This is a genomic window from Bradyrhizobium tunisiense, from assembly GCF_042263385.1.
Lineage (GTDB): Bacteria > Pseudomonadota > Alphaproteobacteria > Rhizobiales > Xanthobacteraceae > Bradyrhizobium > Bradyrhizobium tunisiense.
The window spans coordinates 1,471,080-1,526,237 of record NZ_JBHLEV010000001.1; the positions used below are offsets into that span (position 1 = coordinate 1,471,080).

Sequence of the window (55,158 nt, forward strand, 5' to 3'; positions counted from 1 at the left end):
TCTGCACGATGGTGAAGGCGGAGGCCGCCTGCATCACCTGCCCGAGTGTCATGCTGCCGTCGAGGAATTTCGGCGCGCAGAGCAGGAGAGGGACCACGGGCGCAACGAGGCTCGACCCTTGCGACACCAGCGTGGTGCGCATGTGCTGGCCGGCGAGCCGCGCCCATTGCCGCAGCACGCTGCTGAAGTTGCGGTCGATGCCGCCGCGCTCTTCCTCCTCGCCGCCGAGCAGTGCGATGCTCTCGCCGTTCTCGCGCACGCGCGTCAGCGTGTAGCGGAAATCGGCTTCGGCCTGGTTCTTGTTCTCGGAGACCTGCACGAAGCGCCGGCCGATCACCAGGATGGAGCCCGAGGCGATCGCGGCATAGAGCATCGCGGCGATCACGAGGAAGCCGGGAATGGTGATGCTGGAGCCGCCGAGCGTCACGGTCAGCGCGCCGCCGATGGTCCAGAGCACGACGATGAAGGTCGCAGCCGACAGCAGCGCGGCCGTCACGCCGGCGACGAAATCGACGGGGGAGTCGGTCGCGATGCGCAGATCCTCGGCGATCCGGTATTCTGGATTCCCGTGATCGCCGCCGACGAGGTTGAGCTGATAGTAGCGTCCATTCGCGAGCCACCGCGTCAGCACGCTCGCCGTGAGCCAGGCGCGCCAGCGCCGCTGGATGCCCATGCGCGCGAACACCTGTGCGACGGCGAGCACGATGCTGCCGATCGCAAGCGGAAAGAACATTGCGGTGAGATGGAAGACGCTGGCCGCGTTGCGCTGCTCGATGGCGTCGAAGATCGCGCGATTCCAGACATTGATGCCGTATTGGAAGCCGACGGTCAGGACGATCAGCAGGCCGAGGCCGATCGTGAGCGGCCAGGCAAGGCGGTCGCCCCTTCGTCCCCAGAAGCCGCGTGCGCTGATCCAGAAACGCGTCAGCAGGTAATCCTTGCGGACCTGCTCGGCCTCCTCGGGTGACAGTTCGGGATCGGGCTCGAGCAGCTCCGGAGGCGGCGCTGCCACGTCATCGCCGTTCTCGCCTTTGATCTCGATAATGGGCGGCTTCTCGATCTGTTCGCGCTTTGCGGCCCGCTTGTTCATGAGCGGACAACGCAAGGGAAATCAAACGGTTCCCATCAGTTCCGATCGCCGGATCACTCGGCCGCGCCATCCCGGACGCGCCGGATGCGGGCCGCCCGATGCAGAATGCGCGACAATTCCTCGATCGAATAGGGCTTTTGCACGAGATCGAAGCCGGCCACGCCATCCTGTGACAGCGCCTGACTGTAGCCCGTGGTCAGCACGACCGGCACCTCGATGCTGCGGTCGCGGATGGCCTGCGCCAGATCGAGCCCGGTCATCCCGGGCATGACGACGTCCGAGAACACGACGTCGAAGCGATCGGCGTCGACGACGAGCTCGGCGAGCGCGTCGGTGGCATTGTCGACCAGCGTGATGCTGTAGCCGAGCTCGGTGAGACCATCGGCGGCGAAATTGGCGAGCTCGATATTGTCCTCGACCACCAGCACCGACATGCCGCTGCCGGTCACCGCTGGCGCCGTGTTGGGCGCCTGGCGCTGCGGCAGCAGGTCCGGCGCCACGCTCGGCAGATAGAGCGAGAAGGTGCTGCCGTGCCCCACCTCGCTCTTGACCGTCACCTCGCCGCCGGATTGCCGGGCGAAGCCGAACACCTGGGACAGGCCGAGGCCGGTGCCGTGGCCGACCTGCTTGGTGGTGAAGAACGGCTCGAAGATGCGTTCGAGCCGGGCGGCGGGAATGCCGATGCCGGTGTCGCTGACGGTCACGCTGACGAAGCCATGGTGTCCCGGGATCCGGCTGCCCGAGGCACCGGCCAGCGTGTCCGGAACCGTCGTCGCGGGCCCGACCTGGAAGGTGATTCTGCCCTTGCCCTGCATGGCATCGCGCGCGTTGGTCGCCATGTTGATCAGCGCCGTCTCGAACTGGCCGGCGTCGGCACGGACCAGGCAAGGCTCCGTCGGCAGGCGCATGGCGATCTCGATCGCCGGCCCCAGCAGGGGCGCAAGCATGTCGTGCAGCGCCTGCATCCGTTCGCCGACGTCGAACACCTCCGGCTTCAGGGTCTGGCGCCGCGCAAAGGCGAGCAGCTGCGAGGTCAGCTTGGCCGCGCGGACGACGGCGTCTGCAATGGCGGTGATGTAGCGCTGGCGCCGCTCCTCCGTCAGTTGCGGCCGGTTCAACAGGTCGACCGAGGCGCGGATCACCGTCAGCAGATTGTTGAAATCGTGCGCGACGCCGCCGGTGAGCTGTCCGAGCGCCTCCAGGCGCTGGCTATGCTTGAGGGCCTCCTCGGCCTCGCGCCGCCTTGCGGCTTCGGCCTGAAGGTGCTGGGTACGCCGCAATGCCAGCGCCAGCAGCAGAAACAGAAGTGCGGTGGCGGGAATGCCGAACACCAGATGCTGGCCGATGGTGGCGAGCCAGCGCGCGCGGATCGCCGAGGTATCGAGCCCGGCGCTGACATAGATCGGGTATTCCGAGACGCGCCGGTAGCCGATGCGGCGCTCGATCCCGTCCGACGGCCAGGCGACGGTGATGAGGCCATGCTCGGGCCGCGCCGCGATTTCCCGGCCGACCGCTCCGGTCGGATCGAGCCGAAGGTCGCGGTCGAGCCGCGGGAAATGCGCAAGCATCCCGCCGTCGGTGCGTCCCATCGCGAAGAAGCTGCCGGTATCCGTGCCAATGCGCGCATAGAAACTGTCGAAATATTCGGGGAGGACCGAGGCCTGGATCACCCCGATGAAGCTGCCGTCGTCGGAATCGCGGCGGCGGCTCACCCCGAAGAAGCGCGCGCCCTGATAGGGCGGACGCGGCGTCAGGGCGCTGCCGATGAACGTGCCGATGCTCTGGTCTACATGAGCGTAGAAATAATCGCGGTCCGCAAAGCCCAACGCCGGCGGCGGTGAGACGAGGCTGTTGACCAGCGCTTTTCCGTCCGCATCGAAGATCCAGGCCGATTTGAGCTGCGGCAGCGAATCGGTCAGCCGCTTCAGGCGGCGGTGCAGCGCCGGCTCGCGCGCGCGGATGGTGTCGTCGGAAAGGCCGCGGACCACTTCGTTGAGCTCGGCAAGGCTGCGGTCGATGGTCTCGAACACCTTGAGTGCGTGCTCATGCACGACGTCGAGCGTGCGCTCGATTTCCCGGTCGGCGATGTCGCGGGTTGATGTGTAGGAGATCGTTGCGGCAATGGCGAACAGAGCAATCGGCAGCGCCAGGGATGCCGCCATCATCCACTGCAACAGTCTTAGCGAATTGCGTTGCGCCCTCTGCACAGTCGCTCCGTCCCTGACGGGAGCTTAGCTGAATCAGGCGCGGGGAAGGAAGCAGCTTATGCTGGAACCGATGGTTGCGAGGCGGAAATTTACGCGCACAGCGGGTCGGAGGAAATCCACTCGAACTGGAAAATTCTACTCGAATTGACCGCGATCTCGGAACGTCCCGGCCGGTCTGGCCGGGACGCGAAGCCTGACTTCGTCTCAGATCTGCCGTTCGACCATCTTGAGCTTGAGCTCGGCGATGGCTTCCGCGGGGTTCAGCCCCTTCGGGCAGGCCTTGGCGCAGTTCATGATGGTGTGGCAGCGGTAGAGCCGGAACGGGTCCTCGAGATTGTCGAGCCGCTCGCCGGTTGCTTCATCGCGCGAATCGGACACCCAGCGGTTGGCCTGGAGCAGGGCGGCGGGGCCGAGGTACCGCTCGCTGTTCCACCAATAGCTCGGGCAGGAGGTCGAGCAGCAGGCGCAGAGGATGCACTCGTAGAGGCCGTCGAGCTTCTCGCGGTCCTCGTGGCTCTGGCGCCATTCCTTCTGCGGCGTCGGCGAGGTCGTCTTCAGCCACGGTTCGACCGAGGCGTACTGCGCGTAGAAATTGGTGAGGTCGGGGACGAGGTCCTTCACCACCGGCTGGTGCGGCAGCGGGTTGATCTTCACCGCGCCGTCCTTGACGTCGTGCATCGAGCGGGTGCAGGCCAGCGTGTTCTGGCCGTCGATGTTCATGGCGCAGGAGCCGCAGACGCCCTCGCGGCAGGAGCGGCGGAAGGTCAGCGACGGGTCGATGTTGTTCTTGATCCAGATCAGGCCGTCCAGCACCATCGGACCGCAATCATTGGTGTCGACGTAATAGGTGTCGACGCTCGGATTCTTGCCGTCGTCCGGATTCCAGCGATAGACCTTGAACTCGCGAACCTCTGTCGCGCCCGCGGGCTTCGGCCAGGTCTTGCCGCCGGAAATCTTGGAGTTCTTCGGAAGTGCGAATTCAACCATTGCTCTAACCTTTCGTCATTCCGGGGCGATGCGGAGCATCGAACCCGGAATCTCGAGATTCCGGGTCTGGTCCTTCGGACCATCCCGGAATGACGGCTACTGTTCGATCAATACACGCGCGCCTTCGGCGGGATGTACTGCACGTCGTTGGTCATGGTGTAGTCGTGAACCGGGCGATACTCGATCTTGACCTTGCCGGCATCGTCCAGCCAGGCCAGCGTGTGCTTCATCCAGTTCTTGTCGTCGCGCTCGGAGAAATCTTCGCGCGCATGCGCGCCGCGGCTTTCGGTGCGGTTGGCGGCGGAGTTCATCGTCACCACCGCCTGCGAGATCAGATTGTCGAATTCGAGCGTCTCGACGAGATCCGAATTCCAAACCAGCGAGCGGTCGGACACGGCGATGTCGGTGATGCCGCTGTGGACCTTCGCGATCAGGTTCTGGCCTTCGCTCAGCACTTCGCCGGTGCGGAACACCGCGCAATTGCTCTGCATCACGTGCTGCATGCCTTCGCGCAGCTTCGCCGTCGGCGTGCCGCCGGAGGCATAGCGGTAATGGTCGAGCCGGCCGAGTGCGAGCTCGGCCGAGTTCGCCGGCAGCTCGGGTTGCTTGGCATTGGGCGTGAGCTTCTCGGCGAGGCGGAGCGCCGCGGCACGGCCGAACACGACGAGGTCGATCAGCGAGTTGGAGCCGAGGCGGTTGGCCCCGTGCACGGAGACGCAGGCGGCTTCGCCGATCGCCATCAGGCCGGGGATCACGGCGTTGTCGTCGCCGTCCTTCTTAGTCAGGACTTCGCCGTGATAATTGGTGGGAATGCCGCCCATGTTGTAGTGCACGGTCGGCACGATCGGGATCGGCTCGCGCGTCACGTCGACATTGGCGAAGATCTTCGCGGATTCGGAGATGCCCGGCAGCCTCTCGGCCAGCACCGCGGGATCGAGATGGTCGAGATGCAGGAAGATGTGGTCCTTCTTCTTGCCGACGCCGCGTCCCTCGCGGATCTCGATGGTCATCGCGCGCGAGACGACGTCGCGCGAGGCGAGGTCCTTGGCCGACGGCGCGTAGCGCTCCATGAAGCGCTCGCCTTCGGAGTTGACGAGATAGCCGCCTTCGCCGCGCGCGCCTTCGGTGACGAGACAGCCCGAGCCGTAGATGCCGGTCGGATGGAACTGCACGAATTCCATGTCCTGCATCGGCAGGCCGGCGCGCAGCACCATGCCGCCACCGTCGCCGGTGCAGGTATGCGCCGAGGTGCAGGAGGCGTAGGCGCGGCCGTAGCCGCCGGTCGCCAGGATCACGGTCTGGGCCCGGAAGCGGTGCAGCGTGCCGTCATCCAGCTTGAGCGCGATGACGCCGCGGCAGGTGCCCTGGTCGTCCATGATCAGGTCGATGGCGAAGAACTCGATGAAGAACTCGGCCGCGTGGCGCAGCGACTGGCCGTACATCGTGTGCAGCATCGCGTGACCGGTGCGGTCGGCTGCGGCACAGGTGCGCTGCGCCTGGCCCTTGCCGTAGTCCATGGTCATGCCGCCGAACGGGCGCTGATAGATCTTGCCGTCCTCGGTGCGCGAGAACGGCACGCCCCAATGCTCGAGCTCGTAGACCGCCTCGGGCGCGTTGCGCACCATATATTCGATCGCGTCCTGGTCGCCGAGCCAGTCCGACCCCTTCACGGTGTCGTACATGTGCCAGCGCCAGTCGTCCTTGTGCATGTTGCCGAGCGAGGCGGAGATGCCGCCCTGCGCGGCGACCGTGTGGGAGCGGGTCGGAAACACCTTGGTGATGCAGGCGGTCCGAAGACCCGCCTCGCTGCAGCCGACCACGGCGCGCAGGCCGGCGCCGCCGGCCCCGACCACGACGACGTCATAGGTGTGGTCTTCGATCGGATAGGCTTTGCCGTTGGTGGCGGGAGCGCCGTTGCCCGAGCCATTCGTTGTGGTGGCCATGGGTTACACTCCGGATGACAGTTTCAAGATCGCGTAGGTCGAGGCGAGCGCCACGGCGAACGAGAAGAAATTGTTGAGCATGACCGCGGTGAGCTTCAGCTTCTCGTTGTGGACGTAGTCCTCGATCACGACCTGCATGCCGATCTTCATGTGCCAGGCGCTGGCGAGGATGAAGAGGAGCAGGATCACCGCGACGGGGATGGAGCTCAGAGTCTGCGCGGCATAGACCTGGTTGCGCCCGAGCAGCATCATGATGATCACCAGCCCCGGGATCATCAGCAGCGTCATGGCAACGCCGGTAATGCGCTGGCGCCAGAAATCGGAGGTGCCGGAATGCGCCGCGCCGAGATTGCGGACGCGGCCGAGCGGGGTGCGCATGCTGCGCTTGGGCGTATCGGTCCCGCTCATCGTCCGCCTCCGATCGCATAAGCGATGATCCAGACCAGCACCGTCAACGCGATGCCGCCGATCAGCGCGCCCCAGGTCAGTGCTTCCCGCTCATTGGGTTTGAAGCCGTAGCCGAGGTCCCAGACGAAATGCCGGATGCCGCTGAGCATATGGTGCATCAGCGCCCAGGTGTAGCCGAACACGATCAGCCGGCCGATGATGCTGCCGGCGAAGGCCTGGACATGGGCATAGGCGGCCGGGCCGGAGGCCGCCGCAACCAGCCACCAGACCAGCAGCAGGGTTCCGACATAGAGGGCAATGCCGGTGGCGCGATGGATGATGGACAGGGCCATCGTCAGCGTCCAGCGGTACACTTGCATGTGTGGCGAGAGCGGTCGTTCGATCCGTGCGGTCATGGGCTTTGATGTTGTGTGGCGGCCCAGCGGGGGGCGCGCGGGGATCGGAAAGGTCGGCTCTATTTACGGAGTCGATTTCGCTCGCGCAATCACCAATTCGCCATAAATCGAACGCCGGTTCAGCTCTAGAGCGTTGATGAAACAAGGCCAATCAGGGGCTTGGTATACCAAGGCCTCAGTCCGTCAAGAAAGGAGTGATTTTATTTTCACTTCTTATGGGACGTCGAGACACATTGAAATTATTGTTGGAACGCCTCTAAGCGAGCCGGCTTGCGTGTCGCTCGAGCCGGTGAGCTCGTGACGTCGGAGGCGGCCTGAACCACTCCCAATGCGGCCGCCAATTCCGCCATGCGCACCGATTTTCCGCGCGACGGCGGATATGCACAGCCTGCATCCCACCCAAGACGGTTGGCACGGCGTGTCGACCCGGAAAGACAGATCTCCTAGAGCTGGCCCCGCGGCCGAATCCGACCAATCTTCGGAGGTGCTGGCAGGGCAGGCCGGGTGATTGCAGGTCTTGAAATCAGGGAGATCATCGAGCTCGCGCTGTTGCTGATCGCAACGGGTGCGCTTTCAGGATTTCTGGCCGGCGTGTTCGGCATCGGCGGCGGCGCGATTCTGGTGCCCGTGCTCTACGAATGTTTCCGCATCGTTGGCGTGCCCCTGGAGGTGCGGATGCCGCTCTGCATCGGCACCTCGCTTGCCATCATCATCCCGACTTCGCTTCGCTCGTTCCAGGCGCATTACCGCCGCGGCGCGGTCGACATGGCGATCCTCCGCCTATGGTGGCTGCCGATCGTCCTCGGCGTCATCGCCGGCAGTGTGGTGGCACGCTACGCACCGGAACGGCTGTTCAAGATCGTGTTCGTCTGTGTCGCCTACGCCGCCGCGGCGCGGCTGATCTTCGCGCGTGAAACCTGGAAGCTCGGTGGTGACATGCCGAAGGGGCTGTTGATGCGCGCCTACGGCTTCTGCGTCGGCATTCTTTCGACCTTGATGGGTATCGGCGGCGGCCTGTTCTCGAACCTGCTGATGACCTTCTACGGCCGCCCCATCCACCAGGCGGTCGCGACCTCGTCGGCGCTGGCGGTGCTGATCTCGATCCCCGGCGCGCTCGGATACATCTATGCCGGCTGGCCCGCGGCGACGACCTATCCAACCGTCGCAGCGCTGCAAATCCCGTTCGCGCTTGGCTATGTCTCGTTGATCGGCGCCGTGCTGGTCATGCCGATGAGCCTCGTCACGGCGCCGCTAGGGGTGAGAGCCGCGCATGCGATGTCGAAGCGCACGCTGGAGGTCGCGTTCGGGTGCTATTTGTTTATCGTCGGCAGCAGGTTCGTGATGAGTTTGGTGGGCGGGCAGTAGTCGCCGCAAGCTCCGTCATTGCGAGCGCAGCGAAGCAATCCAGGCTGCCTCCGCGGAAAGATCCTGGATTGCTTCGTCGCAAGGGCTCCTCGCAATGACGGCGAGAGAACGGGGCCCCTCACCTCTTCGCGTAAATATCCTTGTACGTATCCCGCAGCACGTTCTTCTGCACCTTGCCCATGGTATTTCGCGGCAGCTCGTCGACGACGAAGACGCGCTTGGGCATTTTGAACTTGGCGAGACGGCCATCGAGTGCCTTCAGCACCGCGGCTTCGGTGACATCCGCGCCCTTGTTGCAGACCAGCACAGCCGTGACGCCCTCGCCGAAATCGGCATGCGGCACGCCAATCACTGCGGATTCGATCACGCCGGGCATGGCGTCAATCTCGCTCTCGATCTCCTTGGGGTAGACGTTGAAGCCGCCCGATATGACCAGATCTTTGCCGCGTCCGAGAATGTGGATGTAGCCCTTGGTGTCGATCTTGCCGAGATCGCCCGTGATGAAGAAGCCGTCGTCGCGGAATTCGGCCTTGGTCTTCTCCGGCATGCGCCAATAGCCCTTGAAGACGTTCGGGCCCTTCACCTCGATCATGCCGATGTTGTCGCGCGGCAGCTCCTTCCCCGTCTCGGGGTCGGTCACGCGCACGGAGACGCCGGGCAGCGGAAAGCCGACGGCGCCGGGTACACGCTCGCCGTCGTAAGGGTTCGACGTGTTCATGTTGGTCTCGGTCATGCCGTAGCGCTCGAGCACCGCATGTCCGGTGCGCGCCGACCATTCGCGATGGGTCTCGGCCAGCAGCGGCGCCGAGCCCGAGATGAACAGCCGCATGTGTTTGGTGGTGTCGCGCGACAGTGCGGGATGTTGCAGAAGTCGCGTGTAGAAGGTCGGCACGCCCATCAGCACGGTGGCGCGCGACATCAGCTTGATGATCAGATCCGGATCGAGCTTCGGCAGGAAGATCATCGAGGCACGCGCGAACAACGTCACGTTGGTCGCCACGAACAGCCCGTGGGTGTGATAGATCGGCAGCGCGTGGATCAGCACGTCCTTGTCGGTGAAACGCCAGTAGCCGACGAGCGAGAGCGAGTTCGACGCCAGATTGTCGTGGCTTAGCATCGCGCCCTTGGAACGCCCTGTGGTGCCCGAGGTGTAGAGGATCGCGGCGAGATCGTCGTTCGCCCGCGCCACGGTCGCGAACTCGTGGCTGGCCTTGTCGGCGGCCTCCGTCAGCGAGCCTTTGCCGTCTGGCCCGAGCGTCTCGACCCTGGCCTTCACCTTGGCGGCGATCGGGGCGAGCCCTTCCGCCTTCGAGGGATCGCAGACCACGAGTGACGGCTCCGCATCGCCGATGAAGTAGTCGAGCTCGTTCAGCGTGTAGGCCGTATTCAGCGGCAGATAGACCGCGCCGGCCCTGACCGTGCCGAGATACAGCACGATGTTGGCGACGGACTTCTCCACCTGCACCGCGACGCGGTCGCCCGGCTTCACGCCGCGCGCGACCAGCACATTCGCCATCTGCCCCGCCCGCGCGATCAAATCGCCATAGCTGATATGAGCGCCGTCATGCGTCTCGATCGCGAGGCGCCTTGGATCGTCCAGGCCGTCGAACAGGCGGGAAAACAGATTGGCGTTAGCTGCAGGGTTCATGCAAGATTTCCTCGACCGCAGGGACTTGTACGACAAGGCTTGTTGGACAAGGCCGGTCAAAACCGAGGGCTGGATTAGCAAAAACCGCCCCGACGAAGCAACGGAGACAGTTTGCATGACCAAGAACGGGAAACGCGTGGCCTGGGTGACGGGCGGTGGCAGCGGGATCGGGGAGGCCGGCGCCGAGGCGCTGGCTGCCGACGGCTGGACGGTGGTGGTCTCGGGCCGGCGAAAGGACGCCCTGGATACCGTGGTTGCGAAGATCACCAAGGCCGGCGGGGCGGCCGAGGCCATTGCGCTCGATGTGTCCAACGCCAGTGCGGCCCAGAAGGCCGCCGATCAGATCGTCGCAAGGCACGGCCGCATCGACCTCCTGGTCAATAATGCCGGCATCAATGTCCCCAAGCGGAGCTGGCAGGACATGGAACTGGAAGGCTGGGACAGGCTGGTCCAGGTCAATCTCAATGGCGTGCTCTACTGCATGCGCGCGGTGCTGCCGACGATGCGCAAGCAGCAGGACGGCGCGATCATCAATGTCTCGTCCTGGGCCGGCCGCCACGTCTCCAAGATGCCGGGCCCGGCCTACACCACGACCAAGCATGCGGTGCTGGCGCTGACCCATTCGTTCAACATGGACGAATGCGTCAACGGCCTGCGCGCATGCTGCCTGATGCCGGGCGAGGTGGCGACGCCGATCCTGAAGCTGCGTCCGGTGGTGCCGAGCGAGGACGAGCAGGCCAGGATGCTGCAATCCGAAGATCTCGGCCACACCATCGCGTTCATCGCCAGCATGCCGGCGCGCGTTTGCATCAACGAGGTGCTGATCAGCCCGACGCATAATCGCGGTTTCATTCAGACGCCGAACAACAGGGATTAGTGAGGGCACACTGCCTAGGGCGGGCAAAGCCAAGCGTGCCCACGATGCCCCTCAATCATGAAGAGAGGGTGGGCACGGCGCTTCGCGCCTTTGCCCACCCTGCGGCACCGTTTGCTCGATGCACGTTCGCCCCACACGAACATCCCCACGCATAGTTTCACGCATCACAAAGAATTTTTTTCCGAAACCGCATCGCGAACCCTCTCGTAGTTCGGTCCAACGACGGCACTGCTGCATCACTCCTCAACTGTCGCAGTCGCCGTTGTTGCCCCAACTCAACGCCGGCGATCGCCGGCGCCAATTCAATCGGGAGACTCTCCATGTCGAAGCGCATTGTCTATCTCGCTGCCGCCGCCTTCAGCGCCCTGGCCATCACCGCGACCGTCGTCGCGCCCGTCAGCGCCGAGGAGAAGACCGTCATGGTCGGCGGCGCCGCGATGTTCCCGTCCAAGAACATCGTCCAGAACGCGGTCAACTCGAAGGACCACACCACGCTGGTCGCGGCGGTCAAGGCCGCGGGCCTGGTGCCGACGCTGGAAGGTAAGGGTCCGTTCACGGTGTTCGCGCCGACCAACGCCGCCTTCGGCAAGCTGCCGGCCGGCACCGTCGACAATCTGGTCAAGCCCGAGAACAAGGCGACTCTGACCAAGATCCTCACCTACCATGTCGTGCCCGGCAAGCTCGCGGCCTCCGACCTCACCGAGGGCAAGAAGCTGAAGACCGCCGAGGGCGAGGAGCTGACGGTCAAGAAGATGGACGGCAAGACCTGGATCGTCGATGCCAAGGGCGGCACCTCCATGGTGACGATCTCCAACGTCAACCAGTCCAACGGTGTCATCCACGTGATCGACACCGTGCTGATGCCGGCGACGTAACCCCGCGCGATCCTGTTTCATCCCCGACAGGATGCTTCGAGACGGCGAGCCGGGGGGTGCCCGGCTCGCTTTTTTGTGACCACGATGGCCTCACGGCATCGATTCGATGCCGGACAGGGCGTAACGAAAGCCGGAATATCGGCGTATAATTGCCGTCACACGACGTTCAGGACGGAACCACCATGGCGAGCCTCACAGTCTCCGACGAGCAGGTCAGGGCGACCCCGGCCAAAGTGATCCAGCCGGCCTGGGTCCGCATCATGCACTGGGTCAACGCGCTTGCCATGATCCTGATGATCCTGTCGGGCTGGCAGATCTACAACGCCTCGCCGCTGTTCGGCTTCACCTTCCCACGCGAATACACGCTGGGCGGCTGGCTCGGCGGCGGCCTGCTCTGGCACTTTGCGGCGATGTGGCTGCTGATGATCAACGGCCTCGCTTATCTCGTCACCGGTTTCGCCACCGGCCGCTTCGCCAGGAAACTGCTCCCGATCACACCGTCAGGTGTGCTCCACGACGTCAGGGCGGCCCTGACCTTCAAGCTCGGCCATGACGATCTCACCGTTTACAATTACGTGCAACGCCTTCTCTATGCCGGCATCATCGTGGTCGGCGTGCTGATCGTGCTGTCGGGCCTTGCGATATGGAAGCCGGTGCAGCTCTATTATCTCGTCATGCTGTTCGGCGACTATCCGGCCGCGCGCTACGTGCACTTCTTCTGCATGGCCGCGATCTGCGCTTTCCTTGTCATCCACGTCCTGCTCGCGCTGCTGGTGCCGAAGAGCCTGCGTGCGATGATCATCGGTCGTTGAGCGGAGAAGAGTCATGGCCAAGCGTTCATTTCTGATCCCCGGCGTCGACAAGCGGCTCCTGATCAAGGATTCCATCAAGACCATGCCCGACGTCACCCGCCGCCGCTTCATCGCGGGCGGCGCCAGTCTGGGGGCGCTGACCCTGCTCACCGGCTGCGACGTGATTGATTCCTCTTCGGCGGAAACCATGCTGGCGAAGGTCTCGAAGTTCAACGACGCGGTGCAGGCCTTCATCTTCAATCCCGACGCGCTGGCGCCGACCTTTCCCGAAAGCGCGATCACGAAACCGTTCCCGTTCAACGCCTATTACGATCTCGACGACGCGCCCGACATCGACGGCAAAGACTGGAAGCTCGAGGTGCGCGGTCTCGTCGACAACAAGAAGTCATGGACGCTGGACGAGCTCCATAAGCTTCCGCAGGTCACGCAGATCACGCGTCACATCTGCGTCGAGGGCTGGAGCGCGATCGGCAGCTGGACCGGCACGCCCATGCGCGATTTCCTCAATCTGATCGGCGCCGACACGCGCGCCAAATACGTCTGGTTCCAGTGCGCCGACAAGGACGGCTACAATTCGCCGCTCGACATGCGCAGCGCGCTGCATCCGCAGACCCAGATGACGTTCAAATATGCGGGCGAGATTTTGCCGCGCGCCTACGGCTTCCCGATGAAGATCCGCGTGCCCACGAAACTCGGCTTCAAGAACCCGAAATACGTGGTCTCGATGGAAGTCACCAACGACTACAAGGGCGGCTATTGGGAAGACCAGGGGTACAATTCGTTTAGCGGGAGCTGATTGAGGCAGTCATTCCGGGGCTCGCGAAGCGAGAGCCCGGAATCCATCGGGCCGCAGTACCGGTGGATGAATGGATTCTCGGATGCGCAATTGCGCATCATAGTTCGCGCTACGCGCGCCCCGGAATGACAACCTAGCCCGGCCCCACCTTCCGCTGGCACAGCGCCGCCACCGCGCCGAGCGCCAGCAGTGCCGCCGAGACATTCAGCGCGTAGCTAAGGCTCCCCAGTGCATCCGTGATCGCGCCGACCGCGATCGGTCCGAGCGTCTGGCCGACGCCGAACGAGATCGTCATCGCCGCGATTGCGGTCGGCCACACCTCCGGCGGGTAGTTGAAGCGGACGAAGGCGGTGGTCGAGCCGACCACGGCGAAGAAGGCGACGCCGAACACCACCGCGGAGATCGCGAGCAAGGCCGGCGAATGTCCCAACATCGGCAGGGCCGCGCCCAGCGCGTTGGTGCCGAGAATAATGGCCGTGGCAAGCCCGCCGCGATCGAGCGCCAGCACGCCGCGCCAGGCCCAGGGCGTGACGAAAGCGCTGAGCCCGATCAGGCCCCAGAACGCGGCCTGCGCCGCGGCGCCGCCGCCGCCGTCGCGGACATAGGCGATCATGAAAGTCATGTAGGCAATGTAGCCGGCGCCGAACAGGAAGTAGGCGGCCAGATAAATCAGCACCGGCAGGATCGCGAACGAGGCGTTGCTGCCTTCGGAAAAGCGGACGCTGCTCTCGATGCGGATCAGAAACAGTGGGATCGTCATTACGACAGACAGCAGCGTCAGCGCCCACCACACGATCCACCACGAGCCCGGACCGAAATATTGCAGCGTGAACGGCGCGATCAGCCCGGAGGACAGAATCCCGATGCCCGGCCCGGCATAGAACAGGCTCAGCAGGAAATTGGCCCGCGCGGGCTGCGACTGCGCAATGGTGGCGGCCAATGCGCCGCCGGCGACGAAGCCGGCCGCGGCGCCGAGACCCAGCACCAGGCGCGCCAGGCTCAGCGCGACGAAATTCCCGGTCAGCGCGCAGGTCGCGAGCGCGGCGACGCAGGCCACAGTTCCCAAGCGGATGGCCGCCGCCCAGCCGACGCGCTGGATCAGGCGGGACGCGATGAGCGCGCCCACGAGATAGCCGACGGCATTGATGGTATTCATGAATCCGGCCGCCGAGTAGGACCAGCCGAGGTCCTCCCGCATGTCCGGCAGCACCAGGGCATAGGCAAAACGGCCGATACCGAGCCCAACGGTGGCGGCCAGCGACAGGGTCAGGATCAGCCGCGCGGGATGCGCCTGTAGCGGGGGGCGGTCAGGGGCGTGCAAGGGAGGTACTCCGGCGGCTCGCAGTGTGGCAGGCCCCGCCCGCCTTGCACAGCCGCGCGGCGGCAATGGTGTCTTGCCAAGCGCGCAACGCCGCTCTAGCACTCCGGCCGAACCGTCATTCCGGGGCGCGCGAAGCGCGAGCCCGGAATCCATTTCCCCGCTTGCGCTGTGGCCTGATGGATTCCGGGCTCGCTCGCTTTGCTCGCGCCCCGGAATGACGAGAGAGGATCGAAAAGGAAACGACCATGGCGACCCACAAACTGCTGCTGCTTCCCGGCGACGGTATCGGCCCCGAGGTGATGGGCGAGGTGAAGCGGCTGATCGACTGGCTCAATTCGGCCGGGATCGCCAGGTTCGAGACGGATAGCGGCCTCGTCGGCGGCTCCGCCTATGACGCGCACAAAGTGTCGATCTCCGAGGGCGACATGGCCAAGGCCAGGGACGCCGACGCCGTGATCTTCGGCGCGGTCGGCGGCCCGAAGTGGGATGCGGTGCCTTACGAAGTGCGTCCCGAAGCCGGCCTGCTGCGCCTGCGCAAGGATCTCGCTCTGTTCGCGAACCTGCGCCCCGCCGTGTGCTACCCGGCGCTGGCCGAGGCTTCGAGCCTGAAGCGCGAGGCGGTCGAAGGCCTCGACATCATGATCGTGCGCGAGCTCACCGGCGGCGTCTATTTCGGCGAGCCCAAGACCATCACCGATCTCGGCAACGGCCAGAAGCGCGCCGTCGATACCCAGGTCTACGACACCTATGAGATCGAGCGCATCGGCCGCGTCGCCTTCGAGCTTGCCAGGAAGCGCAAGAACAAGGTGACGTCGATGGAGAAGCGCAACGTCATGAAGTCGGGCGTGCTCTGGAACGAGGTCATGACCCAGGTCCACAAGCGCGAATATCCCGACGTCACGCTCGAGCATCAGCTCGCCGATTCCGGCGGCATGATGCTGGTGAAATGGCCGAAGCAGTTCGACGTCATTGTCACCGACAATCTGTTCGGCGACATGCTGTCCGATATCGCGGCGATGCTGACCGGATCGCTCGGCATGCTGCCCTCGGCTTCGCTGGGCGAGGTCGACGTCAAGAGCAAGAAGCGCAAGGCGCTGTACGAGCCCGTGCACGGCTCGGCGCCCGATATCGCCGGCCAGGGCCTCGCCAATCCGATCGCGATGATCTCGTCCTTCGGCATGGCGCTGCGCTATTCCTTCGACATGGGCGATCTCGCCGACAAGGTCGACGCCGCGATCGCCGCCGTGCTCGCCAGCGGCCTGCGCACCGCCGACATCAAGTCGGAAGGCACCACGGCCGTCTCGACCACGCAGATGGGTGAGGCGATCCTGAAGGAATTGCAGAAGCTGCACGCGTAGCCACAAGCACCGCCATCGCAGGGTGGGCAAAGCGACTTGTCCGGCGTAGCTCGAAGAGCGAAGGCGGAAGCGTGCCCACGCATTTCTAGCGATCGAGAGAGATGGTGGGCACGGCGCAAGCGCCTTTGCCCACCCTACGGCATCCGCTCTTGGAGTCTCGCCTCATGGACACGCCCCGCCCCAAGATCGCGGAAACCATCGTCCATGAAACGGTGCGGCTGCGCGAGGCGCAGATCGGCCGCCGCTGCGAGGTGCTCGCCAACACCCGCGTCGAATATGCCTCGCTCGGCGACTATTCCTATCTCGGCGAAAATTGCGACGTCGCCGACGCCGTGATCGGCAAGTTCACCGCGATCGCCAATGCGGTGCGCATCGGCGCGCCGAATCATCCGATGGGCCGTCCGTCCCAGCACCGCTTCACCTATGTCCCGGAATATTACGAGACGGGCGTGACGCGCGACCGCGACTTCTTCGCGGACCGCCGCGGCGACCGCGTGATCGTCGGCAACGACGTTTGGATCGGTCACGCCGCCATCCTGTTGCCGGGAGTGAACGTCGGCGACGGCGCGGTGATCGCCGCAGGCGCAGTCGTCAGCCGCGATGTCGCGCCCTACACCATCGTCGGCGGCGTTCCGGCGCGTCCGATTCGCAAGCGCTTTGACGATGCCGTCGCCGAAAGCCTGCGCCGTATTGCCTGGTGGGATTGGCCGGACGAGTTGATCTTCGAACGCCTCGCCGATTTTCGCTCCGAGGCGATCGACGATTTTTGCCGGCGCTACGACCCTGCGGCGAATGCGTAAGGCAGGGCACCTCCCGAAACAAAAAGGCCGGGCGAGAGCCCGGCCTTTTGATTCGAAGATATGTCCGCCTCAGTACAGCGGGAAATTCTGCGGATAGCCCCCGACATCCTGCGGCGGCGAGAGCGGCTGACGGTCAATCGGGCGGTTCAGATTCTCGCGGGCGAAGGACGGGTAGCCCACGGCCGGCGGGAAGGCATAGTCGGTGAACTTGCGGTCGCCCGGATTGACCTCGGTGCCGCCGTCGAGCCAGGAGCGCTTGCTGACATAGATGCGGGTGCGGCCCTGCTGGTACACCGCGTTGGGTCCGCTCGGGCCGTAATAGTGCCGGCCGCGCTCGTCAAAGCGCTTGGTCTTGGTGTCGGCGGAGGCCGGCGTCGCCAAACCAATGGCAGAGGACATGGCAATCACAGCGCCTGCTGCAAACAAGGTCGCCAATTTGGCAGAGAATTTCGAGCTCATCACGTCCCCTTCAAGCGGCGCACCGCCAGTCGATTTCACCCCATACTAGCCCGGCCGGGGTGAGCGCAACTAGGTCTATTGGGTCACACCAGCTCGGAATAATCGAGCGCGCGGGCAAAAGTTGCATCAATACCAGCCACTTGGGCTTGATGCGGCTCAAAGCGCCCCGCGCAGTTGCGCGTTCGCGGCGCCCAGCAGCCAGTCGGGCGACCCCGCGAGGTCGCAAGCACGGCGCTTCAGCTCGGCACGGGCGAACAGGTCCGCCAGCTTCGGCTCGTTGCCCGAGACCAGCAGCGTCAGCCGGTTCAGCGTGCAGGCAATCGCCGCGCGCCGGGCGGGCAAGGTGTCGCCCTGGCAGGAGAATCCGGAGATCTGCAATGCGGGCTCCTCGCTGCGCTTGAGGTAGCCGAGGCACGCCCGCGCTCCCTCCGTTGCGGCGACCGGCCGGAACAGGGCGACGGGGCCGAATTTTGTCTCGATCAGGCCGGCTTGCTCGAGCGGGGTGGCCGCGCTGAGGCCCATCTGCACGGCGAGGTCCGCGGTTGCCGGACGTGTGACGTCGAATTCGATGCCTTCCCGGTAAATCTCGAGCTCGGCCAGCACCAGCTCCGCCGCGCCCGTCCAGCGCATGATGTCCCTGCGGCCGCCCTCGGGGTGCCTGAGAATAGTGTAAGATACTGTTTTTTCTGACGAATCGAGCTTGCTGAGGGCGAAAGCCGGATGAGAGCGGTCGGCTGCGCTCCAGCCCGGTCTCGGCGCCGGCTCATCGCCGCGCCACCCAGGCAGTTGGCCGAGCGCCGCAAGGCCGAGGATGGAAAGCAGGGCGAGCGCCCCCACATAAGCGAACAGGCGCGCCAGCGTGCCGACGACCTCGTCGGCGAAGGCTGCAAGCGCCAGATGGATCTGGGTGGGGCTAACGGCCGTGCTGGCCTCAGGCGACTGCATCCACGTCCCTAAGGAATGGTCCAACGTTGTCTTGAGGCCGGTTCTCGCATAGAAGCGCTGCTCTTCCTGTTTAAGCGTCAGCTTCAGGAACGGGCTTTTTCGTCGGAGAGTGAACGATGGGTTACAAAGTCGCAGTCGTCGGCGCGACCGGCAATGTCGGACGGGAAATGCTCAACATCCTGGATGAGCGCAAATTCCCCGCGGACGAGGTCGTGGCCCTGGCATCACGCCGCAGCATCGGCGTCGAGGTCTCCTATGGCGACCGCACCCTGAAGTGCAAGGCCCTCGAGCATTACGACTTCTCCGACGTCGATATCTGCCTGATGTCGGCGGGCGGCGAGGTGTCGAAAGAATGGTCGCCCAAGATCGGCGCCGCCGGCGCCGTCGTCATCGACAACTCCTCCGCCTGGCGCATGGACCCGGACGTGCCGCTGATCGTGCCGGAAGTGAACGCGGGCGCGACCGAAGGCTTCAAGAAGAAGAACATCATCGCCAACCCGAACTGCTCGACCGCGCAGCTCGTGGTCGCGCTGAAGCCGCTGCACGACAAGGCGACCATCAAGCGCGTCGTGGTCTCGACCTATCAATCGGTGTCGGGCGCCGGCAAGGACGGCATGGACGAGTTGTTCTCGCAGACCAAGGCCGTCTACACCAACCAGGAGCTGGTCAACAAGAAGTTCCCGAAGCGCATCGCCTTCAACGTCATCCCCCACATCGACGTCTTCATGGAGGACGGCTACACCAAGGAAGAGTGGAAGATGATGGCGGAGACCAAGAAGATCCTTGATCCCAGGATCAAGCTCTCCGCCACCTGCGTGCGCGTGCCCGTGTTCGTCGGCCACTCCGAGGCCGTCAACATCGAGTTCGAGAATCCGATCAGCGCGGACGAAGCCCGCGACATCCTGCGCAAGGCGCCCGGCTGCCTCGTCATCGACAAGCAGGAGCCCGGCGGTTACGCCACGCCGTACGAGGCGGCCGGCGAGGACGCCACCTATATCAGCCGCATCCGCGAGGATGCGACGGTGGAGAATGGCCTCGTGCTGTGGTGCGTGTCCGACAATCTGCGCAAGGGCGCCGCGCTCAACGCGATCCAGATCGCGGAAGTCTTGATCAACCGCAAGCTGATCAGCGCGAAGAAGCAGGCGGCGTAACTTCGTCCACTCCTCTCGTCGTCCCGGACAAGCGCGCAAAAAGCGCGCGCCGATCCGGGACCCATAACCACAGAATGTGGTTTGGCGCCAAGCTGGTAACTCCGAGTCTTCGTAAAACGACTGCTGCGGCGTATGGGTCCCGGATCTGCGCTTGCGCTTGTCCGGGACGACGATCTCGTTTGACGAGAGCGTTTGCGAAATCGCTTACCCCTCGCGCACGCTCCTGAATTCCTTCGCGACCTTGTCCAGCACGAACAGCGATCCCTCCGCGACGCCGAAATAGGCGCCGTGGGTCTGCATCTGGCCGCTCTCCACGGCCTTGCGCACGAACGGGAAGGTCATCAGGTTCTCGAGGCTGCGGAACACCGCGGCCTTCTCGATGCGCTCGACGAACTGCGCCATCGTTTCGTGATCGCGCTGCTCCACCACCTCGCCTGGCTTGATGAACATCTGCATCCATCTGCCGATGAAGTCGCCCGGCGTGAGCGGCTCGATCTTGTCGACGAAGGCGCGGATGCCGCCGCATTGCGCGTGGCCGAGCACCACGATGTGCTTCACCTTCAGCACCGTCACGGCATATTCCAGCGCCGCCGAGACGCCATGGGCATTCTCGTCAGGCTGATAGGTCGGCACCAGATTGGCGATGTTGCGGACCACGAACAACTCGCCCGGACCGACGTCGAAGATCACCTCGGGCGAGACGCGGCTGTCGCAGCAGCCGATCACCATCACCGGGGGCGACTGCCCCTTCACCGAGAGTTCGCGGTAGCGGTTCTGCTCGGTCGGCAGCCGCTGCGTGGCGAAGGCCTTGTAGCCTTCCAGCAAATGCTCTGGGAATACGATCATGGCCCATGCCTAAACATATACCGTCGGGGCGAACAAGCCTTTCGAATGGGCAGGCCAGGTGCTATCGCCTCCGGTCAAGAGCCCGCCTCGAGGAACCGGAAGGAACGCTTGCATGACCCGCCCGCGCCGCAGCCATCTGTTCATGCCCGGCTCAAATCCCCGCGCGCTGGAAAAGGCCCGCAATCTTGCCGCCGATGGCCTGATCCTCGATCTCGAGGATTCCGTCGCACCCGACGCCAAGGCGGCGGCACGCGACGGCATCGCCGCCGCGATTGCGGCCAAGGGTTTTGGCAGGCGCGAGATTTTGATCCGCACCAACGGCCTCGACACGCCGTGGTGGGCCGACGACATCGCGATGGCCGCCAAGGCGTCGCCGGACGGCATCCTGGTTCCAAAAGCTTCAAGTATCGAAGATCTCGATACGATCGGCTTCCGTCTCACCGAGCTTGGCGCGGCGCCGACGGTGAAGGTCTGGGCCATGATCGAGACCGCGCGCGCCGTGCTGCATGCGGAGGAGCTGGCCGAGGCCGGGCGCGATCCATCGCGGCGTCTTTCCGGCTTCGTGTTCGGACCCAACGACATTTCGCGAGAGACCCGCATCAAGATGCTGCCCGGCCGTGCCGCGATGATCCCGATGATCACGCATTGCATCCTGGCGGCGCGCGCTCATGGCCTCGAAATTCTCGATGGTCCCTACAGCGACATCGCCAATTCCGACGGCTTTGCCACCGAATGCGCGCAAGGACGCGATCTCGGCTTCGACGGCAAGACGCTGATCCACCCCTCGCAGATCGACGCCTGCAACGCGATCTTCACCCCGCCCGAGGAGGAAGTCGCGCGCGCACGAAAGATCATCGCCGCGTTCGAGCTGCCGGAGAACGTCTCGCGCGGCGCGATCCGGCTCGACGGCGCCATGGTGGAGCGCCTGCACGCCGACATGGCCCGCCGCACCATCGAGATCGCGGACGCGATCGCCGCGATGGCGAAGGGCTGAGGTGGGCACCAGCCCCGGCTGCGCTGCTACGCATGCGCCATGTTGCGGGACGTCGATGGCACTCTCATTGCCTTCGTCGCGCATTCTTCAAAGTCTCGGACGGCAGCTCACCGATGGCCTGACGGTATTCGGATGCGAACCGACCTAGATTGTTGAACCCGCATTTGAAGGCAATGGCGAGAACGCTGGTCTGCTCGTCCGCCCGTCGCAGAAGCTCTGCCGCCCGCTGAAGCCGGACGCGGCGCGCGAACTGGCCGGGCGAACCCCGTCCGGCATCGGAGAATTCCCGGAAAATCGTCCGCACGCTCACATTGGCGACCTCCGCAATCCTTTCCAGGTCGAGCGGTTCGTCCCAATGAGCCTCGATGTAGGACTCAACCGTGTCGATCACGGTCCGGTTGGCGCTCGGAGCGGAAAGCAGAAGGCGGTCGGAGAAATTGTGCCGATGCGCCAGCAGAATCCGGACCATCAGCGCACGCTCGAGCTCGGCAATGGCGATGGATGAGTAATCCTGCCCAAATCGATCCAGCTCTTCTGCGAGCCTGAAGACTTCCCGGCGCAGATGCGTCATGACCGCGGGATTGGCTGCGCCCGCGCCGAAATGCAGCTTCATGTCGCTGTGGTCGCCGAGAATGCTCTTCAGCAAGCGCCCCAGCGCGGCGGCATCTATCCTCAGCACCAGCTGGCGATAGCCCGGCGCAAAGTCGAGATCCAGCCTGGAGTCGCCGGAGATCATCGGGCTCCATGCCTCGATCGGCTGGCTATCCCGCTTCGTTCGGAAACCCGCAGACCCCTGGATGGAAAAGAGCTGGCGGAGAATGTCGGATTCAGGAAAGGAGAGCGATGCCGCGCCATCATAGGCACAGAAGGCGAGGCCGAGGGAATTCAAGCGAGCAAGATTGGCTCCTATGCCGAACTCATCGTCATGCTTGTCGAACCGATCCGCGCCATAGACCGCAAACAGGCGGTCGCGCGCGAAATCGCTGTCGCGCGTCCGGATCAAGGCATAGCGGTCAAGGTAGGTAACGGTGCCCAAATCAGTATCCCCCCGCCGTGCAAACTACCGTATCCCCTCCGCGGGGCTACCAATTCGAGATTGAATGCAACGGTTGCCGGGCGTGACCGGATCACTCAATGAGGCATGAACGCACTCATCGCGGCTGCGACGAAATGCCCGGACGCGGGCTGCGGCTGCGAACGACATCGTCTTCGCTCATTGGTTCGCAGCGAGCGCGATGCCGACGGTAAGCGAATGCTAGCTGCGAGCGCTTTGCCAGATTGCGATACTGATTTTAGGACCGCGTTTGCAAGTTCAAGGCCCATACCGCCGCGGTCCCGTCGCGTGTCATTGTCACGTTAATCGCCCTGGCAAAATCCGGCCATTGTGTCTTCGATCGGACAAACACTCTGATAATTCGACTCGGATATCTGAGGATTCGTGGATCGCATCGCGAGCAGAAGCCCCGCCTCGACGTGCGCGCAACTTAATCGATATTGGAGAGATCATGTTCAAGCGCAAGTCGAGCTCCGACGCATTGACGTTGCAGGCGGCGAAGGTCGTGAGTGCCAATCTGATGATCGCGGATAACGATCTCAAGATCGTCTACATGAATGACGCGGTGACGGACTTGCTTCGCGCGGCCGAGAGCGATCTCAAGAAGGAGCTGCCGCACTTCAACGTGGATACGCTCGTCGGCACCAACATCGACGTGTTTCATAAGAATCCGCAGCATCAGCGCAAGATGCTCGCGAGCCTCAGCAGCGTGCATCGTGCGACGATCCAGATCGGGAATCGGAAATTCGACCTCGTTGCAACGCCGGTGAAGGGCAGCGACGGCAGCCGGACGGGAGTCGTGGTGGAATGGTCCGATGCCTCGGTCCGTCTCCAGAACCTCGACTTCGGGGCTCAAGTCGCCGCTGCGAACCGCTCGCAGGCGGTCATTGAGTTCAACATGGACGGCACTGTTAGCAACGCCAATGAGAACTTCCTGAATACGCTCGGCTACACCCTGGACGAGATCCGGGGGAAGCATCATAGCATGTTCGTTGCGCCTGCCGAGCGAGACAGCGCTGCCTATCGCGAGTTCTGGGCGGCACTCAATCGTGGTGAATATCAGGCGACCGAATACAAGCGCATCGGCAAGGGCGGCAAGGAAGTCTGGATCCAGGCCTCGTACAATCCAATCTTCGACGAGAAGGGCAGGCCCTCCAAGGTGGTGAAGTTTGCGACCGACGTCACCGCCCAGAAGCTGAAGAGCGCCGATCTCGCTGGCCAGATCGCGGCGATCGACAAGGCCCAGGCGGTGATCGAGTTCAACATGGACGGCACCATCGTGACGGCCAACGCCAACTTCCTGGGCGCGGTCGGCTATTCCCTGGCCGAGATCAAGGGCAAGCATCACAGCATGTTCGTCGATCCCGGCGAGCGCGACAGTACGTCCTATCGCGAGTTCTGGGCCGCGCTCAACCGCGGCGAATACCAGGCGGCCGAATACAAGCGCATCGGCAAGGGCGGCAAGGAAGTCTACATCCAGGCCTCCTACAACCCGATCCTGGATCTCAATGGCAAGCCCTTCAAGGTCGTGAAATACGCCACCGACACCACAAGGCAGGTGCTGGTCCGCATGGGCAACGAGCGCGTCCGCGGCATGATGGAATCGGTCGCCGCCGGCTCGGAGGAGCTCAACGCCTCGGTGCGGGAGATCTCCGAAGCCATGACCAAATCGCGTGAAACCGCGACCAGTGCGGTGGAACAGGTTTCGGCTGCCGACGCGCAAGCCCAGCGCCTCACCGAGGCTGCACAGGCGATGAGCGGCATTGTCGAGCTGATCAACAACATCACGGGGCAGATCAACCTGCTCGCGCTCAACGCCACGATCGAATCCGCGCGCGCCGGCGAAGCCGGCCGCGGCTTCGCCGTGGTCGCTTCCGAGGTCAAGAGCCTCGCCAACCAGGCCAAGCAGGCGACCGACAAGATCGGCCAGGAGATCGGCAGCCTCAACAGCATTTCCGGCGACGTCGTCAACGCTCTGAGTGCGATCAAGCAGGCGATCAACAATGTCAGCGAGTACGTGACGTCGACCGCCGCCGCGATCGAGGAGCAGAGCACGGTGACGAATGAGATGTCGACCAGCATGCAGCGCGCCGCGGCCGAGGCCGCTGCGATGGCCCATCGGGCTTGATCAGGCGGCCTGCTGCGTCGGCGCGTTCTGCTACGCAAATGGAGAGATGACGTTTGCGGTCGGAAAATCCGTTGCGCCGCCTCAGCGCGGCGCGACGTCGGCGCGGTTGAGCGACTCCAGCGTCGAGGCGTTGGCGCAATAGCCGTGGTAATTCTCCGCGGCGGTGCCGTCGGCGAGATCGCGGTCGCATTGACCCTTGTGACCGCAGAGCGAGCAGACCCGCTCCATGTCGCGAAGCAGCAGCGGCTGCGCGCGGCCGAGGCCTTCGGCGTTGATGCCGAGTTGTTCGAGCATCTTCGGCAGCTCGTCCGCGGCATGCCGGCCGTGACGGACCAGCTCTTCGAGGTCGTCAGGTGCGATCCTGAGGTCGCTCGCGATCCGGTCGAAATCGGCGCGATCGAGCTGCCGGATCTCGTTCATCTCGCGGCGATGCTTCAGCCAGCCGGCGAAGGACTCGATGAGATCCTGGACGATGGGATAAGGTCTGCTTGCGGTGCTCATGGAAAGCTCCTTCGGACGGCGGAATTGGAGCGAATTAAGCACAATGATGCAGGAGCGCGTTGCGCTGGATCAAACTGGGAAGCGGCATCCAATCCGGTCTTGTGCCCCGGACGCGGCGCAGCACGTAGTGGTGCGCCGCTGAGCCGGGGCCCATCTCACCAATTGCTGGGTCCCGGCTCTGCGGAGCAGCGTTACACGCTGCGCCGCGTCCGGGACACGAGCGGAGAATTACGAAAACCGCTCCGCAGCCCAAGCATACAGGCTGCCCGGAATCGGCTTCTCGCCGCCGCGGCCCTTGGGCGAGATGTGCAGGCCGATGATCTCGGGATTGGTGACGAGGCTGAGATAGCTCGAGGGATCGAAGAACAGCTTTGGTTCGGCGTGCACGGCATAAAACGACTGCTTGGGCAGCGCGCGAGCCAACTCGCCGGTGCGGCGTGCGAGCGCGGTGAGCGCTGCGGGTCCGTAGATCGCAACGCGGATATCCGCGAGGCGGCCCGAGCCGCCGCGCAGGCGGCGCATCATGAAGGTGATGCGGTGGCGCACCGACAGCCAGTTCGGCGTCAGTTCCTCCTGCTCCATCAGCTCCTCGAAGGCGGCTACGATGCCGTGCTCGGGCGGCAGGTAGATCACGGAATTGCCGAGCTGACGCGGCCGCTCCCAGGCGAAATAGGGCTTTGCCGGATCGATCTCGACCGGTTTGAGCAGCAGCACGTCGGCGTCGAGCCAGAGCCCGAGATTCTTCGCCATCAGCTTCATGCGGAAGAAATCGCTGAACTGAAGCGTGGTCCAGTCGCGCCAGCTTCCGTCCGGCTGCGGTGGCCGCAGGCGCTCGGAGAATGCGTGCGGCAGGATCGCTTCCGCCTCCGCGTTTGCGACGCCGGCGGGAAGGCCGGGAATGGTGTCGAAGCTGTAAACCGTGACCTTGTGGCCGGCCGCCAGCTGCGAGCGCAGACAGGTTTGGCGCAGCGCGTCCATCGGGCCATGCCAGAAGGTGACGATCTCGGGCAGCATGCGTGCAGCTATACGCGATGAGCAGGGCAAAGAAAAAGCCCCGGCGCTGACGGCACCGAGGCTCGAATGAAAACTAGAGCATGATCCGGAAAGATCATGCTCAGAACATACGATCAGGCCCAGGCGCGTTCGCGCTTCAGCTTGTCCTCGTAGCTGTCGATCGAGGCCTTCTTTTCCATCGTGAGGCCGATGTCGTCGAGGCCGTTGATCAGGCAGTGCTTGCGGAACGGATCGATCTCGAACTTGACCTTGCCGCCGTCGGGACCGCGGATCTCCTGGTTCGGCAGGTCGATCGTCAGCGTTGCATTGGCGCCGCGCTCGGCATCGTCGAACAGCTTGTCGAGGTCTTCTTGGGACACGCGGATCGGCAGAATGCCGTTCTTGAAGCAGTTGTTGTAGAAGATGTCGCCGAACGAGGTCGAGATCACGCAACGGATGCCGAAGTCGAGCAGCGCCCAGGGGGCGTGCTCGCGGCTCGAGCCGCAGCCGAAATTGTCGCCGGCCACCAGCACCTTCGCGTTTCGATAGGCGGGCTGGTTGAGGACGAAGTCCGGGTTCTCGCTGCCGTCGTCCTTGTAGCGCTGCTCGGAGAAGAGCCCCTTGCCAAGGCCGGTGCGCTTGATGGTCTTGAGGTACTGCTTCGGAATGATCATGTCGGTGTCGACATTGATGATCTTCAGCGGCGCCGCGACGCCTTCCAGCGTGGTGAACTTGTCCATGGTTGCGCTTTCCGGGGGTGGTTCAGGGAACCGGTATTTATCGCGTCCGGAGCGGAAATCCTAGGCCGAATTCGGCAGATCCAGTCTGCCCTGGTCGGGGGCAAGCCTCCCCGCAAGCGGGAGGGAGCGAACCGCCCCTCGTGGCGACGCCTTACTCCGCCTGCGCCTCGATCGCTTCCATATCGTCGTCCGACAGCCCAAAATGGTGGCCGATCTCGTGGACCAGGACGTGGCGGACGATGTGGCCGAGGCTCTCGTCGTGCTCGGCCCAGTAGTCCAGGATCGGTCGGCGGTAGAGCCAGACCATGTTGGGCAGCCGCGCCACGTCGCCAAGGCTCTGCTGCGGCAGGCCGACGCCCTGGAACAGGCCGAGCAGGTCGAATTCGCTCTCGCATTGCATCTCGTTCAGCACTTCCTCGGTCGGGAAGTCGTCGACGCGGATGATCACGCCCTCGCAGAGGGTGCGAAACTCCGTCGGCAGGCGCTCGAAGATCTCGTGCGCTGTAGCTTCCATCTCCGCCAGCGAGGGCGCTTTTAATTCCGTCCACATAGGCTTGTCTTAGCGCGGGTTCCTTGGCGATGCATCCGGCTTTATAAGCGGGGCGAGGTTGACGGGCGCTTCCAAAACGGGGAGCGTGGGACCTCGAATGGGACGGTTCAGGTGGGCGGAAAAATGCGAGCGAAAACAGCGCTGACGCTACTGTGCATGGGGTTGTTTTCGCTATTTTGCGTTGAGGCCGAGGCGCAGACTGCAAGTTCCGGAATCCGGACAGCCCAGGCGGTATCGCCGGATGACGTCCCCCCGCCGCGCAAGCGGCCCCCGGCGCGCTTGCGCGTCACGCCCTATTACAGCCCTGATGGCGTCTATCCGCGCTATAATCCGGGTCCGAACGCAGTCCGCGTGTGCAACGCGACCTATGTGCAGGAATTCCGGCCGAGCGGCACTGTGATCGTGCCGCGCGTGAGCTGCTACTGGCGCCCGGGCTGAGGCGGCGCCCGGCGTTGGAGCCCTTGAGGTGATCATGGGGAGATGGATTGCAGGGGCCGTTGCCGTCGCGCTTGCCGCCGGTGTGCCTCGCGCCTCCGCGGCGCCTAGGACGGCGATTCCGGAGGCCTCGGCCGGGATTGCCGTCTTCGATGCGCGACGGCCCGCGCGAGCCTACGTCGTGCCGCCCCTCGTGCGCCGGGATCCCCGCTACTACGCGCGGCCCGTGCACTATCGTCCTTATCCCTACGGCGTGCCGGCACCCTTCGTGTTCGGCTACGGGCCGTTCTGGTGACGCGCTAGCTCGGCGTAAATCCCTTGACCAGCAGCACGGTCGCCTCTGCGCCGGCTTTGCGGTCGCGGGAGATCTGCTCGTAGTCGGGTGAGTTCGAGAAGGCGAGGAAGGCCGCCTCGTCGGGAAACGACATCATGACGAGCTTGTCGTGCGGCCATGCGCCTTCGAGCACGCGCGGGCGCTCGTCGGCGGCGAGCAGCCGGCCATTGTACTTCCTGAACACATCGAAGAACCGCGCCTGGTACCGGTCATAGGCCGCGCGGTCGGTCATCTTCAATTGTGCAATCGCATAAACGGTCATCTTCAAAACTCCTCTTCGTCGCGGCACTGCGTCGCATCGCAGAGCCCGGCGCCGTTCATTCATGGGGCGTTCACGTCACTCTCCCCAATTTAATCTCGGGAGCGACCGTCATTGAACAGCGATGGCGCGGCCGAGACGTCGCGTCGCAACTTCGCTGTCGAGATTCAGGGAGAATTCCATGTTGAGGAGTTTGGGTCTCAGGGCAGGCCCGATTCGACTGCTCGGGATTGCGGCCGCCGCAACGCTGATGCTGTCGGCCGGCACCGCGCGCCGTGCTGAAGCGCTGACCTTGATCAATCCGGCGACGTCACCCGCGACGAAGGCTGCGGCCGACGACCTCGTCACGCAGGTTCGTGGCGGGCCCGGCGGACATGGCGGCCACTTTCACGGTGGCGGTTTCCGCGGTGGCGGCTTCCACGGCGGCGGCTTTCGCGGTGGTCATATCGGCGGCGGTGGATTTCATCGCGGCCACATCGGCGGCTTCCGCGCCGGGCCGGCTATTCACCGCCATGTCGGCGGCCATCACCATGGCGGCTTTCGCTACGGCGGATACGGCGGCTACCACCGCCACTGGGGCCATCATCATCGTCCCCATTTCGGCCATCGTCACTTCCACCGGCGCTATTATGTCGGCGGCTACTATCCTGCCTACCACTATCCGCGCCGCTGCCGGATCATCTTCACCTATTACGGCCCGCGCCGCGTCTGCCACTGGCCGCGCTGGCACTATCCGTACCGGTATTGGTGATGTGAGCTGCTAGCTCCGCATTCGTCATGGCCGGGCATAGCCATCGGAAGGACGGCGTCGCTTCCGCTCGCCTATGTCCCGGCCATCCACGTTCTTGGAGCGTGAGCGAGAGGCTCGTGGATGCCCGGGACAAGCCCACGGGCATGACGGAGCGCCGAAGCTAATCTCTCAGCTTCCACGATGCGGATCTCCACCGCATCAGATTATCCAGCTTCCATTGCTTGAACAGCGCCGGCGGCCAGTGGCTGAGCTTCGAGGTCTCCTCGACCTCGGGCCTGGCGACGACGCGCAGCGGCGCTGCGCGCCGGTGCTGGCGCGTGGCCTCGCTGATCAGATCGACATATTCCGGCTTGTTGGCCATATGCAGCGTCCTCGCGAAACCCTCGCGAGGACGAGAATGAGACGCCGCAGATTAAGGGCGGTTTGCCGCGATCGCTACAATTGCAGGAACGGGCTTAACGCCAGTCCCTGACGTCGACGAAGTGACCTGCGATCGCCGCGGCCGCCGCCATCGCCGGCGACACCAGATGGGTGCGGCCCTTGAAGCCCTGGCGGCCTTCGAAATTGCGGTTCGAGGTCGAAGCGCAACGCTCTTCCGGCGCCAGCTTGTCCGGGTTCATCGCGAGGCACATCGAGCAGCCCGGCTCGCGCCATTCGAAGCCGGCCTTGATGAAGATCTTGTCGAGACCCTCAGCCTCCGCCTGTTCCTTCACGAGGCCGGAGCCCGGCACGACCATGGCGTTGACATGCGCCGAGACGTGCTTGCCTTCGGCAATCTTCGCCGCCGCGCGCAGATCCTCGATGCGGCCGTTGGTGCAGGAGCCGATGAAGATGCGGTCGACCTTGATGTCGGTGATCTTCGTTCCCGCCGTCAGGCCCATGTATTTCAGGGCGCGATGCTTGGAGAGACGCTTGGCCTCGTCCGCGATCTTGTCAGGATCGGGCACGATGCCGGTCACCGAGATGACATCCTCCGGGCTCGTGCCCCAGGTCACGATCGGCGGCAGCTTGGCCGCATCGAGGCGCAGCTCGTTGTCGAAATGCGCACCGTCGTCGGAGCGCAGCTTCTCCCAGTAGCGCATCGCCGCGTCCCAGTCCGCGCCCTTCGGCGCCTTCGGGCGGCCGCGCAGGAAGTCGAACGCCTTCTGATCGGGCGCAACGAGACCGGCGCGGGCGCCGCCCTCGATCGACATGTTGCAGACCGTCATGCGGCCTTCCATGCTGAGCGCGCTGATCGCATCGCCGGCATATTCCAGCACGTAGCCGGTGCCGCCCGCGGTGCCGATCTCGCCGATGATGGCCAGGATGATGTCCTTACCGGTCACGCCGTCAGGCAATTTGCCGTCGACGGTGACGCGCATGTTCTTCGCCTTCTTCTGGATCAGCGTCTGCGTCGCCAGCACATGCTCGACTTCCGACGTGCCGATGCCGTGCGCGAGCGCGCCGAAGGCGCCATGCGTCGAGGTGTGGCTGTCACCGCAGACGATGGTGGTGCCGGGCAGCGTAAAACCCTGCTCGGGGCCGATGACGTGGACGACGCCCTGGCGCTTGTCGAACTCGTTGTAATATTCGATGCCGAATTCCTTGGCGTTCTCGGCCAGCGCCTTGATCTGCTCGATGCTTTCGGGATCGGGATTCGGCTTGGTGCGATCGGTGGTCGGCACGTTGTGGTCGACGACGGCGAGCGTCTTCTCCGGCGCGTGGACCTTGCGGCCCGTGGCGCGCAGCCCCTCGAACGCCTGCGGCGAGGTCACCTCGTGCACCAGATGACGGTCGATGTAGAGCAGGCAGGTGCCGTCCTCGGCTTCGTGCACCAGATGGTCGTTCCAGATCTTGTCGTACAATGTGGTGGGCTTGGACATGAGCGTCAGCTCCGAAAAACGTTGGTAACGGATGTGCGCGGTCACGCGCGGGGCAACAGGCAGTCTTCAGCGCAGCTTTTAGGCTGCGCGCGTAAGCTCTGACGTTGCCGAGGTCGCGAAGCGTCCGAAGAACCGTCCAGGCAGCCGCGAGCGATCGTCGATGACGATGCGTTTGATGGGCTCCATGCTGGTCCGATCTGGAAACATTCTACGAATATATAGCAGGCCGAACCGGAATCGCGAGGGCTTTGACGCGCGCGGCTGACGCAACAAAAAAGCGCGGGGTCTTGCCCCGCGCTTTTTGAAACTCGGCTGTAAGCGGAGCTTACTCGTTGACGGCCTTGGCGTGCTCGGTCTTCTCGACGATGCGAGCCGACTTGCCGCGCAGATTGCGGAGATAATAGAGCTTGGCGCGACGCACCTTGCCGCGGCGCACCACCTTGATCGAGTCGATCATCGGCGACATCACCGGGAACACGCGCTCGACGCCCTCGCCATACGAGATCTTGCGCACGGTGAAGCTCTCGTTGAGGCCGCCGCCAGAACGGCCGATGCAGACGCCTTCATAGGCCTGCACGCGGGTGCGGTCGCCTTCGACGACCTTCACGTTGACGATCACGGTGTCGCCGGGACCGAATTCCGGAATGTCCTTGCCGGCGGACAGCTTGTCGAATTGCTCTTGCTCGAGCTGCTTGATCAGGTTCATGGGTAAATCTCCATCGGCGCGCCCAGCCCTGGAAGCGGGGGGCTGCGCAAAATTCGTCTATCCAGCCATTGCGGATTTGGCCGCTGCTATAAGGCAAGCCGGAGCGTTTGTCACCCGTCTGTCTTGTTTTTTGGTGTTTTTTGGCGACCGGCTCGATTCGGAGGCTTGCTCGGGATTTGAGCCCACAAATCCGGCCGCCGGGCCTTGGTGAGGGCCTCGGATTGCGCCCGCCGCCAGCTCGCGACCCTGGCATGGTCGCCGGAAGTCAGGATGTCAGGGATCGGAGCCCCCTCGAAGAGCTGCGGACGGGTGTATTGGGGGTACTCCAGAAGGCCATCCGAGAAGCTTTCCTCGGTTCCCGAGGCCTCCTTGCCCATCACCCCCGGCAGCAGCCTGACGCAGGCGTCGATCAGGGCCAACGCAGCTATTTCGCCCCCGGAGAGCACGTAATCCCCGATCGAGACCTCCTCCAGGCCTCGCCCGTCGATCACCCGCTGGTCGACCCCCTCGAAGCGCCCGCAGACGATCAGGGGGCCGGGACCCTTCGCCAGTTCCAGGACACGGGCCTGGGTCAATGGCCGACCGCGTGGGCTCATCAGGAGTCTTGGCCGTTCCGGGCTGATCGCGGCAGCATCGATCGCGGCCGCCAGAACGTCCGCCCGCAGCACCATGCCCGGGCCGCCGCCGGCCGGGGTGTCGTCGACGCTGCGGTGGCGGTCGGTGGCGGAGGCCCTGATGTCCCGGGCCTCGATCTCCCAGAGTCCTGACGCCAGTGCCCGCCCGGCGAGGCTCACGCCGAGCGGTCCCGGAAACATCTCCGGAAACAGCGTCAGCACCGTCGCGCGCCAGGGTGAGGGATTGGTCATCGCATCTCAGTTGTTGTCGTCTCGGACAAGCGCGCCGAAAGCGCGCGCAGATCCGTGACCCATATCCACCGCAGCTTGCTTTGCGATGGCTGGAGCCGTCAGCTTAGCCAAAACCACGGCCTGTGGTTATGGGTCTCCGCGTTCGCGGGGACGACTCGCGGAGAGAGCTTCGCCTCGCTCCTCCCCCTCGACCTCCTGCGGCAGCGCGATCACCACGCGGCCGCCGGCAATGTCGACCTCCGGCACCACCGCGTTCGTGAACGGCAGCAGCATCGTCGTGCCGCTGGGCGGAGCGATCTCGATGATGTCGCCGGCGCCGAAATTGTGAATCGCAAGCACGCGGCCGAGCGCGTCGCCGTCGGTGGTGACGGCGGCGAGCCCGATCAGATCGGTGTGGTAATATTCGTCCGCGTCCGTCGCAGGCAGCTTGTCGCGCGCGACATAGAGCTCGATGCCGTTGAGGCGCTCGGCCTCATCGCGGGTCGTGACGCCCTTGAACGTCGCGACCAGATGATCCTTTGCCTCGCGCGCCGTTGCGACCTCGAACTGGCGCTTGCCGTCTTTCGACAGCAGCGGACCGTAGCGCCTGACGGCAAAGGGATCCTCGGTGAAGGTCCATAGTTTGACCGCACCGCGCACACCATGCGCGGCGCCGATCCGCGCGACGCAGACCAGCGCCGACATGATCCGGCCTTAGCCCTTCGCGGCGGCTTCGGCCTGCGCCTTGCGCTCCTTGCGCGGCACGGCCTTCTCGGGGTTGTTGCGGGCTTCGCGCTTCTTGACGCCGGCGGCGTCGAGGAAACGGGCCACGCGGTCCGAGGGCTGCGCGCCCTTGGCGAGCCAGGCCTTCACCTTGTCCATGTCGAGCTTGAGGCGGGTCTCGTTGTCCTTCGGCAGCAGCGGGTTGAAATGGCCAAGACGCTCGATGAAGCGGCCATCGCGCGGAAAGCGCGAGTCGGCCACGACGACGTGATAGACGGGACGCTTCTTGGTGCCTGCACGGGCGAGGCGGATAACGACGGACATTCAGTTCTCCTTCAAAGTACGGTTTGTTCGGTTGATTGGTATTCCGCGTTGCGCGGGACGCTTGCGATCCCCCGCGACGAATTCCTCATTTCTTCTTGCCGGGGAAACCGCCGAGGCCCGGAAGGGTCGGCTTGCCGCTGAGGCCCGTAAGTCCCGGCAAATTCGGTAGACCCGAGCGAAGACCCGGCGGCAGATCCTTCGGCAGGCTGGGCAGACCTTGTCCACCGCCGGCCTGCATCTTCTCCTGCATCGCCTTCATCTCTTCGGGCGAAGGCATCTTCATGCCGCCGCCGAAGCCCATTGCCTGGGCGATGCCGGCGAGCGGGCCGCGCTTGCCGGAGCCCATCGCCTTCATCATGTCGGCCATGTTCCGATGCATCTTGAGCAGCTTGTTGACCTGTTCGACGTTCTGGCCGGAACCGGCGGCGATACGCTTCTTGCGGCTGGCCTTGAGCAGGTCGGGGTGACGGCGCTCGTCGCGCGTCATGGAATCGATGATCGCGACCTGGCGCTTCAGGATCTTGTCGTCGATGCCGGCGGCCGCGATCTGGTTCTTCATCTTGGAGATGCCGGGCATCATGCCCATCAGCCCGCTGATGCCGCCCATATTGGCCATCTGCGATAGCTGCTCGCGCATGTCGTTGAGGTCGAACTGACCCTTGCGCATGCGCTCGGCGGTGCGCGCGGCCTTTTCGGCGTCGATATTGGCGGCAGCGCGCTCGACCAGCGACACCACGTCGCCCATGCCGAGGATGCGGCCGGCGATACGGTCGGGATGGAAATCTTCCAGGGCATCGGTCTTTTCGCCCGTGCCGATCAGCTTGATCGGCTTGCCGGTGACGGCGCGCATCGACAACGCGGCGCCGCCGCGGCCATCGCCGTCCACGCGGGTCAGCACGATGCCGGTGAGGCCGACGCGCTGGTCGAACGAGCGCGCGAGGTTGACGGCGTCCTGACCGGTCAGACTGTCGGCGACCAGCAGCACTTCATGCGGATTGGCTGCAGCTTTGATCGCGGCCGCTTCCGCCATCATCTCTTCGTCCAGCGTGGTGCGGCCGGCGGTGTCGAGCAGCACGATGTCGTAGCCGCCGAGCTTGCCGGCTTCCAGTGCGCGCTTCGCAATCTGCGGCGGCTGCTGCCCCGCGACGATCGGCAAGGTGGGAATATCGAGATCGCGGCCGAGCACGGCCAGCTGCTCCATCGCCGCCGGACGATAGACGTCGAGCGAGGCCATCAGCACCTTGCGCTTGTCGCGCTGGACCAGGCGGCGGGCGAGCTTCGCGGTGGTGGTGGTCTTGCCCGAGCCTTGCAGCCCGACCATCATGATCGGCACCGGCGGCACGGAATTGACGTCGATGGTCTGGCTTTCGGCGCCGAGCGTGTTGATCAGCTCGTCATGGACGATCTTGACCACCATCTGGCCGGGTGTGACCGACTTGACGACGGTGGCGCCGATCGCCTGCTCGCGGACGCGCTCGGTGAAGCTGCGGACCACCTCGAGCGCGACGTCGGCTTCCAGCAGCGCGCGGCGCACCTCGCGCATCGCGGCGTCGACGTCCTTTTCGGTCAGCGCGCCGCGCCCCGTCAGACGATCGAGAATGCCACCAAGCCGTTCCGACAGATTGTCGAACAATACGATTGTCCTGTTTTACCTCTCTCCGCCTGCGGGGAGAGGGAGAAGAAAGTCCAAACATCTTTGCGCCCGAGGGCGCACAGCGCTGTCGGGCGTTGACCTCCGGCCCCGAGGGCCGGTCGGCGGGTCGAAAAGAAAGCCTTTCCGAGAAAGTGGCGGGGTTAAACGCCGCTCTCGCCCAAAAGTCAAGGAAAGTTAGGGCGTCGGGGTGCCTTTGCCTGGTCAAGGCCCTGAAACTAAGAACCTTTTTTCGACCGGTTCTTTTTTCTCTGGGTTCCGCCCATATAGTGGTGATGACCCGCCTCCGTTACCATCGCTGAAGCCCCGCCGTGCCGATCACCCGCCGCCGCCTGTTTGGACTGCTTGCCGGGGCCGGCGCCTTGGTCGGCGTGTCCTCCCTCTGGATGTCCCGCATGAAAACCTATGACGGTCCCGCCTCCGATCATTTCGACGGCCTGACCTTTTTCGATCCGGACGGCTCGCCACCGAAATCGCTGCGAGAAGTGCTGCGCTGGCAGCTCGGCGGCAAGCGGCAGCGCGCCACATGGCCGGACTGGGCTCCCAGCCCCCACGCCGATACCCCGCCGGCGCGGGTCGATGGCGGCAATTTGCGGCTCTCCTTCGTCGGCCACGCCAGCTGGCTGATCCAGACGGGCGGCCTCAATATTCTGGTCGATCCCGTCTGGTCGGAGCGAGTCTCGCCGGTCGCCTGGGCCGGGCCGAAGCGGCACAATGATCCCGGCATCGCGTTCGAGAAGCTGCCGAAGATCGATGTCGTGCTGGTCTCGCACGGGCATTACGATCATCTGGACATTGCGACGCTGTCGCGGCTCACGAAGAATTTCGCCCCGCGCGTGGTCACCCCGCTCGGCAACGACGTGACGATGCGCAGCTGGGATTCCACGATCAGGGTGGAAGCCTTCGACTGGCACGACCGCGTCGAGCTCGGCGGCGGCGTCGCCGTGCATCTGGTGCCGACGCGGCACTGGACGGCGCGCGGCATGTTCGATCGCAACAAGGCGCTATGGGCGAGCTTCGTGCTGGAGACACCGGCCGGCAAAGTCTACGTCGTCTGCGATTCCGGCTACGGCGACGGCACGCATTTTCGGCGCGTCGCCGAGAAGCATGGACCGCTGCGCCTGGCGATCCTGCCCATCGGCGCCTACGAGCCGCGCTGGTTCATGCGAGACCAGCACATGAATCCGGCGGATGCGGTGAAGGCGCTGGCCGATTGCGGCGCCGAGGCCGCGCTCGGGCATCACCACGGCACGTTCCAGCTCACGGACGAAGCAATCGATGCGCCGGCGAAGGCGTTGGTCGAGGCGCTGGATGCGGCGAAAATTCCGCAGGAGCGGTTCGTGGCGATGATGCCGGGGCAGGTGGTGGAGATCTGACGCCTGCGCGGTTTAACTCCGTTGTCGCCATACCTACAGCTTGTCGTCCCGGGGCGCGACGAAGTCGCGAGCCCGGGACCCATAACCACAGGGAGGAGTTTGGCGAAGACTCGGAGTTGCCTGCGGTGGCACACAACCACGTCCTGTGGTTATGGGTCCCCGCGTTCGCGGGGACGACAGCGAAATTGGAGCGCGCAGTGTGCCTCTTTTGTCTACTGCACCGCCTTGATCGCCCAGCTCACATTCACCGTGACGGACAGCGTCTCCTCGCCCGGCGCGACGGCCGCCTGCGGCGCTGCCGCCATCGGCGCCGCCATGCGGCCCTTGAACAGCGGCACGGGGCCGCCGCCTTCAATGACACTGAGCGGCGCGCCCAGCGTGACGCCGGTGGCCTTGGCGTAAACTTCGGCCTTGCGCCGCGCATCGGCCACGGCCTGCTCGCGTGCGTCGTCGAGGAGCTTCGACGCCTGCGTCACCTCGAATGAAATATTGCCGATGTCGTTGGCGCCGGCGCTGACCAGCGTATCGATGATGCCGGCGACCTTGGTCACGTCGCGGATCTTGACGGTGACGCGGTTGGAGGCGCGGAACCCGACGACCGGGGACGCGCCGGTGGATTTGTTCTGGCCGTATTGCGGCTGCAGCGACAGGCGCGAGGTCTGGTAATCCTTCTCGGCAAGGCCCGCGCCCTTGAGCGCGAGCAGCACCTTGCCCATGGCCGCGTTGTTGGCGTCGGAGGCTTCCTTCGCCGTCTTGGCGTCACTGGCAACGCCGGCATCGATCTGCGCGAGATCCGGCGCTACGGAAACATTGGCTTCGCCGCTCACCGAAATGGCGGACGGGAAATCATCGGCGAGCGCAGGCGTTGCCAGCAGCGTGGCGAAAACGGTGGCGAGGGAAGTAACGACTACGGCAGGCTTATTCATCATTCTCACTTCAGTGGCACGAAAACGTTGATCACGAGCTTGTCCTCAGCGGTCTTCAGGGGATCGGTGAGGTATTCCTCGATGAAGGTGTCCTTGGCTTCGAGTCTCTTGTCGTCGAGGTGATTGGTGATCGCCTCATAGGTGTTGTCCATGTTGTCGTAGGAACCGCGATGGACGAATTTCAGGGCCTTGCCTTCCGGCGATTTGCCGATGCTCATGTCCTTGGGCAAGCTCTTGGGATCCTGATCGACCGGGATCTCGGCGAGGAAGGTGAAGCCGGTATCGTCGGTCGAGGTGTAGACGATCATCGAATTGCCGGCTTGCTTGATGCCCTGCTTGTCTAGCAGCGTGTTCAGCGCCTTGAAGGCATCGACCAGCGTGTCGAAGGCCGAGTCCCAATTGGCGGTGCCCTTGACCATCACGACTTTTCTGGATTCGAGCGTGGTCTCGAGGCCAAACGGATCGGCGGTCTGCACCGGAGCGGGCGTTGTGGCGGCGGCAGGCGGCGGTGCCGCCGGGCTGGGTGAGGCGCTGGCTGCGGGCGAGGGCGACGTCGCCGGGGCAGGCGAAGCGCTGGCCGCAGGCGATGGCGCCGGTGAGGGCGTTGCCGCAGGCGCAGGCGAGGCACTCGCGGCCGGGGAGGGGGAAGCCGATGGGGCCGGCGAGGGACTTGCCATGGGACTTGCCGAGCCGGCCGGTGCCGGGCTCGGGGTTTGCGCCAGAGCGCCAGACAGGCCAAACGACAAGGCTGCTGCCGGGATCAGCGCGGCCAGAGCGAGACGACGAAACCTGAACATTTTATTCTCCCCAAGGCCTTAACGCTAAGGTCTTATCGACCAAGGCCTAAATCCGTCTTTGCGCCCAGTCGCGCCCCGGCTCGCGCGAGCGCGCCGTTCTAACACGCGAGCGCCGAATTCGTCCCATGACAGATGCGTCATGGCAGGCCTCCCGACAGCCCCCTGGCGACCGGCGGCAAGACACTGGCCAAGCCGGCAAGGATCGCCATATAAGGCAGGCGAAATTCGGGAATTTTCATGAGCGCGCTGGCCAACCACGCATTTGCCAAGATGAACGGCATCGGCAACGAGATCGTCGTTGTCGACATGCGCGCGTCCACGGCAAAGGTGACGCCGGACGACGCGCGCGCGGTGGCGTCCGCGAAGGGCGGCGTGGCCTACGATCAGCTCATGGTGCTGCAGAAGCCGCGGCTGGACGGCACCGAAGCCTTCATCCGCATCTACAACAATGACGGCTCGGAGGCAGGCGCCTGCGGCAACGGCATGCGCTGCGTGGTGCGCCGCATCTTCGAAAAGACCGGCCAGACCACTGCGACTTTCGAGACGGAAGCGGGACTGCTCAATGCCTGGCAGGGTCCCGCGCCGGATCTCTACACCGTGGACATGGGTGCGCCGAAGTTCGGCTGGCAGGACATTCCGCTGGCGGAAGAGTTCCGCGACACCCGCTACATCGAATTGCAGATCGGGCCGATCGACAATCCGATTCTGCATTCGCCCTCGGTGGTGAGCATGGGCAATCCGCATGCGATCTTCTGGGTGGACGACGTCAATGCCTACGATCTCGAGCGCTTCGGTCCGCTGCTCGAAAACCATCCGATCTTCCCGGAGCGCGCCAACATCACGCTCGCCCATATCGTGGATCCCCAGCACATCACGATTCGCACCTGGGAACGCGGCGCCGGCCTGACCAGGGCATGCGGCTCGGCGGCCTGCGCCACGGCGGTTGCCGCGGCGCGCCTGAAGCGGGTCGAGCGCAATGTCGAGATCACGCTGCCCGGCGGCAAGCTCGGCATCGAATGGCGCGAGCGCGACGACCACGTGCTGATGACGGGCACAGCGACATTCGAATATGAAGGCAAATTCGATCCGGCGCTGTTCACGCAGGCCGGCTGATGGCCGTCGACATCGTCACCTTCGGCTGCCGCCTCAATGCCTTCGAGGCAGAGGTGATCCGCCGTGAGGCGGAAGGTGCGGGCCTTTCAGATACGATTGTCATCAACAGCTGCGCCGTCACCAACGAGGCGGTGGCGCAGGCGCGGCAATCGATCCGCAAGCTGAAGCGCGAACGTCCCGGTGCCCGCATCGTCGTCACCGGCTGCGCGGCGCAGACGCAAAGCTCGATGTTCGCCGATATGACCGAAGTCGATCGCGTCGTCGGCAACGACGACAAGATGCGCGCGTCTGCGTGGCGGGAGACGCGCAGCGCTTTCGACCTCGGCGCCAGCGAGAAGATCGCCGTCAGCGACATCATGGCCATCAGGGAGATGGCACCGCATCTCGTCGACGGCTACGCAAGCGGCCTGCCGCGCGTGTTCGTGCAGGTGCAGAACGGCTGCGACCATCGCTGCACCTTCTGCATCATTCCCTACGGCCGCGGCAATTCGCGCTCCGTCCCGATGGGGGCGGTGGTCGAGCAGGTGCGGACGCTGGTCGAACGCGGTCATGCCGAGATCGTGCTGACCGGCGTCGACCTCACCAGCTATGGCACTGATCTGCCCGGCGCACCGAAACTCGGCATGCTGACGAAGCAGATCTTGCGGCACGTGCCGGAGCTGATGCGCCTGCGCATATCGTCGATCGACTCGATCGAGGCGGATGACGATCTGCTCGATGCCGTCGCTGATGATGCACGGCTGATGCCGCATCTGCATCTGTCGCTGCAATCCGGCGACGACATGATTCTGAAGCGCATGAAGCGGCGGCATTCGCGGCAGGATGCGATCGCATTCTGCGACCAGGTGCGCCGCTTGCGCCCGGACATCGCCTTCGGCGCCGACATCATCGCGGGCTTTCCGACCGAGAGCGAGGAGATGTTCTTGCGCTCGCTCGATCTCGTCGAACAATGCGGCCTGACGTTCCTGCACGTCTTTCCCTATTCGCCGCGCCCCGGCACGCCGGCCGCAAAGATGCCCCAGGTGGCGGGGGCCCTCATCAAGGAACGCGCGAAGCGGCTGCGTGCCGCAGGCGAAGCGGCATTGCGCAAACGGCTGCAAGCCGAGATCGGTGCAGCGCGCGAGGTGCTGATCGAGAGCGAGGCGCAGGGGCGGACGGAGCACTATCTGCCGGTGGCGATTGCGGGCGAGCGCGTGGGAAGCGTGGTGCCGCTGCGGATCGTCGGCAGCGATGGCGAGCGGCTGACCACATAATCAGCCGCGGTGAATTGCGCCGCGCTATATCCCCGCCGTCGTCCCTGCGCACGCAGGGACCCATACCGCGTGATTTATCGCCTGCGGACGGTCGAAGTACCGAACGACGAATCTTCGCCAAACTGCTTCCTGTGGTTATGGGTCCCTGTGTGCGCAGAGACGACCCCGGGGGTGGGATGCAGTGTGTTCCAAAACCAGCACGCGCCTTACGACGCCCGCACCTGCCAGAATCGCAGCGTGCGCCGCGCATTATCCAGTGTCATGTGCGCATAGTGAGCTTGCGCGCGCGCGAGATCCGCCGGCTTCATGGCTCCGGTCGCAAAGCGGCTTTCGAGTACGGCGGTGGTGGTTTCCCAGTTGAGCTGCGCCGCCTTGCACGCCACCAGCAGGCCGTCATCGCGCAGGCTCTGCATCAGCGGGCGAATGACCTCGACGGTCGATCCGGACAGCGCCGCCAGGGCGGCGGCGGTCTCCTCATAGCGGCGCTGCGTGGCGAAGCCGAACAGCGTTGCCTCGCTCAGTTGGCCGGTTGCCTTGAGCATGGCAATCGCACGCTTGGCACCTTCGAAATCGCGGACGGCCGACATCTCGCGCTCGATGCCGACGGCGGTGGCCGCGATCGCGCTCTGGATTTCCTCGAACAGATGAGGCGGCGCGCGCGACAGCAGGCGGGCGCGCACGGCATCGGTCGCCGAGTGCAGCAACCGGCGGCGCAGCTCCGACGGCAGGTCCACGCGGACGCCGACGCTGACGGCAAGTTCGGAATCCGACTCGGCCTGGGCGACCATGACGGCGAAGCCGTTTCCGGAGACGCGCGCGCCGGGATTGGCGGCGAGCCGCCGGCTGACACTGGGGTAGCGGCGCGCCAGCAACGCGTCGGTGACGATCTCCTTCAGCCACCAGCGGCCGGCCATCGCGAGCAGATGCGGCTCGCCCTTGGATGATGCGATCTTCACCAACTCGCCGTCGTCGAGACGGGCGGATTCCTGCAGCACGGGACCGGCGATGCGGATCTCGTCATTGCTGGCGAGGCGGCGGATCACCGAGGGCGGCGCCTGTGCAATCGGCGCCAGTTGTGCGCTGATCTCGGCGAGCGCGATCCGTGCACCCATGTCGGCAAGCGCCCGCAGCTCGATGGTGCCGATCAGGCGCTCGAGCACCTCGTCGAACAGCGCGATCTGCTCGTCGTCGAAACTGCCGGCGGAGGACAGGAACAGAACGGTGACGCGCCGGGCGGTCTCCAGGCCCTTTTCCGCCGAGCCTGCTCGAATGGCGGATTCGACCTCGTCGATGATCGATAGCTCGGCCTTGGACATCACGCCTCGCTCGTCCTGAGCGGTTACGGAAGCTTGTTCTAAGCAACCGCAATCATTAGAGGCGAGCACTGAAGGTTTGGTAAACCATGGACCGGTAGCCGGGCACTGCGCACTCTCCCCGACCACTGCTCCTCATCCTGAGGAATCCGCGAAGCGGGCGTCTCGAAGATCGCCACAGGCGCTGACGCGCCCCTCACCATGAGGGTTGGGCGGCTGGGCTATTCCCCGTTCCACCCGCAGGCCCTGAGCTTTTCGTGCATGTGGGGCGGGGCCGGCGCCACGACGCGGACGGGTTCCTTGTTCCGGGAGATCGGCACCACGATTTCGCGGGAATGCAGGTGCAGCTTCGGCTCGCCGAACCGCGGGCCGTTGCCGTAGATGTTATCGCCGAAGATCGGCCAGCCGGTCGCTGCCGAATGCACCCGCAATTGATGGGTCCGGCCGGTGACCGGTTCCATGGCGAGCCAAGTCAGACCGTCGCCGCGGCCCATCACCTTCCAGTTCGTGATCGCCTTCTGCCCCTCCGGATCGGGCTTTTGCCACCAGCCGCGCTCGGCGTTGAGCCGGCCGAGCGGCATGTCGATGATGCCCTCGTCCTCGGCGGGGCCGCCCTCGACCACGGTCCAGTAGGTCTTGCCGATCTTGCCGTGCTTGAAGAGCAGGCCGAGCGAAGCGGTGGCCTTGCGATGGCGGCCGAGCACGAGGCAGCCCGAGGTGTCCTTGTCCAACCGGTGAGCCAGCACCGGCGGCCGCGGCAGGCCGAAACGCAATGCGTCGAACGAGGCCTCCAGATTGGCGCCGCCCTTCGGGCCGCGATGCACCGGCAGGCCCGACGGCTTGTCGATGACCAGCATCAGCCCGTCGCGATGGAGCACGCGCGACAAAATCTCCTCGGCGGTCAGTTCGGGAACATCGAGCAATTGCAAGACTTTCGTTTAATCGCCGGAACGGCTAACACACCCCCGCCATGAACGATACCTCCGAGACCCCCAAGCTGAGCTGGTGGCGCCGCCTGTCCAACGGGCTGAAGCGCACCTCGTCCTCGCTCGGGACCGCGGTCGCCGACCTCGTCACCAAGCGCAAGCTCGACCGCGCCATGCTCGATGACATCGAGGACGTGCTGCTGCGCGCCGATCTCGGCACCTCCGTCGCGGTCCGGATTGCCGATGCCGTCGGCACCGGCCGTTATGACAAGGCGATCTCGGCGGACGAGGTCAAGGACGTGGTCGCGACCGAGGTCGAGAAGGTGCTGGCGCCGGTGGCGAGGCCGCTCGAGATCGACACGGCCAGGAAGCCGTTCGTGATTCTGGTGGTCGGGGTCAACGGCTCCGGCAAGACCACGACCATCGGAAAACTCTCGCAAAAATTTGCCTCCGAAGGCCGCAAGGTGATGCTGGCCGCCGGCGACACGTTTCGCGCCGCAGCCATCGAGCAGCTCAAGGTGTGGGGCGAGCGGACGAAGACGCCCGTCATCGCCGGCGCGCAGGGCTCGGATTCGGCGAGCCTTGCCTTCAACGCGCTGACGGCGGCGAAGGAGCAGGGCATCGACGTGCTCCTGATCGACACCGCCGGGCGGCTGCAAAACAAGGCCGAGCTGATGAACGAGCTCGAAAAGGTCGTGCGCGTCATCCGCAAGGTGGATGACACCGCGCCGCATGCGGTGCTGCTGGTGCTCGACGCCACCGTCGGCCAGAACGCGCTGTCGCAGGTCGAGGCCTTTCACCGCACTGCCGGCGTCACCGGCCTCGTGATGACCAAGCTCGACGGCACTGCGCGCGGCGGCATTCTGGTGGCGCTCGCGGAAAAATTCAAACTGCCGGTGCATTTCATCGGCGTCGGCGAGGGCGTCGACGATCTCGCGCCGTTCACCGCGCGCGATTTCGCCCGTGCCATTGCCGGAATCGAAAGCTAGAGATGGACAAGACCCAGCCGCATCCGCTGTTCAAGCTGGCGACCGAGCTCGGTCCGCTGCTCGTGTTCTTCTTCGTGAACGCGAAGTTCAATCTGTTCGCCGCGACCGGCGCCTTCATGGTGGCGATCGTGGCGGCGATGGCCGCGTCCTACATGGTGACGCGCCATGTCCCGATGATGGCGATCGTGACGGGTGTGATCGTGTTGGTGTTCGGCACGCTGACGCTGGTGCTGCACGACGAGACCTTCATCAAGGTCAAGCCGACCATCATCTACGGCCTGTTCGCCGCGATCCTTGGCGGCGGCCTGCTGTTCGGCCGTTCCTTCATCGCCGTGATGTTCGACCAGGTGTTCAATCTGACGCCGCAGGGCTGGCGCATCCTGACGCTGCGCTGGGCGCTGTTCTTCGCCGGCATGGCGGTGCTGAACGAGATCATCTGGCGCACCCAGAGCACGGATTTCTGGGTGAACTTCAAGGTCTTCGGCGTCCTGCCGCTGACCGCCATCTTCGGCGTGATTCAGATGCCGCTGATCAAGCGCTATCATCTCGAACCGGCGTCGCTGGAGGCGAGCGAGGCCGAGGCGGGGGACGTCACGAAGGGGTGACGCCAGCTCCGGGCTGAGCCCGTCGGCCGGCCCGCATATTCACGCTGACGTGCACTTCGCGCGGCCTGCTGGTCGCAATCGACCGGGTTGAGCGACGAAGCCGACAGGGTTCTTCATTGCTCTGTAACCGCAAGCTGAGATTGTTCAGCTCTCTACCTTGCCTGAAAGATCGCAGGCGATAGCCTTTTGGTCGTGAAGAGATGATGGCACGCCGGAGGGGCCGGTGGTGAGCGCAAAACAGGATCACGCCGCTGAACACCTGATTCAGTACCTCCGGCAGCTCGCTCCGCAGGTCCGGCGCCGCCTGCTTGCCGAACTGGAACGGCTACATCTCCTCGGCGAGGACATTCCGCATTCCGAGCCATTGGTGGCGGCGCTGCGAGCCGAGTTTCGCAACACGGGCCAGAACCATTATCGCGTCGGAAATCCCTCGCGCTACTTCTTCGAGCCGCTCGAGCCGGTTCTGGTGGACGGCGCGCCGGAACGGGCCAATAGCGGCCAGATCGCCCGTGGATCGCTCGCGCCGATCTGGAGCCTCGTGACCGAGCAATTGCTGCGCAGCATGGCGGCGGACTACGTCGCCAGTGCGACGAAGGCCATCTCTGCCGGCAAGCAGCCCGAGGCGCGGCAGATGGCCCAGGCGTTCCGCAAGAAGGTCCTGACCTCTCTCATCGGCCAGCTGGGTTCTGCCGAGGGCGCAGCCGGCATTCGCGATGGGCTGATGGCCTAAACCAGCTCGCATGCGACATTCGACGACCTCAAGAAGATGCTGCGCTACCTCGAACTGCAACGGGAGCTCGAGGATTTTGGCCGTGCCCTTGCGCCGAAGATTACCCGGCTCGAGGGCGCCGGCCTCGACAAGGCGCTCGGTCTGTTGAGCGCGCTCAAGGCCAGGCGCGTCGATGCCGTGCCGTTCGCGCTCACAATCCTCGCAAAGCGTCTGGAATCCCCCTGGGAGCTGCTGTCGGTCGCGACCGCTCCGGCCGACGACCGGGCTGCGGCGCGGATCGCGGAGGGGCCCTTCGCGCTTGCGGTTTCGATGGTGCTCGATCAGGTCGAGGAGAAGCGTCTCCTCCTGCTGTTTGCCCTCAGGAACAACCGCCCGGTGCGGGCCAAGGAGATCGTCGGCGAGATCTATCGGATCGAGGAGGCGCTGAGAACGCAGATCGAGCTTCAAGGGTCCGGCTGGGCCCAGCGTCTGGATGACCTGATGGCGGCCGTCCAGGCTGCCGTCACCGCGGAGATCAACACCATTCCGGGCGACCACCGGCATTTGACGCACATTCTGGAATCGCCGCGGTTGCGACCCGGCCATTCCTTCGGCCACAAGGTCGGCCATATCTTCGAGAAGGGCTGGGACGCCGTGGCCGGCCTGCTCGCAGGCAACGCGAACTCAAGCGATCGTCGCGACAAGGTGTGGTGAACGCGTCCGCGGAGCGGCTTGTCCGCCCCGCTAGAGCGTGATCCAGAATCTCGTCGCGCTCGAGTCAGCCTCCTGTCTTGAGCGCCTTCTCCAGCTCCGGCATCAGCACGGTCTTGAGGTTCTGTGGCGTGACCGGGCCGACCAGCTTGTAGACGATGGTGCCTTCGCGCCCGACGACGAAGGTCTCCGGCACGCCGTAGACGCCCCATTCGATCGAGGCGCGGCCGTTGGCATCGACGCCGACGCGGCTGAACGGGTTGCCGTAGCGGCCGAGGAAGCGGCGCGCATTGTCCGCGGCGTCCTTGTAATTGATGCCGACCAGCTGGAAGCGCTCGTCCTTGGCCAGTTCGGTCAGGAGCGGGGCCTCGTCATGGCACGGCACGCACCAGGACGCCCAGACATTGACCAGGCTGACCTTGCCCTTGAAGGCGGCGGGATCGAGTCCCGGCACCGGCGCGCCGTTGTCCTGCAATCCCTCGAGTGGCGGCAGCACGGTTTGCGGCACCGGACGACCGATCAGCGCGGACGGAATTCGCGAGATATCGCCGCTGCCGAGCCGGAACCAGAACAGCAGCGCGAGGGCAATGAAGGCGATCAGCGGCAGCACCATCAGGAAGGTGCGGCGCTGCGGCGGCGCGGAGGTCGATTGATCGCTCATGACGCATCCACCGCGCTGCGGCCGGAGCGGCGGGTGATGCCGCTGCGGTCGAGCTCGCGCAGGCGCTGCGTCTGGTTGCGGTAGTCGAGCACGATCCAGCCGATCAGGATCGCGACCACGACGGCCACTGCGGCATAGGACGTCACGATGAAGGATGCATAGGGACCGAGCGACATCATCCTGCGGCCCCAACTTCTTTCGACGCGCTTTGTCCGCGCGAACCGGAGCCCGCCTCGCTCGAGAACGCCACACGGCTCGCCTGCATCATCTGCAGGGAGCGGACCCGGCGGCGCAGGATCTCGTTGCGCATCGCGGCCAGATGCAGCGTGACGAACAGCAGCGTGAATGCGAGCGCCATCACTAGCAGCGGAATCAGGAACGATTTGTCGAGGGCCGATCCGCCCATGCGCATCACCGAGGCCGGCTGGTGCAGCGTGTTCCACCAGTCGACCGAGAACTTGATGATCGGCAGGTTGATGGCGCCGACCAGGGTCAGCACCGCGGCGGCGCGTGCCGCGCGCGAGGGATCGTCGACCGCGCGCCACAGCGCCATCAGGCCGAGATACATCAGGAACAGGATCAGCACCGAGGTGAGCCGCGCATCCCATTCCCAATAGGTGCCCCACATCGGCCGGCCCCACAGCGAGCCCGTGAGCAGCGCGAGGAAGGTGAAGGCGGCCCCGATCGGCGCTGCGGCTTTGGCGGCGACGTCGGCGAGCGGATGACGCCACACCAGCGTGCCCAGCGATGCGATGCTCATCACGCCCCAGACGAACATCGACAGCCAGGCATTGGGCACGTGGATGAACATGATCTTGACGGTCGCGCCCTGCTGATAGTCGTCCGGCGCGTAGGCTGACTGGTAGAGGCCGATCGCGAGCAGGATGACGGTCGCGGCCGCGAGCCACGGCAACACCCGCGCCGTCAGCGCGAGGAACCGGGTCGGGTTGGCGAGGTCGATCAGTGACATGGTACCCTGATAATCATCGGTGGCCGCTCAGGCAATCAGCACGAAAGCCGGGGACGAAAGTTGATCGGGGTCAAGGTCAGCCGAGCCTCTCTCAATCGGGCCCATCTCAGTCAAGTCCATGCCGCAGGCTCGCTGCGGCTGCGAAGGGGCCGACCACGAGGCTGACCAGGGACAGCGCGCACAGGATCGAGAACGGCGCGCCGAACGTCATGGGGCCGACGATGACGGCCTGTGACGCCGCCACGCCGAAAATCAGGACGGGAATCGACAGCGGCAGCACCAGCACGGCCATCAGCAGCCCGCCGCGGTGCAGCGTCACCGCCAGTGCCGCGCCGATCATGCCGGTAAAGGTCAGCGCCGGCGTTCCTGCCAGCAGCGTCAGCGCCACAGCGCCGGTCGCGACCATGTCGAGGTTGAGCAGCAGGCCGAGCACGGGGGTTGCGACAATCAGCGGCAGGCCGGCAGCCAGCCAATGCGCCAGCGCCTTGGCGGCGCAGGCGAGTTCCAGCGGCGTCCGGCTCATCGTGATCAGGTCGAGCGATCCGTCCTCATGGTCGGCCATGAACAGCCGGTCGAGGGTGAGCAGGCTCGCCAGCAGCGCGCCGAGCCAGAGAATGGCCGGCCCCAGCCGCGACAGCAGTGCCAGATCCGGCCCGACCGCGAACGGCATCAGCACCACCACGGTCAGGAAGAACAGGACGCCGATCAGTGCCCCGCCGCCAACGCGGAGCGCGATCCGGATGTCCCGTCGAATGAGGGCGGACAGGGCGGTCATGAGGCGGCTCTTCCTGCGGTGCGGCCATGGAGATCGGGCTGACGCCGCGAGAACGGTGCGCTCCCTCCCCCCTTGCGGGAGAGGGCGGGGGACAGGGGTAGCCCCGGGCGAGATGTCCGTCTGTGGAGGTCTTCCCAAGCGCTTGAATCGAGAGCGCGCGTCGTGTGGCACACCCCTCCCTGACCACGAGAGCGAGCCTTGCTCGCCTCGGACCCCGCAAGGGAGGAGGGAACGGACAGGGCGGGGCCCGGCCGCTTGGAAAGCTGAGGGTCGTGCCACGTCACGCCGCACCCCCGATCCGCAGCTCCCGGGCCTCGATCCCGAGTGGAGCATGAGTCGCCGCCACGATCATCCCGCCACGGGCGAGATGCTCCTGCATCAGGCCGCCGAACATGTCCTGGCCGGCCACGTCGAGCGCATTGGTCGGCTCGTCCAGCAGCCAGACCGGGCGGCGGACGGTCAACAGGCGGGCCAGCGACAGTCGACGTCGCTGGCCGGCGGACAGGAAGCCGGCGGGCAGATGGGTAGCATGGTCGAGCCCGACGATGGCGAGACTCTCGGCCGCGTCAAGGCGCTCGCCGCCGAGAAAATCGGCCCAGAATGCCAGATTTTCCGCCACGCTGAGGGCCGGCTTCAAGGCATCGCGATGGCCGAGATAGTGGCACTGCTCGGGCAGCGTCAGCTCGCCATCGCCGCCCTCCAGCGCGATCGTCCCGCCGGCCGGAACGAGCAGGCCCGCGATCAGCCGCAGCAGCGAGGTCTTGCCCGATCCGTTGCGGCCGACGACCGCCACGGCCTCGCCCGACATGGCCGCGAAATCGAGCCCGGCAAACACCTCGCGGCCGCCGCGCACGCAGGCAACCCCCTGTCCGGAGAGCTGCATCTCGCCTCGTTTCAAGTCACTCAAAGCCGGGCCTCAGGAAAACTTGGGGTAGCGCATGGGAATTTTTGGCTCGCGAATTGCTGCGGCACGATTGTGGCTGTGGCGGCGCGGTTAGAAAGCTTCTATAAGCCCGGAACTACTTGATGCAGCAACTCAACCTGCCCCTGCAAGCGGCCCAGCCTAGATGCGCTGACGGTGTTAAAATACCCTGCCGGGTATAACTAACAATTGGGATTTCCTACATGACCTCGCTCGACAGCTTCAAATGCAAAAAGACCCTCAAGGTCGGCGCCAAGACCTATGTCTATTACAGCCTGCCTACGGCCGAGAAGAATGGTCTGAAGGGAATTTCCAAACTTCCCTATTCGATGAAGGTCCTGCTCGAGAATCTGCTGCGCAATGAGGACGGGCGTTCGGTCAAGAAAGAGGACATCGTCGCCGTCTCGAAATGGCTGCGCAAGAAATCGCTGGAGCACGAGATCGCGTTCCGTCCGGCACGCGTGCTGATGCAGGACTTCACCGGCGTGCCCGCGGTGGTGGACCTTGCCGCGATGCGCAACGCGATGCAGAAGCTCGGCGGCGATGCCGAGAAGATCAATCCGCTGGTGCCGGTCGACCTCGTCATCGACCACTCCGTGATCGTGAATTTCTTCGGCGACAACAAGGCTTTCGGCAAGAACGTCGCCGAGGAATACAAGCAGAACCAGGAGCGCTACGAGTTCCTGAAGTGGGGCCAGAAGGCGTTCTCGAACTTCTCCGTGGTGCCGCCCGGCACAGGCATCTGCCACCAGGTCAATCTCGAATATCTCTCCCAGACGGTCTGGACCAAGAAGGAGAAGATGACGGTCGGCAAGAAGACCGGCACCTTCGAGGTTGCCTATCCCGATTCGCTGGTCGGCACCGATTCCCACACCACCATGGTCAACGGTCTCGCCGTGCTCGGTTGGGGCGTCGGCGGCATCGAGGCGGAAGCCTGCATGCTCGGCCAACCGCTGTCGATGCTGCTGCCCAACGTCGTCGGCTTCAAGCTGAAGGGCGCGATGAAGGAAGGCGTCACCGCGACGGACCTCGTGCTCACCGTGACGCAGATGCTGCGCAAGCTCGGCGTGGTCGGCAAGTTCGTCGAGTTCTTCGGCCCCGGCCTCGACAATCTCTCCGTCGCCGACAAGGCGACGATCGCCAACATGGCGCCCGAATACGGCGCGACCTGCGGCTTCTTCCCGGTCGACGCCGCCGCGATCGACTACCTCAAGACCTCCGGCCGCGCGGCGCCGCGCGTCGCGCTGGTGCAGGCCTATGCCAAGGCGCAAGGACTGTTCCGCACCGCCAAGTCGCCCGATCCGGTGTTCACGGAAACGCTGACGCTCGATCTTGCCGACGTCGTGCCGTCGATGGCCGGTCCGAAGCGCCCCGAAGGCCGCATCGCGCTGCCGTCGGTCGCCGAAGGCTTTTCGCTCGCGCTCGGCACTGAATACAAGAAGGCCGAGGAGCCCAACAAGCGCTTTGCCGTCGAGGGCAAGGACTTCGAGATCGGCCATGGCGACGTCGTGATCGCCGCCATCACCTCCTGCACCAACACCTCGAACCCGAGCGTGCTGATCGGTGCGGGCCTCCTGGCGCGCAACGCCGCGGCGAAGGGCCTGAAAGCAAAACCGTGGGTGAAGACCTCGCTCGCCCCGGGCAGCCAGGTCGTCGCGGGCTATCTCGCCGATTCTGGCCTGCAGAAGGATCTCGACAAGGTCGGCTTCAACCTGGTCGGCTTCGGCTGCACCACCTGCATCGGCAATTCCGGTCCGCTGCCCGAGGAGATCTCGAAGTCGATCAACGACAACGGCATCGTCGCCGCCGCCGTGCTCTCGGGCAACCGCAATTTCGAAGGCCGCGTCTCGCCTGACGTGCAGGCGAACTATCTGGCCTCGCCGCCGCTGGTCGTCGCCCACGCGCTCGCGGGCAGCGTCACCAAGAACCTCGCGGTCGAGCCGCTCGGCGAGGGCAAGGACGGCAAGCCGGTGTACCTGAAGGACATCTGGCCGACGACCAAGGAGATCAACGCCTTCATGAAGAAGTTCGTGACCGCGTCGATCTTCAAGAAGAAGTATGCCGACGTGTTCAAGGGCGACACCAACTGGCGCAAGATCAAGACCGTCGAGAGCGAGACCTATCGCTGGAACATGTCTTCGACATACGTGCAGAACCCGCCCTATTTCGACGGCATGAAGAAGGAGCCGGAGCCGGTCACCGATATCGTCGAGGCGCGCATCCTCGCCATGTTCGGCGACAAGATCACGACCGACCACATCTCGCCGGCAGGCTCGATCAAGCTCACCTCGCCCGCGGGCAAATATCTCAGCGAGCATCAGGTGCGTCCCGCCGACTTCAATCAGTACGGCACGCGCCGCGGCAATCACGAAGTGATGATGCGCGGCACCTTCGCCAACATCCGCATCAAGAACTTCATGCTGAAGGGCGCCGACGGCAACATTCCGGAAGGCGGTCTCACCAAGCACTGGCCCGACGGCGAGCAGATGTCGATCTACGACGCCGCGATGAAGTACCAGCAGGAGCAGGTGCCACTGGTGGTGTTCGCCGGTGCCGAATACGGCAACGGCTCCTCGCGCGACTGGGCTGCCAAGGGCACGCGTCTGCTCGGCGTGCGCGCCGTGATCTGCCAGAGCTTCGAGCGCATCCATCGCTCGAACCTGGTCGGTATGGGCGTGTTGCCGCTGACCTTCGAGGAAGGCACCTCGTGGTCGTCGCTCGGTCTGAAGGGCGACGAGAAGGTCACGCTGCGCGGACTGGTCGGCGACCTCAAGCCGCGCCAGAAGCTGACCGCGGAGATCGTCTCCGGCGACGGTTCATTGCAGCGCGTTTCGCTGCTCTGCCGCATCGATACGCTGGACGAGCTCGACTACTACCGCAACGGCGGCATCCTGCACTATGTGCTGCGCAAACTCGCGGCGTAAGCGCGGATTTGTGAACCATGGCTCACTGCGAAGTGAGTAGAAGGTTAGATGAAGGCGGCCTATCACAAGGCCGCCTTCGTGCGTTTGCGGCATGCTCCAGATGGGCCCTCCCGGCGGAAAACCTCCCTTTGGCGGTTGGCCTGGACGGTCGAGTGTACCGCGCCCCGTAAGACTACGGTGACCATCCGGCGATAAGATCTCCCTTTCCACGAGCAATGGTGTGCGGCGTTCGACATGACAACAATGACGGCTTCTCATCTGGTTTCACGTTGGTCCGGTGCCCTCTGGTCGGGAGCTATCGGCATCTGTGCGATCGTCGCCGTCATCCGTCCTGCACAGGCTGATCCCCGCGCCGTTGTCGAATTGTTTACCTCACAGGGCTGCTCCTCATGTCCGCCCGCCGACCAGATCATCGGTGATCTGTCCAAAGACCCGTCGATCATCGCGCTGAGCATGCCGATCGATTATTGGGACTATCTCGGTTGGAAGGACACGCTGGCGGATTCGCGCTTCTCTGCACGCCAGCGTGCGTATTCGCGCGTGCGCGGTGACCGCGAGGTCTACACGCCGCAGGTCGTGGTCAACGGCTCCACCCATGTCGTCGGCAGCGATCGTGCGGGCATCGAGAACGCGATCCGCAAGTCCGACCCGGGTAAGGGCGTGATGAGCGTGCCGGTGACGATGTCGCTCGCCGGCAAGCAGATCAACGTGTCGGTGGCCGCGAGCAAGGAGCCGGCAGTCTCGCAGGGCGAGGTCTGGATCTGCTCCATCGCCAGGTCGGTGCCGATCGCGATCACCCGCGGCGAGAATCGCGGGCAGCAGGTCACCTATCATAATGTGGTGCGCAACGTGCTCAAGGTCGGTGACTGGACCGGGCGTTCGGAAAGCTGGACGGTGCCGATCGAGAACCTCACGCGCGACGGCGTCGACGGCGCGGTGGTCTATATCCAGGACGGAACTCGGGACAAGCCCGGCCCGATGCTGGGCGCGGCGTACACGTCGCTGCATTGATTTTCTGATCAGCGCATTCTGCTCTCGACCCTCATGGTGAGGAGCGCGCCCTTGCGCGCGTCTCGAACCATGCAAGGCCCCGCAGATGCAACCGGGCCTTCCATCCTTCGGGACGCCGCGCGAAAAGCGCGGCCCTCAGGATGAGGGGAGACAGTCTTCGGGCTTCCCGGAGAGAAGGTGCGTTGGCAGGAACATCCGACACAAACAAAAAAGGACCAACTTGCGTTGGCCCTCCTTGTTGCGCGTACAGACCCGATCCTGTTCGACCCCGGGGGGCTGGGGGCTGAGGAATCCGGAACCGAAAGGACCGGGTCAACGCACCTCAGTCTTTTCGCAATGCAGGGCGGCAGTCGCTGGGCGGAAAAGCGGCGAGAGTATGATTCCTGCTAACGATCCCGTGACGGTTTGCCGCGAGGAAGTTCCACTCCTGCGTGTGCCCGATTCCGACAAGTTGAGCAGGCGAGTTCCATCAACAGGTCTTGCGGCGGGGAACGGTTGGCGCAATCATATCACCGTCATGATCCGCGGCTCCGGGGACGGTTTTCGCGGACGCGATCATGCCGTGCGACGAGGAGGCGCGCTTCCCATGAGTCTGTCGGAGGATGCTGATCCGAGCGAGCAGCGGGCGGCGGCGCGTCCCGCCGCTGCGACGACGCAACTGAACCGGGTGACGTTCAACCGGCTCGAGCTGCACCGCATTCTCAATCTCTACGGCCGCATGGTCGCCGACGGCGAATGGCGCGACTATGCCATCGACTTCCTCAGGGACCGCGCCGTGTTCTCTGTCTATCGCCGTGCCTCGGAAGTGCCGATCTACCGCATCGAGAAGGATCCGCGGCTGGCGCGCAAGCAGGGCATGTACAGCGTGATCTCGGCGACCGGCCTGATCCTGCGCCGCGGTCACGAGTTGGAACGCGTGCTGCTGGTGATCGATCGCAAGCTGGCGGTGGTGTGACGTCTCGAGTGGCGACGTAGGTGGGCAAAGGCGCGACGCGCCGTGCCCACGTCCTTTCTCTATCGCAGCGATGGTGGGCACGCCTACGCTTTGCCCACCCTACGAGAGCGCAGCTATTTCGGCACCGTGCTTGCGCCCTCGCCGAGGTCGCGCTGCATCATCACCGTGTCCAGCCAGCGGCCGAATTTCAACCCGACATTGGGATGCGTGCCGATCATCTTGAAGCCGCCTTTGGTGTGCACGCCGATCGAGCCGGCATTGGCGGAATCGCCGATCACCGCGATCATCTGGCGGAAGCCGCGCGCCTCGCATTCCGTGATCAGCCGCTCCAGCAGCTTTGAGCCGACACCGCGGCGATGGAAGGAGGGATCGAGATAGATCGAGTTCTCGACCGTGAAGCGATAGGCCGGGCGCGGACGGTAGGCACCGGCATAGGCATAGCCGGCAACGCGTCCTTCCAGCATGGCGACGAAATAGGGATAGCCGCCCTCGATCAGCACGCGATAGCGGCGCGTCATCTCTGCGAGGTCGGGCGGCTCCAGCTCGAACGTCGCGGTGCCCTCGCGGACGGCCTGCTGGTAGATGGCGGTGATGGCGGGAAGGTCGGCCTCGGTCGTGGGCCTGATTTCAGGTGCGGACATGGAGGCGAGATTAGAGCCTTCCCGCGGCGGCCGGAAGGGGCCTCGGCGCAACCCCATATCCCGTCATTGCGAGGAGCTCTCGCGACGAAGCAATCCAGGCTGTCTCCGCGGAGGCACTCCCGGATTGCTTCGCTGCGCTCGCAATGACGGTGTCTGAGGCAACCGTACCCCAAACAAAAACCCCGGCCTTTCGGCCGGGGTTCATGTCGTTCACTCTGATCCGTCGCTTACTCGCGCTGGCCGAGGAGCTGCAGCAGCAGCGTGAACAGGTTGATGAAGTTCAGGTACAGCGACAGCGCGCCGGTGATGGCTGCACGCTCCGCGACCTCACCGCCGGCCGAGGAATAGCCGTAGATGTAGTCGTTCTTCAGCCGCTGCGTATCCCAGGCGGTGAGGCCCGAGAACACCAGCACGCCGACCACCGACACGATGAACTGCAGCATCGAGC

58 protein-coding genes (2 of these 58 running past the window's edge) are annotated in these 55,158 nt (G+C 64.7%); 23 read left to right on the forward strand and 35 right to left on the reverse strand.

What is annotated here, in order from left to right; translation table 11 throughout:
* The 6 genes from ACFDR6_RS06915 to sdhC form a co-directional block, all read right to left on the reverse strand.
* Positions 1–1,090, reverse strand: partial view of an ABC transporter ATP-binding protein/permease gene (locus ACFDR6_RS06915; RefSeq protein ID WP_375857830.1) — the 5' portion only. It extends 869 nt beyond the left edge of the window; the window shows 1,090 of its 1,959 coding nt (coding positions 1–1,090); the start codon lies at positions 1,088–1,090; its stop codon lies off the left edge, out of view.
* Positions 1,091–1,143: 53 nt separating this feature from the next.
* A complete protein-coding gene (locus ACFDR6_RS06920) occupies positions 1,144–3,297 on the reverse strand; it encodes an ATP-binding protein (protein ID WP_375857831.1) in 2,154 nt (717 codons plus the stop codon).
* Between the two features lie 204 nt (positions 3,298–3,501).
* Entirely contained in the window at positions 3,502–4,284 is a 783-nt protein-coding gene (locus ACFDR6_RS06925; RefSeq protein ID WP_212082309.1) for a succinate dehydrogenase iron-sulfur subunit, read from the reverse strand.
* Between the two features lie 107 nt (positions 4,285–4,391).
* On the reverse strand, positions 4,392–6,227 hold the full coding sequence (sdhA, locus tag ACFDR6_RS06930; protein ID WP_375857832.1) for a succinate dehydrogenase flavoprotein subunit: 1,836 nt from the start codon (positions 6,225–6,227) through the stop codon (positions 4,392–4,394).
* Positions 6,228–6,230: 3 nt separating this feature from the next.
* Positions 6,231–6,635, reverse strand: coding sequence for a succinate dehydrogenase, hydrophobic membrane anchor protein (sdhD, locus tag ACFDR6_RS06935; protein WP_212082303.1), 405 nt, complete (start codon positions 6,633–6,635; stop codon positions 6,231–6,233).
* Entirely contained in the window at positions 6,632–7,030 is a 399-nt protein-coding gene (gene sdhC, locus ACFDR6_RS06940) for a succinate dehydrogenase, cytochrome b556 subunit (protein WP_212082282.1), read from the reverse strand. Before sdhC ends, sdhD begins: the two co-directional genes overlap by 4 nt.
* 504 nt (positions 7,031–7,534) lie before the next feature.
* Between sdhC and ACFDR6_RS06945 the strand changes: the two genes are divergently transcribed.
* On the forward strand, positions 7,535–8,395 hold the full coding sequence (locus ACFDR6_RS06945) for a sulfite exporter TauE/SafE family protein (RefSeq protein WP_212082279.1): 861 nt from the start codon (positions 7,535–7,537) through the stop codon (positions 8,393–8,395).
* 118 nt (positions 8,396–8,513) lie between these two features.
* Here the strand turns inward: ACFDR6_RS06945 and ACFDR6_RS06950 are convergent, their stop codons facing one another.
* Entirely contained in the window at positions 8,514–10,043 is a 1,530-nt protein-coding gene (locus ACFDR6_RS06950; RefSeq protein WP_375857833.1) for a malonate--CoA ligase, read from the reverse strand.
* Positions 10,044–10,158: 115 nt separating this feature from the next.
* Between ACFDR6_RS06950 and ACFDR6_RS06955 the strand changes: the two genes are divergently transcribed.
* From ACFDR6_RS06955 to ACFDR6_RS06970, 4 genes are all read left to right on the forward strand, one after another.
* Positions 10,159–10,920, forward strand: coding sequence for an SDR family oxidoreductase (locus ACFDR6_RS06955; RefSeq protein WP_375857834.1), 762 nt, complete (start codon positions 10,159–10,161; stop codon positions 10,918–10,920).
* A gap of 320 nt (positions 10,921–11,240) precedes the next feature.
* Positions 11,241–11,795: a fasciclin domain-containing protein gene (locus ACFDR6_RS06960; RefSeq protein ID WP_375857835.1), complete on the forward strand. Its 555-nt coding sequence runs from the start codon at positions 11,241–11,243 to the stop codon at positions 11,793–11,795.
* A 182-nt stretch (positions 11,796–11,977) separates the two neighbouring features.
* Complete coding sequence (locus tag ACFDR6_RS06965) at positions 11,978–12,607, forward strand: cytochrome b/b6 domain-containing protein (RefSeq protein WP_212082243.1); 630 nt, start codon at positions 11,978–11,980, stop codon at positions 12,605–12,607.
* Between the two features lie 13 nt (positions 12,608–12,620).
* Entirely contained in the window at positions 12,621–13,403 is a 783-nt protein-coding gene (locus ACFDR6_RS06970) for a molybdopterin-binding protein (RefSeq protein WP_212082240.1), read from the forward strand.
* A gap of 133 nt (positions 13,404–13,536) precedes the next feature.
* Here the strand turns inward: ACFDR6_RS06970 and ACFDR6_RS06975 are convergent, their stop codons facing one another.
* On the reverse strand, positions 13,537–14,724 hold the full coding sequence (locus ACFDR6_RS06975) for a YbfB/YjiJ family MFS transporter (protein WP_375857836.1): 1,188 nt from the start codon (positions 14,722–14,724) through the stop codon (positions 13,537–13,539).
* Between the two features lie 245 nt (positions 14,725–14,969).
* On the opposite strand from ACFDR6_RS06975, the gene leuB reads away from it, so the two are divergent.
* A complete protein-coding gene (leuB, locus tag ACFDR6_RS06980; protein ID WP_375857837.1) occupies positions 14,970–16,082 on the forward strand; it encodes a 3-isopropylmalate dehydrogenase in 1,113 nt (370 codons plus the stop codon).
* Between the two features lie 164 nt (positions 16,083–16,246).
* Positions 16,247–16,882, forward strand: a complete 636-nt coding sequence (locus ACFDR6_RS06985) for a DapH/DapD/GlmU-related protein (protein WP_212082231.1) — start codon at positions 16,247–16,249, stop codon at positions 16,880–16,882.
* Positions 16,883–16,951: 69 nt separating this feature from the next.
* On the opposite strand, the gene ACFDR6_RS06990 is transcribed toward ACFDR6_RS06985, so the two are convergent.
* Together ACFDR6_RS06990 and ACFDR6_RS06995 are read right to left on the reverse strand one after the other, a co-directional pair.
* On the reverse strand, positions 16,952–17,341 hold the full coding sequence (locus tag ACFDR6_RS06990; RefSeq protein ID WP_212082228.1) for a hypothetical protein: 390 nt from the start codon (positions 17,339–17,341) through the stop codon (positions 16,952–16,954).
* Positions 17,342–17,497: 156 nt separating this feature from the next.
* The gene (locus tag ACFDR6_RS06995) at positions 17,498–18,286 is read right to left on the reverse strand and encodes a hypothetical protein (RefSeq protein ID WP_375857838.1); all 789 of its coding nucleotides are present in this window, start codon (positions 18,284–18,286) and stop codon (positions 17,498–17,500) included.
* Positions 18,287–18,402: 116 nt separating this feature from the next.
* Between ACFDR6_RS06995 and ACFDR6_RS07000 the strand changes: the two genes are divergently transcribed.
* Positions 18,403–19,437, forward strand: coding sequence for an aspartate-semialdehyde dehydrogenase (locus tag ACFDR6_RS07000; protein WP_212082221.1), 1,035 nt, complete (start codon positions 18,403–18,405; stop codon positions 19,435–19,437).
* Positions 19,438–19,641: 204 nt separating this feature from the next.
* Here ACFDR6_RS07000 and ACFDR6_RS07005 read toward each other — a convergent pair whose 3' ends face one another.
* On the reverse strand, positions 19,642–20,283 hold the full coding sequence (locus ACFDR6_RS07005; RefSeq protein ID WP_375857839.1) for a carbonic anhydrase: 642 nt from the start codon (positions 20,281–20,283) through the stop codon (positions 19,642–19,644).
* A gap of 112 nt (positions 20,284–20,395) precedes the next feature.
* Between ACFDR6_RS07005 and ACFDR6_RS07010 the strand changes: the two genes are divergently transcribed.
* A complete protein-coding gene (locus tag ACFDR6_RS07010; protein ID WP_375857840.1) occupies positions 20,396–21,277 on the forward strand; it encodes an HpcH/HpaI aldolase/citrate lyase family protein in 882 nt (293 codons plus the stop codon).
* 64 nt (positions 21,278–21,341) lie between these two features.
* Here the strand turns inward: ACFDR6_RS07010 and ACFDR6_RS07015 are convergent, their stop codons facing one another.
* Positions 21,342–22,313 (reverse strand): AraC family transcriptional regulator, encoded by a 972-nt coding sequence (locus ACFDR6_RS07015; protein WP_375857841.1) that lies wholly within the window; start codon positions 22,311–22,313, stop codon positions 21,342–21,344.
* Positions 22,314–22,782: 469 nt separating this feature from the next.
* On the opposite strand from ACFDR6_RS07015, the gene ACFDR6_RS07020 reads away from it, so the two are divergent.
* Positions 22,783–24,459, forward strand: coding sequence for a methyl-accepting chemotaxis protein (locus tag ACFDR6_RS07020; protein ID WP_375857842.1), 1,677 nt, complete (start codon positions 22,783–22,785; stop codon positions 24,457–24,459).
* A gap of 81 nt (positions 24,460–24,540) precedes the next feature.
* On the opposite strand, the gene ACFDR6_RS07025 is transcribed toward ACFDR6_RS07020, so the two are convergent.
* From ACFDR6_RS07025 to ACFDR6_RS07040, 4 genes are all read right to left on the reverse strand, one after another.
* Entirely contained in the window at positions 24,541–24,960 is a 420-nt protein-coding gene (locus tag ACFDR6_RS07025) for a DUF6455 family protein (RefSeq protein WP_212082187.1), read from the reverse strand.
* Positions 24,961–25,188: 228 nt separating this feature from the next.
* The gene (locus ACFDR6_RS07030) at positions 25,189–25,974 is read right to left on the reverse strand and encodes a glycosyltransferase family 32 protein (protein WP_375857843.1); all 786 of its coding nucleotides are present in this window, start codon (positions 25,972–25,974) and stop codon (positions 25,189–25,191) included.
* Positions 25,975–26,087: 113 nt separating this feature from the next.
* Positions 26,088–26,693, reverse strand: a complete 606-nt coding sequence (gene leuD / locus ACFDR6_RS07035; RefSeq protein ID WP_027573022.1) for a 3-isopropylmalate dehydratase small subunit — start codon at positions 26,691–26,693, stop codon at positions 26,088–26,090.
* 151 nt (positions 26,694–26,844) lie between these two features.
* Complete coding sequence (locus tag ACFDR6_RS07040) at positions 26,845–27,243, reverse strand: metallopeptidase family protein (RefSeq protein WP_375857844.1); 399 nt, start codon at positions 27,241–27,243, stop codon at positions 26,845–26,847.
* Positions 27,244–27,399: 156 nt separating this feature from the next.
* On the opposite strand from ACFDR6_RS07040, the gene ACFDR6_RS07045 reads away from it, so the two are divergent.
* Both ACFDR6_RS07045 and ACFDR6_RS07050 read left to right on the forward strand, forming a co-directional pair.
* Positions 27,400–27,681, forward strand: coding sequence for a hypothetical protein (locus ACFDR6_RS07045; protein ID WP_212084544.1), 282 nt, complete (start codon positions 27,400–27,402; stop codon positions 27,679–27,681).
* 34 nt (positions 27,682–27,715) lie between these two features.
* Positions 27,716–27,973, forward strand: a complete 258-nt coding sequence (locus ACFDR6_RS07050) for a hypothetical protein (RefSeq protein ID WP_375857845.1) — start codon at positions 27,716–27,718, stop codon at positions 27,971–27,973.
* 4 nt (positions 27,974–27,977) lie between these two features.
* Here the strand turns inward: ACFDR6_RS07050 and ACFDR6_RS07055 are convergent, their stop codons facing one another.
* Positions 27,978–28,274 (reverse strand): DUF1330 domain-containing protein, encoded by a 297-nt coding sequence (locus ACFDR6_RS07055; RefSeq protein WP_375857846.1) that lies wholly within the window; start codon positions 28,272–28,274, stop codon positions 27,978–27,980.
* A gap of 178 nt (positions 28,275–28,452) precedes the next feature.
* Between ACFDR6_RS07055 and ACFDR6_RS07060 the strand changes: the two genes are divergently transcribed.
* Positions 28,453–29,022 carry a hypothetical protein gene (locus ACFDR6_RS07060; protein ID WP_317241870.1) on the forward strand — a complete coding sequence of 190 codons (570 nt, stop codon included), beginning with the start codon at positions 28,453–28,455 and terminating at the stop codon, positions 29,020–29,022.
* Positions 29,023–29,182: 160 nt separating this feature from the next.
* Here ACFDR6_RS07060 and ACFDR6_RS07065 read toward each other — a convergent pair whose 3' ends face one another.
* The 7 genes from ACFDR6_RS07065 to ffh all read right to left on the reverse strand — a co-directional run bounded on the left by ACFDR6_RS07065 (position 29,183) and on the right by ffh (position 35,115).
* Entirely contained in the window at positions 29,183–29,383 is a 201-nt protein-coding gene (locus ACFDR6_RS07065) for a hypothetical protein (protein ID WP_212082163.1), read from the reverse strand.
* A 94-nt stretch (positions 29,384–29,477) separates the two neighbouring features.
* Positions 29,478–30,884, reverse strand: coding sequence for a 3-isopropylmalate dehydratase large subunit (gene leuC / locus ACFDR6_RS07070; RefSeq protein ID WP_375857847.1), 1,407 nt, complete (start codon positions 30,882–30,884; stop codon positions 29,478–29,480).
* 325 nt (positions 30,885–31,209) lie between these two features.
* Positions 31,210–31,590: a 50S ribosomal protein L19 gene (gene rplS, locus ACFDR6_RS07075; protein WP_092233923.1), complete on the reverse strand. Its 381-nt coding sequence runs from the start codon at positions 31,588–31,590 to the stop codon at positions 31,210–31,212.
* A 110-nt stretch (positions 31,591–31,700) separates the two neighbouring features.
* On the reverse strand, positions 31,701–32,456 hold the full coding sequence (gene trmD, locus ACFDR6_RS07080; protein ID WP_317241872.1) for a tRNA (guanosine(37)-N1)-methyltransferase TrmD: 756 nt from the start codon (positions 32,454–32,456) through the stop codon (positions 31,701–31,703).
* Positions 32,457–32,582: 126 nt separating this feature from the next.
* A complete protein-coding gene (gene rimM, locus ACFDR6_RS07085) occupies positions 32,583–33,140 on the reverse strand; it encodes a ribosome maturation factor RimM (protein ID WP_375857848.1) in 558 nt (185 codons plus the stop codon).
* A 9-nt stretch (positions 33,141–33,149) separates the two neighbouring features.
* Complete coding sequence (gene rpsP, locus ACFDR6_RS07090) at positions 33,150–33,482, reverse strand: 30S ribosomal protein S16 (RefSeq protein WP_212082134.1); 333 nt, start codon at positions 33,480–33,482, stop codon at positions 33,150–33,152.
* An 85-nt stretch (positions 33,483–33,567) separates the two neighbouring features.
* Positions 33,568–35,115: a signal recognition particle protein gene (ffh, locus tag ACFDR6_RS07095; protein WP_375857849.1), complete on the reverse strand. Its 1,548-nt coding sequence runs from the start codon at positions 35,113–35,115 to the stop codon at positions 33,568–33,570.
* A gap of 329 nt (positions 35,116–35,444) precedes the next feature.
* Between ffh and ACFDR6_RS07100 the strand changes: the two genes are divergently transcribed.
* A complete protein-coding gene (locus ACFDR6_RS07100) occupies positions 35,445–36,509 on the forward strand; it encodes an MBL fold metallo-hydrolase (RefSeq protein WP_375857850.1) in 1,065 nt (354 codons plus the stop codon).
* Between the two features lie 212 nt (positions 36,510–36,721).
* Here ACFDR6_RS07100 and ACFDR6_RS07105 read toward each other — a convergent pair whose 3' ends face one another.
* Positions 36,722–37,435 (reverse strand): SIMPL domain-containing protein, encoded by a 714-nt coding sequence (locus tag ACFDR6_RS07105; protein WP_212082128.1) that lies wholly within the window; start codon positions 37,433–37,435, stop codon positions 36,722–36,724.
* 5 nt (positions 37,436–37,440) lie between these two features.
* Positions 37,441–38,232, reverse strand: coding sequence for a GyrI-like domain-containing protein (locus ACFDR6_RS07110; protein ID WP_375857851.1), 792 nt, complete (start codon positions 38,230–38,232; stop codon positions 37,441–37,443).
* A gap of 237 nt (positions 38,233–38,469) precedes the next feature.
* Here ACFDR6_RS07110 and dapF point away from each other — a divergent pair, with 237 nt between their 5' ends.
* Entirely contained in the window at positions 38,470–39,345 is an 876-nt protein-coding gene (dapF, locus tag ACFDR6_RS07115; protein WP_375857852.1) for a diaminopimelate epimerase, read from the forward strand.
* Entirely contained in the window at positions 39,345–40,598 is a 1,254-nt protein-coding gene (mtaB, locus tag ACFDR6_RS07120) for a tRNA (N(6)-L-threonylcarbamoyladenosine(37)-C(2))-methylthiotransferase MtaB (RefSeq protein ID WP_375857853.1), read from the forward strand. Before dapF ends, mtaB begins: the two co-directional genes overlap by 1 nt.
* 206 nt (positions 40,599–40,804) lie before the next feature.
* Here mtaB and ACFDR6_RS07125 read toward each other — a convergent pair whose 3' ends face one another.
* Positions 40,805–41,914, reverse strand: a complete 1,110-nt coding sequence (locus ACFDR6_RS07125) for a DUF2336 domain-containing protein (RefSeq protein WP_375857925.1) — start codon at positions 41,912–41,914, stop codon at positions 40,805–40,807.
* 218 nt (positions 41,915–42,132) lie between these two features.
* Complete coding sequence (locus ACFDR6_RS07130; protein WP_317244039.1) at positions 42,133–42,834, reverse strand: RluA family pseudouridine synthase; 702 nt, start codon at positions 42,832–42,834, stop codon at positions 42,133–42,135.
* Between the two features lie 47 nt (positions 42,835–42,881).
* Between ACFDR6_RS07130 and ftsY the strand changes: the two genes are divergently transcribed.
* The 4 genes from ftsY to ACFDR6_RS07150 all read left to right on the forward strand — a co-directional run bounded on the left by ftsY (position 42,882) and on the right by ACFDR6_RS07150 (position 45,854).
* Positions 42,882–43,826, forward strand: coding sequence for a signal recognition particle-docking protein FtsY (gene ftsY, locus ACFDR6_RS07135; RefSeq protein WP_317241878.1), 945 nt, complete (start codon positions 42,882–42,884; stop codon positions 43,824–43,826).
* A gap of 2 nt (positions 43,827–43,828) precedes the next feature.
* A complete protein-coding gene (locus ACFDR6_RS07140) occupies positions 43,829–44,431 on the forward strand; it encodes a septation protein A (RefSeq protein WP_375857854.1) in 603 nt (200 codons plus the stop codon).
* A 226-nt stretch (positions 44,432–44,657) separates the two neighbouring features.
* Positions 44,658–45,161: a hypothetical protein gene (locus tag ACFDR6_RS07145; protein ID WP_375857855.1), complete on the forward strand. Its 504-nt coding sequence runs from the start codon at positions 44,658–44,660 to the stop codon at positions 45,159–45,161.
* A gap of 36 nt (positions 45,162–45,197) precedes the next feature.
* A complete protein-coding gene (locus ACFDR6_RS07150; protein WP_375857856.1) occupies positions 45,198–45,854 on the forward strand; it encodes a hypothetical protein in 657 nt (218 codons plus the stop codon).
* 64 nt (positions 45,855–45,918) lie between these two features.
* Here the strand turns inward: ACFDR6_RS07150 and ACFDR6_RS07155 are convergent, their stop codons facing one another.
* From ACFDR6_RS07155 to ccmA, 5 genes are all read right to left on the reverse strand, one after another.
* Positions 45,919–46,512, reverse strand: coding sequence for a DsbE family thiol:disulfide interchange protein (locus tag ACFDR6_RS07155; RefSeq protein WP_212082106.1), 594 nt, complete (start codon positions 46,510–46,512; stop codon positions 45,919–45,921).
* Complete coding sequence (gene ccmD / locus ACFDR6_RS07160; protein ID WP_212082104.1) at positions 46,509–46,691, reverse strand: heme exporter protein CcmD; 183 nt, start codon at positions 46,689–46,691, stop codon at positions 46,509–46,511. Before ccmD ends, ACFDR6_RS07155 begins: the two co-directional genes overlap by 4 nt.
* A complete protein-coding gene (locus ACFDR6_RS07165) occupies positions 46,688–47,482 on the reverse strand; it encodes a heme ABC transporter permease (protein ID WP_212082102.1) in 795 nt (264 codons plus the stop codon). Before ACFDR6_RS07165 ends, ccmD begins: the two co-directional genes overlap by 4 nt.
* Before the next feature lie 106 nt (positions 47,483–47,588).
* Positions 47,589–48,257, reverse strand: coding sequence for a heme exporter protein CcmB (ccmB, locus tag ACFDR6_RS07170; RefSeq protein ID WP_061880182.1), 669 nt, complete (start codon positions 48,255–48,257; stop codon positions 47,589–47,591).
* A 280-nt stretch (positions 48,258–48,537) separates the two neighbouring features.
* On the reverse strand, positions 48,538–49,140 hold the full coding sequence (ccmA, locus tag ACFDR6_RS07175) for a heme ABC exporter ATP-binding protein CcmA (RefSeq protein ID WP_375857857.1): 603 nt from the start codon (positions 49,138–49,140) through the stop codon (positions 48,538–48,540).
* Positions 49,141–49,382: 242 nt separating this feature from the next.
* Here ccmA and acnA point away from each other — a divergent pair, with 242 nt between their 5' ends.
* From acnA to ACFDR6_RS07190, 3 genes are all read left to right on the forward strand, one after another.
* A complete protein-coding gene (acnA, locus tag ACFDR6_RS07180; protein ID WP_212082091.1) occupies positions 49,383–52,103 on the forward strand; it encodes an aconitate hydratase AcnA in 2,721 nt (906 codons plus the stop codon).
* 234 nt (positions 52,104–52,337) lie between these two features.
* The gene (locus tag ACFDR6_RS07185; RefSeq protein WP_375857858.1) at positions 52,338–53,114 is read left to right on the forward strand and encodes a DUF1223 domain-containing protein; all 777 of its coding nucleotides are present in this window, start codon (positions 52,338–52,340) and stop codon (positions 53,112–53,114) included.
* Between the two features lie 586 nt (positions 53,115–53,700).
* Entirely contained in the window at positions 53,701–54,069 is a 369-nt protein-coding gene (locus ACFDR6_RS07190) for a DUF2794 domain-containing protein (RefSeq protein WP_212082082.1), read from the forward strand.
* A 113-nt stretch (positions 54,070–54,182) separates the two neighbouring features.
* Here the strand turns inward: ACFDR6_RS07190 and ACFDR6_RS07195 are convergent, their stop codons facing one another.
* Entirely contained in the window at positions 54,183–54,710 is a 528-nt protein-coding gene (locus tag ACFDR6_RS07195) for a GNAT family N-acetyltransferase (RefSeq protein ID WP_212082080.1), read from the reverse strand.
* 227 nt (positions 54,711–54,937) lie between these two features.
* Positions 54,938–55,158: the final stretch of a Bax inhibitor-1/YccA family protein gene (locus tag ACFDR6_RS07200; RefSeq protein ID WP_212082078.1), read on the reverse strand. The gene runs 571 nt beyond the window's last position; 221 of the gene's 792 nt are visible here — the last part of the coding sequence; its start codon lies beyond the right edge, outside the window; its stop codon occupies positions 54,938–54,940.

Coding starts and splice junctions, on each gene's coding strand:
- ACFDR6_RS06925 (WP_212082309.1), bottom strand. CDS start 4,284: ATGGTTGAATTCGCACTTCCGAAGAACTCCAAGATTTCCGGCGGCAAG.
- sdhA (WP_375857832.1), bottom strand. CDS start 6,227: ATGGCCACCACAACGAATGGCTCGGGCAACGGCGCTCCCGCCACCAAC.
- sdhD (WP_212082303.1), bottom strand. CDS start 6,635: ATGAGCGGGACCGATACGCCCAAGCGCAGCATGCGCACCCCGCTCGGC.
- sdhC (WP_212082282.1), bottom strand. CDS start 7,030: ATGACCGCACGGATCGAACGACCGCTCTCGCCACACATGCAAGTGTAC.
- ACFDR6_RS06950 (WP_375857833.1), bottom strand. CDS start 10,043: ATGAACCCTGCAGCTAACGCCAATCTGTTTTCCCGCCTGTTCGACGGC.
- ACFDR6_RS06955 (WP_375857834.1), top strand. CDS start 10,159: ATGACCAAGAACGGGAAACGCGTGGCCTGGGTGACGGGCGGTGGCAGC.
- ACFDR6_RS06960 (WP_375857835.1), top strand. CDS start 11,241: ATGTCGAAGCGCATTGTCTATCTCGCTGCCGCCGCCTTCAGCGCCCTG.
- ACFDR6_RS06965 (WP_212082243.1), top strand. CDS start 11,978: ATGGCGAGCCTCACAGTCTCCGACGAGCAGGTCAGGGCGACCCCGGCC.
- ACFDR6_RS06970 (WP_212082240.1), top strand. CDS start 12,621: ATGGCCAAGCGTTCATTTCTGATCCCCGGCGTCGACAAGCGGCTCCTG.
- leuB (WP_375857837.1), top strand. CDS start 14,970: ATGGCGACCCACAAACTGCTGCTGCTTCCCGGCGACGGTATCGGCCCC.
- ACFDR6_RS06985 (WP_212082231.1), top strand. CDS start 16,247: ATGGACACGCCCCGCCCCAAGATCGCGGAAACCATCGTCCATGAAACG.
- ACFDR6_RS06990 (WP_212082228.1), bottom strand. CDS start 17,341: ATGAGCTCGAAATTCTCTGCCAAATTGGCGACCTTGTTTGCAGCAGGC.
- ACFDR6_RS06995 (WP_375857838.1), bottom strand. CDS start 18,286: ATGCAGTCGCCTGAGGCCAGCACGGCCGTTAGCCCCACCCAGATCCAT.
- ACFDR6_RS07000 (WP_212082221.1), top strand. CDS start 18,403: ATGGGTTACAAAGTCGCAGTCGTCGGCGCGACCGGCAATGTCGGACGG.
- ACFDR6_RS07005 (WP_375857839.1), bottom strand. CDS start 20,283: ATGATCGTATTCCCAGAGCATTTGCTGGAAGGCTACAAGGCCTTCGCC.
- ACFDR6_RS07010 (WP_375857840.1), top strand. CDS start 20,396: ATGACCCGCCCGCGCCGCAGCCATCTGTTCATGCCCGGCTCAAATCCC.
- ACFDR6_RS07020 (WP_375857842.1), top strand. CDS start 22,783: ATGTTCAAGCGCAAGTCGAGCTCCGACGCATTGACGTTGCAGGCGGCG.
- ACFDR6_RS07025 (WP_212082187.1), bottom strand. CDS start 24,960: ATGAGCACCGCAAGCAGACCTTATCCCATCGTCCAGGATCTCATCGAG.
- ACFDR6_RS07030 (WP_375857843.1), bottom strand. CDS start 25,974: ATGCTGCCCGAGATCGTCACCTTCTGGCATGGCCCGATGGACGCGCTG.
- leuD (WP_027573022.1), bottom strand. CDS start 26,693: ATGGACAAGTTCACCACGCTGGAAGGCGTCGCGGCGCCGCTGAAGATC.
- ACFDR6_RS07040 (WP_375857844.1), bottom strand. CDS start 27,243: ATGTGGACGGAATTAAAAGCGCCCTCGCTGGCGGAGATGGAAGCTACA.
- ACFDR6_RS07045 (WP_212084544.1), top strand. CDS start 27,400: ATGGGGTTGTTTTCGCTATTTTGCGTTGAGGCCGAGGCGCAGACTGCA.
- ACFDR6_RS07050 (WP_375857845.1), top strand. CDS start 27,716: ATGGGGAGATGGATTGCAGGGGCCGTTGCCGTCGCGCTTGCCGCCGGT.
- ACFDR6_RS07055 (WP_375857846.1), bottom strand. CDS start 28,274: ATGACCGTTTATGCGATTGCACAATTGAAGATGACCGACCGCGCGGCC.
- ACFDR6_RS07060 (WP_317241870.1), top strand. CDS start 28,453: ATGTTGAGGAGTTTGGGTCTCAGGGCAGGCCCGATTCGACTGCTCGGG.
- ACFDR6_RS07065 (WP_212082163.1), bottom strand. CDS start 29,383: ATGGCCAACAAGCCGGAATATGTCGATCTGATCAGCGAGGCCACGCGC.
- leuC (WP_375857847.1), bottom strand. CDS start 30,884: ATGTCCAAGCCCACCACATTGTACGACAAGATCTGGAACGACCATCTG.
- rplS (WP_092233923.1), bottom strand. CDS start 31,590: ATGAACCTGATCAAGCAGCTCGAGCAAGAGCAATTCGACAAGCTGTCC.
- trmD (WP_317241872.1), bottom strand. CDS start 32,456: ATGACCAATCCCTCACCCTGGCGCGCGACGGTGCTGACGCTGTTTCCG.
- rimM (WP_375857848.1), bottom strand. CDS start 33,140: ATGTCGGCGCTGGTCTGCGTCGCGCGGATCGGCGCCGCGCATGGTGTG.
- rpsP (WP_212082134.1), bottom strand. CDS start 33,482: ATGTCCGTCGTTATCCGCCTCGCCCGTGCAGGCACCAAGAAGCGTCCC.
- ACFDR6_RS07105 (WP_212082128.1), bottom strand. CDS start 37,435: ATGAATAAGCCTGCCGTAGTCGTTACTTCCCTCGCCACCGTTTTCGCC.
- ACFDR6_RS07110 (WP_375857851.1), bottom strand. CDS start 38,232: ATGTTCAGGTTTCGTCGTCTCGCTCTGGCCGCGCTGATCCCGGCAGCA.
- dapF (WP_375857852.1), top strand. CDS start 38,470: ATGAGCGCGCTGGCCAACCACGCATTTGCCAAGATGAACGGCATCGGC.
- mtaB (WP_375857853.1), top strand. CDS start 39,345: ATGGCCGTCGACATCGTCACCTTCGGCTGCCGCCTCAATGCCTTCGAG.
- ACFDR6_RS07125 (WP_375857925.1), bottom strand. CDS start 41,914: ATGTCCAAGGCCGAGCTATCGATCATCGACGAGGTCGAATCCGCCATT.
- ftsY (WP_317241878.1), top strand. CDS start 42,882: ATGAACGATACCTCCGAGACCCCCAAGCTGAGCTGGTGGCGCCGCCTG.
- ACFDR6_RS07140 (WP_375857854.1), top strand. CDS start 43,829: ATGGACAAGACCCAGCCGCATCCGCTGTTCAAGCTGGCGACCGAGCTC.
- ACFDR6_RS07150 (WP_375857856.1), top strand. CDS start 45,198: ATGCTGCGCTACCTCGAACTGCAACGGGAGCTCGAGGATTTTGGCCGT.
- ACFDR6_RS07155 (WP_212082106.1), bottom strand. CDS start 46,512: ATGAGCGATCAATCGACCTCCGCGCCGCCGCAGCGCCGCACCTTCCTG.
- ccmD (WP_212082104.1), bottom strand. CDS start 46,691: ATGATGTCGCTCGGTCCCTATGCATCCTTCATCGTGACGTCCTATGCC.
- ACFDR6_RS07165 (WP_212082102.1), bottom strand. CDS start 47,482: ATGTCACTGATCGACCTCGCCAACCCGACCCGGTTCCTCGCGCTGACG.
- ccmB (WP_061880182.1), bottom strand. CDS start 48,257: ATGACCGCCCTGTCCGCCCTCATTCGACGGGACATCCGGATCGCGCTC.
- ccmA (WP_375857857.1), bottom strand. CDS start 49,140: ATGCAGCTCTCCGGACAGGGGGTTGCCTGCGTGCGCGGCGGCCGCGAG.
- acnA (WP_212082091.1), top strand. CDS start 49,383: ATGACCTCGCTCGACAGCTTCAAATGCAAAAAGACCCTCAAGGTCGGC.
- ACFDR6_RS07185 (WP_375857858.1), top strand. CDS start 52,338: ATGACAACAATGACGGCTTCTCATCTGGTTTCACGTTGGTCCGGTGCC.
- ACFDR6_RS07190 (WP_212082082.1), top strand. CDS start 53,701: ATGAGTCTGTCGGAGGATGCTGATCCGAGCGAGCAGCGGGCGGCGGCG.
- ACFDR6_RS07195 (WP_212082080.1), bottom strand. CDS start 54,710: ATGTCCGCACCTGAAATCAGGCCCACGACCGAGGCCGACCTTCCCGCC.